Genomic DNA, 56,863 nt, shown 5'->3' on the forward strand with positions numbered 1-56,863 from the left:
GATACCGTTCGAGTGATCCGCATAAAATACGGAAATTGCGTACTTAATAGCATTCCCTCGCAATCGCTTCATCAACCAATTTACAGATTCCTAATCTGAGGGTCGCAGGTTCGAATCCTGCCGGGATCACCAACGGTTTTCACATCCGCCGTTCCAGGCTGGAATGCCACGCCGTGCCGGCCGGGTGCCGCCATTTCCCTGTTGATGACCATCAATGCCGCCGGCCGTGCCTGGAAGCACTCTTTCATCATCGCAAATGGAGGAGGACAGCATGATGCTTATTCGGTCGGCACTTCGAACGTTCGTCACCGCCGTGGCACTGGCCACGCTCGCCGTCGCAGCACGCGCGGAAACCTTTGTCGGTTCGAATATCGACAGCCGGGTCCTCGTCGGCGTGAAAGCCAACGCCCAGGGCGTTCAGGCCATGATGCCGGAGGGCTGGACATCGGTTCCCTTCCCGAGCGGGCCGATGAAGGGATCCAACCTGCTCCTGGCTCTCATCGACGGAGTGCTGGAAATGGATGCGGAGGGAAAGCCCCTCGATCCGCCAAGCCGGCGCGCGGCCGTCCTGGTCGGGCTGGGCAAGAAGGATGATGCCGTGCGCATGTACGTCTTCCGGATGATCACCACGGTTCCGGATCGCGACCCCTACAGCGTGGCGACAGCAGCGGAGATCGAGCGGACGACGTCGCTCGCCGGCCCGGCCAATGGCGGGCGCGAAAGCACCGACGAATGGCGGATAAAGCCCGCGGGAGGCGGTGAACTCGTCTTCTCGCTCGCCTACAAGACCGGCAAGCGCAGCTGGGCGCCCGGGCAGCTTTTCCCCCACTCGGCCGCCAAGCCTGACTTCTCGCGGATCTATCGCTACGAACAGCTGGTTGACCTGGTCGCCAGCACCGCCGTCGGCAAGCCGTCCAGCGGAAAGTTCAGCATGACCAGCACCGTGACGGACCTGGGCGCGGTCCTTGATGGCTCCGAGGAGATCATCGCCGTGATGGACGTGCCGGTCTACGTGCGGAAGGTCTTTCTTCCATGATCGCATGACGGACGGGCCGGCCCGCTTGGCGCGTGCCGGCCCTGTGCCGCCTACTGCGTCATGACGGCCAGTCCGGTCGAGCCGTGAAGCTCGCCGCCATTGGCGTTTCGGAACTCGACCTTGATCCGGTTGCGTCCGGGATCGAAGGCAACGGCTTCGCCCTGGTCCTGCAGGAAGACCGTGAAGGTGCGGACCTGGTCGGTCGCGAACGGCGCCGCGACACTCGCTGACGGCGGCGACAGGCATGCGCCCATCGAGTCCGTCTGGCAGATCGATGCAGTGACCGGCAGGCCGTTGCCGATAACCGGCGCGACGTTGAGGGTCGCCGGGGCACCGATGTTGATGCCCGCCATGGCGAAGACACCGTTACCGCCCGGCGTCGGGATCCGTACCACACCGTCATTGGGCGCCGGGGTCTGGGCGATGGCGATGATGTCAGGAACCGGGCCCGTCGAGGCCGAGAAGCTATACGTGTTGACCCCGCGGACGATATCCGCCGCCGTGTCGGAATTGTCGCAGACGAACCCGAAGCCCAGTTCCCGGCCGGTCATTGGTTCGCTCGGCGTGAAGGCCAGCACGAAGGACTGCACTCCGCGGGGCGGAATATTGACCGGCGTGTTCGGGCTTCCAGTCAGCTGGTTGCCGGCCGGATCGGTGGTCTGGTAGTCAAACCTGCCTGCGATCGGTGCCGTCATTCTCACGCGGCAGTTCGTGGCGTCTACGGACGTCGACAGATTGATCATGGCCCCGAAAATTGTCGCGGTCTGGCCCACCTGGACCGAGCGGCTGGTCGGCAGCACCGCGGAAACAAGCTTGATGGGGCAACCGGGTGGGGTGATCTGCCGCGTTATCGTTGCGTCGGTCGAATTGGCCGTGAAGATATCGTTCGCACCGTCCCCGTCGACGTCCAGGATCTCGGTCTGTGTCATCCAACCGGTATCGATGCCGGGATTGACGAACGGATTGTCCGGCAGGTTGCTGATGAGGAACCTGGGGCTTTCCGCAACCAGATCGAACGCCACGTCCGGCAGGCAGTCACCGCTGTTCAGGCGCGGCGTGAAAGTGCTCTTGATCCAGCTGCTGGCGTTGAAGTCGTAGGCCGTGAAAAAGAACGCTAGTTCGCTTTCCGGCACCTCGACGAAGCTGCCGTCTGCCTTGCCGGTGTAGACCTGAATGCCGGCATGGGCATATCCCGGCGGCACGATCGAGAACAGGATTTCGGGAAGACCATCCCGTGTGATGTCTTCGACGGCGATATGCACACTGTCATTGTAGCCGGACCGGATAGGACCAAGCCGGGTATAGGTGAACGTGCCGTCGCCGTGACCCTTCATCAGCACGTTTTGCCGAGGACCATTCGGATCGTGCGGACCCAAGACAAGATCCAGATTGCCATCGAAATCCATGTCCTTGAGCAGGCTGCTTGTGAATTTCTCGCTGAGACTGCGGAAACTCAATGGCAGCATGCTGTCGTCGGCGGTGAAGTTGCCGGAGCCGTCGTTGATCAGGAAATAGGGACCGATCTGCTGCTGGCCCCAGATATTGCCGACGTAGATATCGATATCCCCGTCGCCATCGATATCGCCGCCGGTCGCCGAATGGGAGAAGTCGACAACCTGCGGCAGGTTGGTGGCCGTCTTGTCTTCCAGCTTGCCATCAGTCCGCGACAGCAGCAGCACGTTCTGCGCACCGGGAAACGGCGAGGCATCGTAGCCGTGATCGGCTATGAAAATGTCGTCCTTGCCGTCGCCATTGAAATCCGCGATCACCGAGCCACGCGGATGAACGGTTGTCGGAACACTGCCATTGATGACGGAACTGGTGCCGTCGATGATCCCGCGCGGCAGGTTGAGGTAGATCTGGATCGGTATTCCCTGGTTCTGAAGCGGGTAATAGGAGCGTGCAACCACGACATCGGTTCGCCCGTCTCCATTGAAATCGCCTGTTGCCGATTCGTTTATGTACCCAACCCCGGAGCCAACACCATAATACTGTGTTGGCGGCGCATAATTGGTGCTTTGTGACCAGGCCTGGCCGCCCGTCAGCATCGCCGACAACACAAGCATTCCCGGCCAAATGACGCGAAAATTCGCGCGCAGTTTCCACGCTCGCCCAGGCGCACGGATCATTGGCAATATCCCCTCAAGTCTTTTTCAGAAGTCCACCTGCAAACAACATGGCAGGATGACCGGACAGGGTCAAAAGCTCCGTTGCGGATACTCACCGGTCTTTCCACACAGACCGGTGAAGAGCGGCGGAGACCTGAAACGACTGCGGGTCTGCATCCGGCGGATCGGAACTGTTCCGCGACGCCGGCGCCGGCGCGGACGGCTGCCGGCATTTCCGGGATGTCCTGCAGGGCCACACAATTGGACAGGCTGGCAAGCGAGGTTTCGAGCATGCGCTCCGCCGCTGCGATGGAAAGCGGGGCGGCAACCACCCGGGCGACCGCGTTCATGCGCTGCTGCACAACCTGCCAAGACGCCTGACCTACAAGAAACTGATCGCATGACAGACGGCAAAAACATGAACCGCCGCTCTATCTCGATATGGATTTTGACGAAGCGTGGAAGCGCTTCGCTCAAACCGGCAAAGCAGAAGCTGACGAACTCGCAGACAGGACGAAAACAGGATGATGATTTTGAAGAAATACTTCAAAAAAGGCCCGGCGAATGCGCCGGGAAAATTCATTGCAGGTCACGCACGTATTTAGGTCCCCGTTTCAAAAATTGAATTCGGGGTAAAACCGGGCAAGCGACAAGGACGACAGGGCCGCGACTGGCATCGCGCCGGGAAATCCGGCCTCGTCCACGCAACCGCTTATCCGTCGAGGAAATCGCGGTATAGTTGCAGCGATTGGGCCGCGGCGGCGGGATCCGGATCGGGCCACCAGACCGTTGTCGGTGTTTCCCGGATATCGACGAGACCTGGCGGCGCAAAGTCTCCGGCCTCGTCCAGCGCGTTTTTCAGCATGTCGTTCGGTCCTGCGCAGATGAGCGCGGGGCGCGTCAGCAGCGGCAACCGCTTGCGGGTATCGTAGGAGAATGCCGCGCGGTAGGCGCCGTCATAGGTTTCGCCGCTTTGCAGGATGCCGATGGCGTAATTGTGCAACTGCCAGGCATCCGGCACGCCGAGTTGCCGTGCCGCCGCGCGCTCGACCCGGTACCACGGCCAGAACATGAACAGGTCGCGCCGCCAGTTCCAGATAAGCGGGATGTGCATGCCCCACTTGTCCGGCCGGATCGGCGGAAAGTAGTTCTCCAGCAGGTCCGCCTGGAAATCGGCCGAGATGAAGACGGGGCCTTCCATGACGAGGCGCCCGACCCGTTCCGGCGCCAGGATGGCCAGTTCGAGCCCCACCAGCGCGCCGGTGTGCGATCCCCAGATGTCCACCGTCTCGAGGCCCATCGCGTCGAGCAGCGCCAGCATGTCCTCCGCCAGGCTTTCGATGGTCGGACGATCGGTCCATTTCCCGGAAAGGCCATTGCCGGGGTAATCCACCGAAAAGGCCGCCCGCCCTTCTGCGAGCCCCTGGACGACGGGCGCAAATTGCGACGACGAACCGCCGCCGGTCGGAATGACAAGGACCGGCCGGCCGCCCGCACCGGAACGGCGAAGGTGCAACCACCCGCGCCGGGTCAGGATATCCTCGTGCCAGATCCGGCCATCGGTGAGGGCCGAGGCCGGTTCCGGCTGGGTGTCTGGCATGGGGCGGCCGGCCGGCTCCAGCTGCCCGAGGAGGTTCGCCAGGTCGGTGGTCGGCATGGCGGCGGGCAGAGGAAGCGACAGGCAAAGGGTCCAAAGGGAAGCGAACCGGTCGGGCCGCACGGCGGCCGCGTTGAACGTGGTCGACAGCGAGGCGGCATCGGGAATGGCGTCGCCTCCGGTCGCCGGCTGGCCGGGATTGTCCGCCATCAGCAGGTGGCGGTCGCGCAGGAAGCTCCAGAGGGCCTGGAGATGCGTGCCATCCTGCCTTGGCTCGAGGTCCGGCGGACGGATGCCGGCCCGTTGCCATCCCGCCGCAAGGTCCGTCGCGATCCCGAATGCCGCGGTCCCGCCGAGGCGTTCGGCGAGCAGCGCCGCAAGCGGGGCCGACAGGTCGAACCCGATGACGGCGGCAACCGCATTCCCGGTCCACCGCAAGGCCTCCGCCAGGGCATCCGCGCAACGGCCCGCACCGGCCGGATCGATCCCGGCCGAGCCGCCGATCCCGGGCAGTTCCAGCGCCGTCACGCGCATGCCGGGACAGGCGGCGGCCGTGCGTGCGGCCACGCCCTCGGCAGACTGGATCAGGCCCGGCAGCACGACGAGGTCGGGTCCCTCCCCCGCCTGCCAGATCCGCACCTGGCCTGACGCGGTTGTCACGTAACGGGGGGTGGGCTGCGCCATGGTGCTGCTCCGTTCAGATGCCGAGATAGGCGGTCTTGACGCGGGGATCGTTGAGAAGCGATGCCGCCGCGTCCTCCAGCACGACCTTGCCGGTTTCCAGCACGTAGCCCCGCTTTGCCAGGCGCAGGGCGAGATCGACCCTCTGCTCGACCAGCAGCACGGTCATGCCGGTTTCGTTCAGGCTGCGGATGGTATCTTCGAGCAGGTCGACCATGATCGGCGCCAGGCCAAGCGACGGTTCGTCCAGCATCAGGCAGCGCGGGTTGGCCATCAGCCCGCGGGCGATGGCGAGCATCTGCTGCTGGCCGCCGGACATCGTGCCGGCCTTCTGGTCCCGCCGCTCCAGCAGGATCGGAAACAGGTCGTGCACCCACTCGACCCGCTGGGCGAAGGTGAGACCGTCCGTCCGGGCACGCGCCGCCCCCAGCTCGATATGCTCGTAGACGGTCATGTCGGGAAACAGCAGCCGGCCTTCGGGAACCTGCACCACGCCGAGTGCGATAATGTCGTGCGGCTCCATGCGGTCGATCCGCTGTCCGTCGAAGGAAATGGTGCCGGATACCGGCCGCAGCATGCCCGAAATGGTCTTGAGCGTCGTCGTCTTGCCGGCCCCGTTCGAGCCGACCAGCGTGACCGCCTCGCCTTCCGCGACGGTGAGCGAGAGGTCATGGATCACCTCGCGCCGGCCGTAGCGCACCACGATATCGCTGATCTCAAGCATTGACGGCCTCCCTGCCCAGGTAGACCCTGATGACGTCCGGATTGTTGACCACGTCGGCGGGCGTCCCGTCGGCGATCTTGATGCCGTGGTCGATGACGGCCACCCGGTCGCAAACGCCCATGACGACCCGCATGTGGTGCTCGACCAGCAGGATCGAGATGCCGGTATCGCGGATGCCGCGGATCATGCCGACCAGCCTTTGGCCTTCCTCCGGGTTCATGCCGGCCGCCGGTTCGTCCAGCAGCAACAGGTCCGGCTTTGCAGCAATGGCGATGGCGATTTCCAGCCTGCGCTGTTCGCCGTAGGAAAGCGCCTCGGCATTGACATCGGCCCGGTGCGCGAGATCGACGAACTCCAGCGCCTCCATGGCGGCCCGGTCGACCCCGGCCTCCTCGTCACGCCAGGCGCCGCTGCGCAGGAGCGAGCCCATCCAGCCGGTCCGCGTGAAGCGGTAGGTCGCCGCGCGCACGTTCTCGATCACCGACAGCGCGGGAAACAGGCTCGTGATCTGGAAGGTCCGAGTCATGCCGAGCCGCGCCATGCGGTCCGACCGCATGCCGGTACAGTCGGTTCCCTTGAAATGCACCGTGCCGGCGGTCGGTGGCATGGAGCCGGCGATCACGTTGAAGAAGGTCGTCTTGCCGGCCCCGTTCGGGCCGATGACACCGAGGATTTCGCCCTTGTTGAGCACAAGGTCGACGTCCTTGACCGCCGTCAGGCCGCCGAACGCCTTGGTCAGGCCGGAAACGGCGAGGATGGGTGTTTCGCTCATTCCGCCGCCTCCCGGGGCCTGGTGTCCTCGCCGGTGATGCGGCGCCAGAGACTGACGATGCCGCCGGGCAGGAAGATGACCGAAGCCGTCAGCAACGCGGCGAAGATGACGAGCCGCAACGGCCCGAGCGCCCGCAGGGCCTCCAGCAGCGCCACGTAGATCAGTGCGCCGATGATTGGCCCGGCAATCGTGCCGCGGCCGCCGACGATCACCATGATGATCAGCGCGGCGACATACTGCAGGCTCATGACGTCCGGGGTGATGACGGTCAGGTAATGCGCATAGACGCCGCCGGCCACGCCGGCCACCGCGGTCGCGACCACGAAGCCGAGCAGCTTGATGCGGAAGACGTCGATGCCGAGCGATGCGGCAAGCGGAGCGTTCTCGCGGGTGGCGATGAAGGCGCGGCCCGTCCGGCTGTTCAGCAGCGCATGGCAGGCGTAGGCGAAGGCGATCACCAGGAAAAGCGTCAGGTAGTAGTAGCCGCGCGCACCGGTCAGTGCCGGACCGCCCTCGCCCCACAGGCCGAGCGGCTGGATGTTGGAAATGCCCATCGGTCCGCGCGTCAGGTCGACCCAGTAATTCGTGATCGTGTAGATGATCGACCCGAAGCCCAGCGTCAGGATGGCGAATTGCGGCCCGACGATGCGCAGCGATACGTAGCCGATGACGAAACCGAACAGCCCGGCCACGATCGCCGCGAGGACGAGGCCCGGAATGCCGGCAAGGCCGAAGTTCATCCCTATCAGGGCCGCCGTGTAGGCGCCGATCCCGAAGAAGGCCGCGTGGCCGAAACTCAGTTCGCCGATGTAGCCGATGATCACGTTGAGGCTGAGCGCCAGCAGCGAGAACAGCATCCACAGCACCATGAGGTGATGGAAATAGGTATTGGCCGTCAGGAACGGAGCGGCCAGCGCCAGCACGATGACCAGCGGAAGAAGGATCCGGCTCGGCATGGTCATGTCCTCCGCGCGATTCCGAAAAGCCCCTGGGGACGCCAGAGCAGGACGATGATGATGATCGCGTAGCCGATCGCCTGGGCAAAGCCCAGCGAGATGTAGCCGCCGGCCAGCGCCTCGATGACCCCCAGCGACAGGCCGCCGATCAGCGCGCCGGGAATGCTTCCCAGCCCCCCGAGGATGACGACGATGAAGCCCTTGAGAACCGCCCAGCTTCCGACGGTGGGAAAGATCATGGCAGTCGGGCCGACAAGCGCGCCGGCCAGGGCCGCAAGGCCGCAGGCCAGAACGAAGGTGACCGTGTAGACCTGCCGGATATTGACTCCGGTCAGCGCCGCGCCTTCCGGGTTCTGCGCCGTGGCGCGCATCATCTTGCCCATGCGCGAATGGCGGATGAAGAGATTGAGCGCCAGCAGGATCACCGCGCCGACCACGAAGATCAGCACGCGCTGCTGGGTGACGACCAGTTGTCCGGCCTGGACGATGCTGTCGGCGAACGGGCTGTCGACATATTTCGGGTCGGCACCGAACAGCAGTTCGCCGCCGTTCGTCAGCAGGAGCGCCAGGCCCAGGCTGGAAAGCAGGATCGTGAATTCATGTTCCTTGCGCAGCGGCCAGAAGAACAGCCGGTTGGCAAGAACGCCGAGCGCAGCGACGGCGAGCGTCGCGATCACCGCGGCCGAGATATAGTCCACGCCGAGCAGCTTCGCCGCGAAATAGGTGAAGAACGCGCCGAGCATGTAGAATTCGCCGTGGGCGAAGTTGATGATGTGCAGCACGCTGAAAACAAGCGTCAGGCCCGTTGCGATCAGCACGTAGGTCATGCCGTTGACCAGGCCGTTGGCGATCTGCTGTGCAAGAACGATATAGTCCACGAACTCCCCCCAGGCTGGTGGCGGGCGCGCGCCGGTGCACGCGCCCGAGGATCAGGGTCTTATTCCTTGACGGAGGTGATCTTGCCGTCCTTGACCTGCACCAGGTAGATGTTCTGCTGCGCCTGGCCGATGTCGTCGAAGGTGATGGTGCCGAGCAGCGTATCCCAGGGATGCGCCTTCAGCGCGGCCGCCAGCTTCTCGTAGTCGCGCGCGTCGCCGACCTCGTCCATGGCGCCGGCGATGAGTTCCACCGCCTGCGCGCCGAGCGTGCCGATGAAGGCGGGCTCGTTGGAGAACATCTTGCCGTACTGTTCGGCCCATGCCTTCAGGCGCGGGTTGTCACTGTCCGGGGCGTAGAGCGACACCGAGTAGACGCCCTCAAGCGCCTTGCCGGACAGTTCCACCAGCTTCGGGTTCATGTTGCCGGCCGAAGCGATCGTCGTGCCCTGGTAGCCCGTCTGCTTGATCTGGCGATAGATCGTCGCGCCCTGGGCCGTGTTGATGGCCGAGACGTAGATGGCATCGGGGTTCAGCGCCTTCAGCTTCGTGAGCGCCGTCGTGAAGTCGGTATCTTCCTTGTTGTAGAACTCGTTGCCGAGAATTTCGATGCCGCACTGGCCGAGCAGCTTGCGGTAGTTCTCGACTTCGAGGCGCCCGTAGTCGTCGTTGATCGTGATGAAGGCGATGGTCTTCAGGCCCATCTTGTCGCAGATGAACTTCGAATAGGTGTCCGACATCATCGTCGACGTGGCGTTCAGCCGGAAGAGATACTTGTGCCCTTCCTTGGTGGTGTTCGGGTGCTGGGTGCTCGTCATGATGTTGAGGATGCGGTCGCGCGTGACCTCCTTCATCGTCAGCGCCACCGACGAGAACCAGCCGCCGACGATGACGTCGACGTCGTCCTGCTCGATGGCCCGCTTGGCGGCACTCACGCCTTCTTCCGGGTTGCCCTTGTCGTCATACTTGACGAGTTCGAGCTTGCGGCCGCCGAGGACGCCGCCCTTCTCGTTGATGAGCGCGGCCATGGCCTCCATGCCCTCGACGGCGAGCTGGCCGTCGAAAGCACCGGGACCCGAAAGCGGTGCGATCGTTCCGATGCGAACCGGCGCCTTGTCTTCCGCGCTGGCACCGAAGATGCTGCCCGCGAGCAAGGCCGCGGCAGCCGTCAAAATCCATCTCGTCTTCTTCATTCCATAGTCCTCCCTGTTGAACAAACGTGTTTCCTGCCCGCAGATCGTTCAGCCGGCGCGGAGATATTTCAGCTGCAGTTCCTCCACCTTGCTGAAACCGATGAAGTCGATGAACTCGTTGTGCCCCGTCACCGGGCGCGGCAGGCCCTGGGAGCTGTGCGTCCGGGCCAGTTGCGCCAGGTTTTCCTGCAGCGCGTGGGCGACCGTCATCAGCGGCACGAGCGGGAACGTGGCGATCCCGGCAACGCTCTCGATCTCCTCCGGCGACAGGTCCTTTTCCAGCCATCCCAGCACCTGCAGCGACAGCGGCACACCGCATCCCTCGCGCATCGCCCGCAGGCCCTCGATCGAGTTGAAGCACTTCGAGATCGGCTGGATGATGTCGGCGCCTGCCTTCGCATAGGCCTTGCCGCGCTCGATGGCCTCGGCATGGTCGACGACATCGGTGCGCGCGATGATCAGCATGTTCGGATCCTGGCGCGCCGCGGCGGCGGCCTCGATCTTTGAAATGCCCTCGTCGAGGGGAATCACTTCGACGCCGGCCACGCAGATCGGGCAGCGCTTCGGTGCCACCTGGTCCTCCAGGATCACCGCGGTGACCCCGGCTGCCTCGAACTCGCGCACGGTGCGCATCACGTTGATGGCATTGCCGTAGCCGGTATCGATGTCGGCGATCACCGGCACGTTGACGGAATTGACCACGTGGCGTGTCACCGCGAGGTTTTCCGACATGGTGTAGAGCTCGGCATCGGGCTGCCCGAGATGGCTCGCCGAAATGCCGAAGCCCGACGTCATGACGGCGTCGAATCCGGCATGTTCGATGAACTTCGCGGACAGGGCATCGTAGGCGCCGGCTGCCCAGACGGTTTTCTGGGCCGTGGCCCGGGCTTTCAGATCAGGCATGCGTGCCATGGGAACACCTCTCGTTTGGGCCTCAGCCGGCCGGATTCATTTTCAGGTAGGGAAGCAGGCCGCCGGCCTCGAGCATCAGCGCGTCGCTGTGCGCCAGCGGTTCGAACGGGATCTCGGTGCCTTGCGTCAGGTTGCGCACGACGCCCGCCGGCCAGTCCACCTCGATCTCGTCCCAGCGCTTGACCGCCGCGCGGATGCCGGGACAGCTGCATTGCGGAAACCCCATCGAGATCTCCCCGCGCCAGTAGCCGGGCGAGAAGGATTCCGCGAGGACGCCGGCAATGCCCAGGTGGCGCAGCGCCTTCATCGGCGGATAGTGCGGATGGCCGTAGCCGAAGTTCCTCCCGCCGACGATCACGTCGCCCTTGCGCACCTCTTTTGAAAAGTCCGGGTCGTAGGACGTCATCGCCAGCGCGGCGAGTTCGTCGACGTCCTGGATCTTGATGTTCTTGACCCCGACGATCTGGTCGACGTCGAAATCGTCTTCCTCGAAGATGAAGGCAACCCGCCCCTTGAGATTCTGCAGTGCCATGGCCGGCCTCAAAGATACTTGCGGGGGTCGGCGATCCGCCCCTCGATCGCGGAAGCGGCCACGGCCGCGGCGTTGCACAGATAGATTTCCGAATCCGGGCTGCCCATCCGCCCCTTGACGTTGAGCGTGCCGGTCGAAACCGCGCGCTGGTTTTCCGTCATCGTGGCGATGCGGCCGAAGCAGTAGTCGCAGCTTGGCGACGAGACGAAAGCCCCCGCCTCGACGAGCGTGGAGATGTAGCCGCGCCGTGCCGCTTCGGCCATGATCTCCTGGCTGGTGGGAATGACGTGAAGGCTGAACCCGGTCTTGACCCGCCGGCCTTCCAGGATCTTCGCCGCGATCTCGATGTCCTCAAGGCGGCCCGACGCACAGGATCCCAGGTAGCCGGTCTGGACCTCGAGCCCGGCATACTCCGACAGGTTCCTCGTGTTCGCCGGGGTCGGCGGAACGACCACGATGGGTTCCAGTTCCGACAGGTCGATCTCGTGCACCGCCGCATAGGTCGCGTCCGGATCGCTGGAAACAGGCTCCAGCTTCTTGCGCGCCCGCGGCAGGGCGTAGTCGAGGCGCTTCTGGTCCGGGTTTACGATGGCGGTCAGCGCACCGGTGAACATGGCGAGGCAGGTGATCGACTGGATGCCCTCCGTCGTCAGGCCTTCCAGTCCGTCGCCTCCCAGTTCCATGACCTGGAAGCGGCAGGAGGCCGGGCCGAGGACACGGACGATATGGTGGAACACGTCGCGGGCCATGACGCCGGGCCGAAGCGAACCGGTCAGGTTCACCCGAACGGTTTCCGGCACCTTGATCGAGACCTTCTCGCGGACGAAGGCCTCCAGCACGTTGCGCCGCATGCCGATCCCCAGCGTGCCGTAGGTGCCAAGCTGGCTGATGTGGCCGTCGAAATGGACGACGAAGGCGCCCGGCGTCGCGAAGCCCACCTCGGCCGCCACCTGGTGGCCGATGCCGCGGCGCTCGAACAGTTCCACGCCGTTCTCGGCGCACCACTTGCGGGTTCCCTCGTGCAGTTCCTCTTCCTTCGGCGTGGCGACGGGAACCATGTGGTCGATGAAGATGCCGTAGCGCTCCGGCTCGGCAACCTTGTCGATGCCGAACTCCTCCTTCATCTGCTTGAAATAGACGTCGGTGTAGCCGGGAAAGTCATAGGCAAGCACGAAATCGGGCTTGGCCATGATCTCGTCGCCGGCACGCACGCTCGGCAGACCGGCCGCTCTCGCCAGGATCTTCTCGGTGATCGTGTGACCCATGCCATCTCCTCCCGCCGGCGTATGGCGCGCCGGTCAATTGTCTATCGGGTTTGGTCGGAACCGAGCCCCAGGGACCCGGGATTCATCAGTCCGTCCGGATCGACCGCATCCTTCAGCGCCGTCAGGAGCGCGTAGGTCGCCGGTTCCAGCACGGACTTGAACGGATAGTCGCGGGCAACCTGCCAGTTGACGCCCCCGAGCGAGATGTAGAGGTCCTGCGTCGCCGCCCGCAGGTCCGCGACGGCGCGGCGCGTGGCCTCGTTGGCCGGCCGGTCGCGCCAGGGCCGGACCACGTCCTCGCCCACGCTTCGCGCATGCAGGTCGGTGATCTCGTCGGTCCAGTAGAACGCCGGCTCGATGAAGAACTCTCCGCCAACCGTCATCGTCATGACCGAGTAGACGATTCCGTGGCGGTCCATCTCCGCCTTCCGCTCGGCGAAGAAGGCATCGTTCGCCTCGACCACCCGCTTCCAGTCGCCCATCGGGAACACGGCGTGGATGGGCACCCAGCGCTCGCCGTTGAGCCCGAGCATGCCGCGCACCGGGCTGAACGGCTTGGAGCGCATGACCTTCGGGACGGTGTTCTCGATCTCCACCCCGTGCGCATTGCCGATGGCCCGTGCCCGTGCCATCGAGGTCTTCAGTTCCTCGCCGTTGCGGGCCTCGAGCACGAGGTGAAGGGTAAAGGCGTGATCCTTGAGAAAGGAAGCGCCGCCGGCCGCCGCACGCGCGGCGTCCTTGATGCCCGAGGCGACGGTCTTGCCGCCACGCACCAGGATGCCGAGCGTCTTCAGCCCGTCGGAAATGCGGTTCACCGAGGCGGAATGCGATGCCTTGGTCCGGTCGATCCCGAACCCTTCCGACACCAGCCGTTCGCGCGCCAGCGCCACCTGTACGGCGGCCATGTCGGCCATGGACGGGAAACCGAAGGAGAGGTAGTCCACCTCGGCGGGCGCCGGCCAGAGCCGCAGCGTCGCCGCGCACTTCAGTCCCAGCGCGCCGTTGTCGCCCAGGAAAAGCCCCGTCAGGTCGGGCCCGCCTTCGCGGCTGAACGGCTTGGCGCCATGCCGGCCGCCGGAACCGGTCCGCACCCGGTCGCCGTTGGCCAGGATCACCTCCACCCCGATCACCGATTCCGCGACCGTGGCGTTGAGCGAGGATCCGAAGAAGGCGCTGTTCTGCGACAGCGCACCGCCAACGGTGGCGTTCACCCCCGACAGCGGCCCCCAGTAGCCGGTGCGCAGGCCGGTCTTTTCCAGCGCCGCGTTGACCTGCTCCCAGGTGCATCCCGCCTCGACGGTGATGTAGAGATCGTCCGCGTTCACCTCGACCACCCGCGCCAGCTTGCGCATGTCGAAGACGACCGCGGTCTCGCGCGCCGGCAGGTATCCCTTCGAGTAGGACATGCCGCCGCCGCGCGGAACGACGGCGATGCCGGCGCGCGTGCAGAGCGCGACGGCGTCCGCCGCGATGGCGGCATCCTCGGGCATCACCACGCCGAGCGGGCGGACGCCGGGCTGCCAGAACACGTCATTGGCGTAATAGGCACGCGTCTCCTCGTCATCGCGAAAGCCGCTGCCCTTGAGCCCGGCCAGGGCGGAGAGCGCGGCGGAGACGGCATCCGGTTTCATCTGGGCATCGGCCATGGCCACGGCTCCTCCTCGGTTCATTCACGCGGCGCGACGGGGACAAAGCGGAAGCCCCCGTCGTCCCGGCGCCCGATGCGCCCGGCATGCGGCCGGTCGAAATGGGCGGGAAAGATCAGGGCGTCGCTGTCCGCGCAGCGTTCCAGCAGGCGCGCCCGCGTCACCGGCGCCAGCGTGTTGTCCTCGCACAGGAAACAGTTGAGGTCCGGCTTGAAGACCTGCATCGCGCGGTGCATGCAGTCGGCGGTGAAGACGCCCGTCTCGCCGCCGGACACGACCTCCAGCACCAGTTGTCCGCTGGTGTGGCCCGGCGCGGCTCGGAAGGTCAGCCCCTTGCGCAACTCGTCGCCGTCCGAGACCCAGTCGACCAGTCCGGCTTCCACGATGGGATCGATGCTGTCCACGATCACCGGGCGGCCTTCCGGCTGCGCCTCTGCCGTCACCCCGCCCGGCTGCCAGTTGGCATATTCCTCGCGACCGAAGACGTAGCGCGCATTCGGAAAGGTCGGCACCCAGCGGTCATCCGCGAGCCGGGTGTTCCAGCCCGAGTGATCAACGTGCATGTGCGTGTTGACGACCACATCGACGTCTTCCGGGGACACGCCGTGGCGGGCCAGTTCGCCGAGATAGTCCGTCGATAGCATGTGGAAGCGGCCGTACTTCGGATCAAGCCGCTCCTTGTCGTTGCCCGACGCCGTGTCCACCAGGATGATTTCGTCGCCGTACCGGACGAGCCACGTGTGGATGCTGGCGAAGGTATGCCCGGTCTCCGGATCGATCCGGTCGATCGAACGCAGTTCGGGAAACGCGTCGAACACCGACAGGTCGAAATCGGGAAACTGCTGGGAGGGGTGAAATCCGGGCGAGGAAAACTCCTCGACCCGCTCGATCGTCACGTCTCCGATGCGCCATGCCAGCATGACACTGATCCTCCCGTTCCTCGCAACAAGCTAAACAGTGTCGAAAAATCGTGTCAACAGGTAAAATGCATTTCGTATCGTGAAACGATCTTGACAAATTGCCATCTGTTTCGATGGATAGTAAGGCGAATGCGCGCCACTTGCCCCGGCGCCGCAACTTCGGGAGGATGAGGGCAGGAATGGATCAGCAGGAGAAGAACACGGGGAACGTCCGCGCCGTGACGCGCGCCGCCGACATATTGCGAACCTTCAGAAGCCAGCCGAAACAGTCGCTTGCGGAAGTCTCTGCGGCAGCCGGGCTCGACAAGGGAACCACGCGGCGCCTGTTGCTGACGATGATGAACTCGGGCCTGATCGTGCAGGACCCGGCCTCGCAGCGTTACGGGCTCGGCCGGCTGTTGCGGGAACTGGCGGCAAGCGTCGTTGACGATTTCGACCTGCGCTCCGTCGCCGTGCCGGAACTGACCGCGATCGCCAACGAGCTTCATCTCACCACGTTCCTGTCGGTCTATCGCAATCACACCGCGCTCTGCCTGGAGCGGATCCACGACATGCAGGGGATGGAGGTTCACTGGTGGCCGGTGGGCGGCACCCTGCCGCTGAACTCGGGTGGCGCACCGAAGCTGCTTCTCGCCTACCAGCCCGATCAGGAGATCGACAGGGTCCTGTCCGAACCGCTCCTGCCGGTGACGCCCCATGCCATCACCGATGCCGGTGCCTTCCGCAGCCACCTCCTCGAAATCCGCGAGCGTGGCTGGGAATATGCCGAGGACGATGTGACACTGGGCCTCGCGGCCATCGCCGTTCCGGTGCTCAATGCCGAAGGCCAGATCATCTGTGCGCTGTCGATGGCCGGGCTGACCCCGCAAATGCGCGGCGACGACCAGCCCCGCTACCTCGGTCGCATGATCGAGGCCGCGGCACGGGTGGCGCGGGCACTGGGAAGCTGAACGCGGCCGGCGGCACGAAAGCAGGATGACGGGCAGGCCCTTCGCCCGCTCGTGCATGATAACGAACGGGAGAAACAGGCTTGGACTACACGGACATAAAATGCACGCAGACGGACGGCGTGCTGACGCTGGAGGTCAACCGGCCCGACCGGCTGAATGCCTACCGCAACGAGACGGCCGACGAACTCGTTCATGCCCTGCGAGCGGCTGAGGACGACGCCTCGGTTCGTGCCGTCCTGCTCACCGGTGCCGGGCGCGCCTTCGGGTCGGGCTACGACCTGTCGACCGTCGATCCCGATGCCGAACCGGCGCTGGATACCGTGCTGGAGCGCCACTTCAACCCGCTGGTCGAGGCCATGCGCCATTCGCGCCTGCCGATCGTGTCGGCCGTCAACGGCCCGTGCGCCGGGGCGGCGGTCGGCATCGCGCTTGCCGCCGACATCGTCATTGCCGGGCGCTCGGCCTATTTCTACGAGCCCTTCGTCGGCATCGCCCTGGTGCCCGATGCCGGGAACACGCTGTACCTGTCGCGCATTCTCGGCCGCATCCGGGCCTCGGGCATGATGCTGCTGGGAGACCGCATTCCCGCCGAGCGCGCCGAGCGCTGGGGCCTGGTGTGGGACGTCGTCGACGACGACGCGCTGGTTCCTTCCGCGCTGGCGATCTGCCAGCGCCTCGCCGGGCGCGACGCGGCCGCCGTCTCGGCCACCAAGAAGCTGATCTTCCAGGCATCGGACTTCGGCGAAAGCGAGCAACTGGCCATGGAACGCGACCTGCAGGGCGAGGCCGGCAGGTCGCCGGCGGTCAAGGCCCGGATCGCCGAATTCTTCGACCGCAAGTGACGAAGGCCGGTCAGTGGGTCGCGGCGATGTCGGCCTTCGGAAGCGCGTAGACCGCGACGGCGTCGCCCACCTGCTTCTTGATGATCGAGTTGCCGCCCGCCACGAAGGCCACGTATTCGCGTCTATCGTGTTCGAACACGGCGGGATTGGCGACCGCGGGAGCCTGGACGATGTCGGACCACAGTTCCTTGCCCGTGGCGAGTGAATAGGCCCGGACCTTCGAGTCCATCGACGCGCCGATGAAGATCACGCCGCCGGCCGTGACGGCCGGACCGCCGAGCGTCGGAGAGCCGAGCGACTCGGGCATGTAGAAGCCGTATTTCTGCGACGCGCCGAGCGGCCGGCGCCATTTCACGTCGCCGCTGTGCATGTCGATGGCCACCAGTTCGCCGAAGGGGGGTTTCCAGCATGGCATGCCGGCCCAGTTCATCGCGTTGGCCAGTTCCATGCCGTAGGGCGCCCCTTCCTGGGGGTAGAACCCGTTCTCGTTGCCGGCGCCACCACTCCGGGCATCGTAGGATTTCCGGTCGTAGAGCTTGATGTACTGGACGATGTGCGACGTGTTGACGACCGCTGTCTGGCTGTCCGGATCGAAGGCGACACCGCCCCATTGCACGCCGCCGGCGCTGTCGGGATAGGCCAGGACGCCCTTGCCCTTCGTGGTCGGCGGCGAATACATCCCGTCATAGGACAGCTTGTCGAACAGCGCGGAACACGAGCCGAGCCCCACGGCATCGGCGATCCACCAGACACCCGGCTTTTTCGACTGGTCGAGCAGCGGCGCCGGCTTCGTCGGGAAGGGCTGGGTCGGCGAATAGACTTCGCCTTTCACCGAGCCGTCGCCCTGCGGCACCGGGCGTTCCTCGATCGGCCACACATCCTCGCCGGTCTCGCGGTTGACGACGAACAGGAACCCCATCTTGGTGGCCTGCATCAGGGCCGGGATGGTCTTGCCGTCCACGGTGATGTCCATCAGCGTCGGCGCCGAATTGATGTCGTAGTCCCAGATGTCGTGGTGCACCCACTGGCGCGACCAGACGACCTTGCCCGTGTCGAGATCAACGGCCGTGGTCGACGTGGCAAGCGGGATCTTTTCCGTCCGGTTTCCGCCCCAGTAGTTGGGCGACGGCGACGACACCGGCATGAAGAGCAGGTTGCGCTCGGTGTCGACGGAAAAACCGGCCCAGACGTTGGCCGTTCCGGTTTTCCGGCGCACGCTTTCCGGCAGCGTGTCCAGCTTCCACTGCATTTCGCCCGTCTGCGGGTCGAGCGAGAACACCGCGCCGGGAGGCGCCTCGGCAAAGGCCCAGTCCTTGCCGGCCCAGCCGAGGATCAGGTGATTGCCGGCAATGACCGGCGGCTGCAGCACCGAAAGCGGCCAGCGATCGTTGGTCGTGTTCCACTGGTTGACGTCGACGACGCCATCCTGGCCAAAGCGCTTGCACGGCCGGCCGGTGTCCGCGTCGACAGCGAACAACTGGGCGTCCATCGTGCCGAGGTAGACGATCTTCTGGCATGCCTCGCCGGGGACCGGCTGCGCGGCCTCCCAATAGGCGACCCCGCGGTTCTTCAGCGCGGGCTGGGTCAGCGCCTCCAGCGTGCTGTCGGACGAGAAGGTCCATTTTTCACGGCCCGTCGCCGGATCGAGCGCGATGATCCGGTAGAACGGCGTGCCAATGTAGAGCGTACCGTTGGCATAGATGGGCGTGGCCGACCAGACGGTTTCGGGCTTGCTGCCGGACCCGTCGGACACGTCGCCGGTGTGATAGGTCCAGACCCGTTCGAGATCCCCGACGTTGTCCGCGTTGATCTGGTTCAGCGGCGAATACTTTTGCCCGTTGAGCTGACCGTGGAATGTGTCCCATCGCGCGGTCTGCGCCTGCGCCGACAAATCCGGGAAAGGGGTGAAACCGGCGGCAAGGCAAACGGAAAGGGCGGCGGCAAGGACGGGTTTCATGTCAGGCAGTCGCTTTGGTTTCAGGACGGGAGACGAGGAGGCCGAGCAGCGCCAGCAGGGCAACACCCATCGCCGCGACGATGATCCAGCCGTGCAGGAACCAGCCGGCCGCGAGCAGGCCGGCGGCGCCGAGGAACGACAGCACGAGAAAGAGGCCACGCAACGCCGGCCGGTCACTCGTCAGCAGGACGATCCCCGCGACGATCAGCGCCAGCGCCGACAGCACGGCAAGCGCCGCGCCGGCCGTTCCGGTCACGCCGGTCAGCGGAATGAGATAGAGCCGGAGCGCGGCCGCCAAGGCCACCACGCCCGCGAGAAGAAAGAGGAAAAGGAAGTGTCTTTGGTGCATGGGATCACACCTTTCGCTGGCCCGGGAACAACGCTCCGCCTTTCGATTGGTTCCTGTTGGACAGCACCGGGCGGCCCGCCAAAGGGTCTGCCGCCATCTGCCGCGGCGTTCGATGCAAGGTCGGCGTTCATCTTCAACGATCCCGTGCTTGATGCCGGAGCGGCGAGAACATAAAGTGAACGAATGGTCAAGCGAACCCTGAACGAAAAGCTGGCAATCCTTGCGGATGCCGCGAAATATGACGCGTCCTGTGCCTCATCCGGGGGGAAGCGGCGCGATTCGAAGGACGGAAAGGGGCTGGGGTCGTCCGGCGGGTCCGGGATCTGTCACGCCTATGCGCCGGACGGACGGTGCATATCGTTGCTGAAGATCCTGATGACGAACTTCTGCATCTACGACTGTGCCTATTGCGTCAATCGTGTCTCCAGCCGGATCGAGCGGGCACGCCTGAGCGTGGACGAGATCGTCCACCTGACCGTCGAGTTCTACCGGCGGAACTATATCGAGGGCCTGTTCCTGTCGTCCGGCATCATACGCTCCCCCGACGACACCATGGCCGACATGGTGCGCGTTGTGCGGACACTGCGCGAGCGCGAGAACTTCAGGGGCTATGTCCACCTCAAGACCATTCCCGATGCAGCACCCGAACTGGTCGAAGAGGCCGGCAAGTGGGCCGACCGGCTGTCCATCAATGTCGAACTGCCCACGGAACAGGCGCTCGGCACACTGGCGCCGGAAAAGTCCGCCCTGACGATCCGCAGGGCCATGGCCGATGTCCGGGCCCTCCGCGAGGCGGCCCGGGAGAAGACCTTTCGCGGACGCCGCGCGTCGACCTTTGCCCCGGCCGGGCAATCGACCCAGATGATCGTCGGAGCGGACCAGGCAACCGATGCCGAGATCCTGTCCACATCCTCCAGGCTCTACGCGTCCTACAAGATGGGCCGCGTCTACTACTCCGCCTTTTCTCCCATTCCCGATTCCTCCCGGAGCCTGCCGCTGATCAGGCCGCCTCTGATGCGCGAGCATCGCCTCTACCAGGCCGACTGGCTGATGCGTTTCTACGAGTTCGATTCCGGCGAAATCGCGCCGGCCTCTGGCATGCTCGATCTCGACATCGACCCGAAACTCGCCTGGGCCCTGACCCATCGCGAGATGTTCCCGGTCGACGTCAACCGGGCATCGCGGGAACTGCTCCTGCGTGTGCCAGGCTTCGGAACCCGCTCCGTGCAGCGGATCCTGGAGGCACGCCGGCACCGCTCCATCCGCTACGAGGACCTGGTCCGGATCGGCTGCGTCATGCGCCATGCCCGGCCCTTCATCAGCCTGCCGGGCTGGTCACCGGGCCACCTGCCCGACGACGAGAACCTGCGGGCCCGTTTTGCCCCGCCACCCGTTCAGCAAAGCCTGTTCTGATGCACCACGTCCGTCTTCCCCGGATCGGCACCATCGCGGCCTGGCGCAGTCACGCCAGGACCCTGCTCGGCAATGGCGCGGCACCGGAAGAGGTCCTCTGGTCAGTGGGCGAGGCCTCAGCCGACCTCTTCGCCGACGACGCACCCGCCCTCCCGGCGCCCGGCGCAACCATCCGGGTCCCGCGCAGCGCTGTCGAGGCGATCGAGACCGCGCTCTGCCACCGCGACGGCGAACGCTTTTCCCACGGCTATGCCGCGCTCGTTGGCCTGCACCGCCGCCGGTTGCGATGGGGGGACCGCTCCGACAGCACCATTGGCCGGTTGCTCAAACTGGAAAAGGCGGTCCGTCGCGACATTCACAAGATGCACGCGTTTGTCCGCTTTCGCGAGGTCGGGCCGGTGTCGCCGGGAAGACGCGCCTTCGCGGCCTGGTTCGAGCCGGACCATCATGTCGTCGAGACGGCGGCGCCGTTCTTCGCCCGGCGCTTCGGTGACATGGACTGGGTCATCGCCACGCCGGACCTGACAGCGAAATTCGAGGGTGGAAACCTCTCGTTCGAGGAAACCCGCGACCGGACGCCCCCGCCCCCGGACGCCAGTGAGGAGCTCTGGCGGACGTATTTCTCCAGCATCTTCAACCCGGCCCGGCTGATGGTGTCGGCCATGACCTCCGAAATGCCGAAAAAATATTGGAAGAACCTTCCGGAGGCGGACCTCATCCCCGGTCTGATTAGGGCGGCCCCGGAACGTGCCCGCCGGATGCAGGAGGCCATGCCGTCCGCCCCGCCATCGCACGTGGAGCGGATGCGGTTCGTGCGCCCGGCCGCCGAAAGCCCTGACGGGGACCTGTCGCTGCAAGGCATGAAACCGGCGCTGGATGCCTGCCGCAGGTGCCCGCTCGGGCAGTGCGCGACACAGGCGGTCGCCGGCGAAGGCCCGCAGGACGCGCGGCTGATGATTGTCGGCGAACAGCCGGGCGACACCGAGGACCTTGCCGGAAGACCCTTCGTCGGCCCGGCCGGAAAGGTTCTCGACCAGGCGATGACCGATGCGGGCCTGGATCGCGACGCGGTTTATCTCACCAATGCGGTCAAGCACTTCAAGTTCGAGCCGCGGGGAAAGCGCCGGCTGCACAGGCGGCCCGATACAGGCGAGGTGACCGCTTGCCGCTGGTGGCTCGATTTCGAGGTCGCAACGGTCGCCCCGAAGTTGCTCGTCGCCATGGGCAGCACCGCCGCGCTGGCCCTGACAGGACAGGGCGGCAGCATCGAGAAGCGGCGGGGCACGATTGAGCACGCGAACAGCGGCCAGCCGGTGCTGCTGACCTGGCACCCGGCCTATCTGCTGCGGATCCGGGAACCGTCTGTCGCTGCCGAGGCCCGGCAACGCTTCGTGGACGACCTCGCCAGGGCGAAGGCGATCGTTGGCGCCTGAGGGTGGACGGCGGCCCGCAGGCGACCGTCAAGATCCCGCTGCTGTAGTGGCCATCCGATCCTAGAGGGAGACCGCCTGGCCTCTTCCCTGCCGCCTGGCCTCGTCGAGCACGAAGGCCGCGGCGGCAAGATCCTGGGCGGCAATGCCAAGCGACCGGTAGGCCGTGATCTCGTCGGCCGACGACCGGCCGGACGCTTTCCCGGCCAGCAGGTTGCCGATCTCGCCCTTGATCCGGTCGGCGGAAAAGCGGCCTGCCGCGATCGTGTCCACGATCTCGCCGGCCTGCGCCAGGGTGGACGGCATGTAATCCACCCAGATCGACGCCCGCTCGACGAACCGGTCGTCCACTTCCCGCATGCTCGGGATGGAGGAGCCGACCAAGTTCACGTGACAGCCAACTGGCAGCCAGTCGCCGTTCAGGATCGGCGCCGGCGAGGCCGTGACGGTGCAGACGAGGTCCGCGTCGCGCACGGCCGCCGCGACGTCTGTGGTGGAGGAAAAGGATAGCCCCTCGTGCCGCGTGGCCGCCTGATCACAGAAGGCTGCTGCCTTGTTGGCCGATCGACCGGCCACGACGACGTGGCGGATGGGCCGCACGGCCACCATGGCGTCCAGGTGATGTTCGGCTTGTTCGCCGTAGCCGACGATGACCAGCCTCTCGCAGTCTTCACGCGCCAGCGCCCGGGTCGCCACGCCGCTCGCCGCCGCCGTTCGGATGGCGGTCAGAAGGCTGGCATCCATCATCGCCGTCGCCTCGCCGGTCTCCGCCTCGAACAGCACCACCGCACCGCGATGCGAGGACAGGCCCCTGGCGGGATTGCCCGGGAACAGGCTGACCAGCTTGATCCCGAAACAGGCCGGCTCGGCGAGCGCGCCCGGCATGATGCCCATACGGTTCGTACCGCCGACGGGGATCACGCTGCGCAGCGGCAGTTCCGCGTGGCCCGCCGAAACCTCCGGCATCACGCGAGCGATCACCTCGATGGCCTGGTCCATGGAGAGCATGGCTTCGACGTCTTGATGGCTGAGGACGATCATGCCGCGCGCTCCCTGCCTTCGCCCCAGTCCGGCCCTGTCCGTTCCAGCCCCATGACGGTCTCCAGCATCGAGATGTAATGGTCCGGCCGCGCGATATAGGGAAAATGCCCGCCTGTGAGGAAGCGGAAGGCCGTACCCGGCTGCAGCCTGTCCCGGACCGCCGCGCGCATGTCCGGCGGGATCAGCGGATCGTCGTCGGCCTCGACGGTGAAGATGCGCCCGGAGCCAAGCGGCACCGGTGGCAGGTCGGGCGCCGTCTTCAGCGCATTCAGCCGGGCACGCAATTCCCCCTCGAGGATGCGCCCTCCGGCCTCCTGCAGCAGCAGGTCCACGAGGTCGTGCTGGTCGGGATGGGTCTCGCGCCAGGCACCGAGCCCGGCTCCGAACCCGGCTTGCAGGTCGGCAATCGGCGCGCTCATCAGGTCGAGCGCATAGGGCATTCGCTGCGCAAGCCCGGCGACCGAATGCAGCGTGTTGGCCGCGATCAGGCGTTCGACGCGGTCCGGTGCGCTGCCGGCCATGAACTGGGCCAGGTAACCGCCGAGCGAACTGCCGAGAACGCTTGCCTGGCCGATCCCGAGACGGTCCAGCAGCCCGAAAAGATCGTCCGCCCATTCGGCAATGCCGCCATGATCGGGATAGCTGACCGCCACGAAGCGCAGCCGGTCCGAGAGCGCCTCGATCTGCTGCCAGAAGACGTCGCCCCGACCCAGCGTGCCGGGAATGAGCAGCAGGCACGGCCCCTGGCCGATCTCCCGGTAGCCCCAGTCGCGGCCGTCGAACACGGCACGCTGTTCGGGGTGGCGGAGCGCGAAAGCGTCGCGCGCGGCGATCAGGGCATTGGTCATGACAGCGGATCCGGTATCGCGGGCCAGTAGTCGCGGGCCCGCTTGGTGTAGGGGATGTTGGCGTAATCCGGCGTGATGGCGCCGGGCGTGGCAACGGGAATGACCCGCGCGGCGATCGGGTTGAAGCCGGCCTGGTAGTGGTTGGAGGACTTCACGCAGACGTAGCGGCGCTTCGACAGGTCGATGCCCAGTTGCTCGAAGGCCTCCGGGTGGAAGGTCTGGCTGCGCACGTCGTTGATGACGATGTCGATGCCATCGGCCTCGATCCAGACCGCCTCGCCCATCGGGGCCGGCAGGGTGCCGAAGCGCTGGGTCAGGCCGGAAGCGCACTTGCGCACCGTCACCGTCAGGTCGAGCGGGTCGCCGGACATCGGTCCGCACTTGCCGCCCAGCCGCAATGGCAGCGTCGCGCCCTCGCCGGCTTCCCGGCAGATGCGCACCGCCACCGGATCCCAGAAAAGGCCCGTCGCCACCGAGGTCATGCCGCGCCCGATCATGGCGCGAAGCAGGAAGGTCGCGTCCGACGGGGCGCCGCCGCCGGCATTGTCGGACACGTCGGCCAGCACGACCGGGCCCTTGGCCTCGGCCTGCGCCATGTCGAGCGCCCGGTCGATGTCCGCCATGTCCGGCAGGAGCTGGTGACGGATGGCATGGAGCGAGCGGCCGAGATCTTCGGCAACGCTTGCCGCACGCGCCTCGTCACCGTCCACGATGGCGAAGGCGCGGGTGCCGGTCCGCGGATGGTCGCCCCAGGGAAAGCCATGGGCGATGGAAAGCGACAGGATGCCGTCCTTGCCCTCGCGCGCGGCCATGGCGTCCACGAAGGCGCGCATCGGCCCGGACGGCGTCGGCATCGCCAGGATCATGCGGCAATCGAAATCGCGCATCACCGGGCGGATGGTCCCGGCGGCGGTGTCACCCGCCAGGCGGAAGAGGTCTTCGGCCCGTTCCGGGATGTCGACGTGGGGATATTCCTTGAAGGCGACCAGCAGCGTGGCCTGGGTCAGCATGGTTTCGGTCAGGTGGCAATGCGGATCGAGCAGGCCGCCGATGACCGCGTCGGGGGCCACCGCCCGGCAATGGGCGATCAGGTCGCCCTCGCAATCGTCGTAACCGTCGGCGATCATGGCGCCATGCAGGGCCAGCAGCACGATGTCGGCCCCGCCGCAGCGCGTCAGGTCCGTGATGATCTCGTCGCGGAAATCCTCGTAGACCTTGCGCACGGTCGGTCCGGCGGGCTGCGCGTGGGCCGAAAGGGATTCGACCACCTCCCAGCCGCGCAACTGCGCCGCCGCGCGCCAGATATGCAGCGGCGCGGTGAAATATTCTTTCGGATAGGCCGTGGCGTCGCCGTGCCGGATACCGGCTTCGGCGAAGCTCAGGTAGCCGGTCGGCAATGGCGAAAACGAATTCGTTTCCGTGCTCAGCCCCGCGATGAAGACCTTCATTGTGCCTCTTTCCCCTCGGTCGCAATGGCGCCGGGCGCCGGTTGGCCGGCAAGCCCGGCGGCCGATATGGCAATCAGGTGGATGACGATGATGGCGAAGGCCACCGGCACGGCGGCGGTGAACCAGATCATCGGGATGTCGAGCATCTCGCCCTGCCGCCCGAGGCTCCGGCCGAGGAAACCTCGCGCCATGTTCATGCCCGGGGCGAAAACGGAGAACCACAGCACCGGTACGGCGAACAGCAGCACGCCGGCACCGCGCACCAGCGTCAGTGCGGCGCCCGTCCGCCCGCCGATCGCCAGCATGGCCGGGAAAAGCACCGGGTTGGCGCCGGCCCGGAAAGCGCAGGAGGCGCCCAGCATGCCGGCCCATACCATGGCCCGCCGCGCCAGTTCCTCCGTCCAGATGGGCGGCGAGGCGAAGATGTAGCGCGCCACGGTCTGCCACAGCGCCGCCCCCAGCATGACGAAGAGCGCGGCCACCGCCAGCACCATGGCGATACGGTCGATCCCGGCCGAAAGGCGGCCGAGACCGTTGGCAAGACGGTGCATCGCCGTCACTCGCCCTTGGCCTTGCGCCACTCGGCGAGCTGTTCGGGGGTAATGAGCCCGCTGTTGTAGGTGGCCTCGGACGCCTTGCGGAATTCCTCGCGCGCCGCGTCCGACAGGTTGACGACGGAAACGCCCGCCGCCTTCAGCTTGTCGATCACGCCGCCCTGGGTCCCGAGCCAGTCGCGGTTGGCCTTGTTGGCCGCGGCGATGGCATCGTCAACCGTCTTGCGGTCGGCATCGGAGAGGCCCTCGTACCACTGTTCCGAGATGATCGCGATGCGCAGCGAGGGCGCCACGGCGGCATCGGTGAAGTGCTTGATGAAATCGGTGTGGCCGAACAGCAGCGGCACGAAGGCCGGGTTGAGGTAGCCATCGGCGACGCCGGTCTGCAGCGCGTTCGGCACCTCGGCCCAGCTGACGATCGTGCCCGAGGCGCCCCAGGTCTTGTAGAGCTCGATCTGGCTTTCATCCAGCGCGCGCATCCGCAGGCCTTTCATGTCGGCCAGCGAATTGACGTCCCGCTTGGTGTTGAAGATGCCGGTCGCCGGACCGACGGTGGTCACCGCGCCGACACGCACGCCGCCCGGCGTCGTGCCTTCGTTGATCCGCGCCAGCATGCCGCCGTCGTAAAGCGCGCGGTCCACCTCCGCCATGTCGGCGAAGAAATAGGGCAGGCGTAGCCCGTAGATCAGCTTGTCCAGCGAGCCGACGATGTTGAGCGGCGCCATCGCCACCTCGACGAGGCCCTGGCTGACCTGGTCGAAGATCTCGGCGTCGCTGCCCAGCGCGCCGCGCTGGAATTCCTCTGCCTTCATGCCGTTGGCATTGAGGTGTTCCACGAAGGTATGCGCCCAGACATAGCTGCCCGAGCCTTGCAGGTCCGGCGGGCTGTCGAGCGATACCTTGACCTGCGCCACGGCGGCGGTCGCCATGGCCAGCGCGGCCCCGAGTGCGGCCACAAATGCAAAACGTTTCATTGCGCGTCTCCCTGTTTTCCTTGCTTGAACGAAATCGCGGACGGCGGGATCATCCTCCCCCCGCCAGACCGAATGCACGCGGCAGCGCCAGGCTGATCTGCGGAAACGCGACCAGCAGCGCCAGCACGAAAACCTCGACGAGCACGAACGGCATCACCGCCCGCGCCAGGCGCCAGTAGTTCACCCCGGTCACCGTGGTCACCATCAGCAGGCACCCGCCAAGCGGCGGCGAGACCAGGCCGATGCACAGGTTGAAACAGAGCACGATGCCAAGGTGAACGGGATCCGCCCCCTGCGCAAGCGCGGTCGGCGCCAGCAGCGGCACAAGCAGGGCGAGCGCGACCGGGATGTCGAGGAACATCCCGGCGACCAGGAACAGGACGTTGAGCACCACCATGTAGCCGACCGGGCCGAGCCCCATCGCCTCGACGAGGCCGGAAATGGCTTCCGGTACGCGCTCCAGCGCGCTGAGGTGGCCCAGCGCCGAAACGGCGGCGATCAGCAGGAAGATCGCACCCGACAGCATTGCGGTGCGCCGGAAGGCCTGCCAGACCGCGTCCATCCCCATGCGTTCGTAATGGTAGCCGCCGGCCCATGCGACCGCGACCGCCACGGCGGCCGCTTCCGTCGGTGTCATAAGGCCGAAGACGATACCGCCCAGGATGATGGCCGGAACCAGCAGGGCGGGCAGCGCGTGGATCAGGGCTGGAAGGAAGCGGGGAACCTCGCCCTTCTCCAGACGCGGATGGCCGTAGGCGCGCGCGTAGAAGGCATTGGCGATCATCAGCGCGGCCGCCAGCAGCAGGCCCGGCACGATGCCGGCGATGAAGAGCGCGGTCACCGACGTGCTCATCAGCGCGCCGTAGAAGATCAGGATGATCGACGGCGGGATGATCGGGCCGATGATGGAGGAGGCCGCCGTGATCGCGCTGGCATACTCCAGGTCGTAGCCGCGCTCGCGCATGGCCGGAACCAGCGTGTTGGAGACCGCCGCGGAATCCGCCACCGCCGAACCGGAAATGCCGGCAAAGAAGACGCTGGTCATGATGTTCACGTGGCCGAGACCGCCGCGCAGCCGCCCCACCATCGCCATCGCGAGATCGATCAGCACCCGCGTGATCCCGCCCCGGTTCATCAGTTCGCCGGCCAGGATGAAGAGCGGCATCGCCATCAGCGCGAAGACGTCGATCTTGGAAAAGATCTGCTGCGGCAGGATCGCGAGGTACCGGCTGTTGTCCGTGGCCATGAAGGCAAGGACCGCTGTCGCGCCGATGACATAGGCAATCGCGAGGCCCGACCCGAGCAGGATGATGCCGGCGGCGAGCACGAGCCAGATCATCGGCCGATCCCCGCCCGTCCCGGGCTGAGTGCTTCCGCGGTGACCCCCTCGGCCAGGATATCGGCGGGTAGCGGCTGCTTCAGCACCAGGGCTGCGGCGGCCCGCGCAGCGGCCGGCGCGCTCTGGATGCCGTAGCCGCCCTGCCCGGCCAGCCAGAAGAAGCCGTCCGCATCCCGTGCATGGCCGATGACGGGACACTTGTCGGCCACGAAGGAGCGCAGTCCCGCCCACTTGTGCACGACACGGCGAACCGAAATGTCGAAGGCCTGTTCGATCCGGTCGACGCAGATGGCGACATCCAGTTCTTCGGGCTGTGCGTCGCACGGCGGCGACGGCGTCTCGTCGGCTGGCGAGATCAGCAGTTTCCCGGCATCGGGCTTGAGATAGAAACCTTCTTGCGCGTCCACGACCATCGGCCAGGTGGCCGGCCGGTCGGGTTCCGCTCCGGCCGGCGGGTCGATCAGCACCGCCGTGCGCCGTTTCGGCACCAGGCCGACGGGTGCGACACCGGCCATCACCGCGATTTCGTCGGCCCAGGCGCCCGCGGCGTTGACGATGGTGGCTGACCGGAAACGCTGGCCGCCGGCTTCGACCGTCCACACGCCGCCGTCGCGGGAAAGCCGGGTGACCCCGGCATTCGTGCGCACCGTTCCGCCAAGGGCCTGGAATGTCTTGAGGTAGTGCTGGTGCAGGGCGTCGACGTCGATGTCGGCGGCGCTGCCGTCCATCAGCGCGCCGGCGATGTAACCAGGCCGGATCAGCGGCATCATCGAGAGCGCCGCGTCGGTCCCGATCGGGTGGACGGCATCGCCAAGTTCTTCCGCCAGTTCTTCCAGCACGCCGGCCTGGCCCTCGTGCGCCACGAACAGCACACCGCGCTGCCGCAGCAGCGGCTGCGAGATGAAGCGGCTGTCCGGATTGCAGAAGAAATCGTGAGACGCGCGCGACAGCGCACGGATGACCGGCGGGCCGTAGGCGACCGTGAAGAGCGCCGCCGAGCGGCCGGTGGTGTGATAGCCCGGCCTGTCTTCCCGTTCGAGAACAAGGACGCGCGCATGACCCGCCAGTTCGGCTGCCACCGACGCACCGGCAATCCCGGCGCCGATGATGATGATGTCGTGGCTGTCGTCCGGCTCGGCCATGGCCATCCTCTCCCTCACCAAAAACGGTAACATCGTTTTTCCGATTGGAAAAGCCAAATTTTCCGAAAGGAAAAAAGCGCATTGCCGCCGGTCCCGCAGGAGACTAGAATCGGGTTCCGGTGGCGGGGAAAATCCATGAATGAAAACGCGAAAACCGAAAGCCAGCGCAGCGAGTTCGGGCAGCAGATCCGGCGGTTGAGGCGCGAGAAGGGCTGGACGCTCGCCCATGTCGCCGCACGCTCCGGCCTGGCGGTCTCCACCATTTCGAAGGCCGAGCGCGGCATCATCGCGCTTACCTATGACCGGTTGGCCCAACTGGCCCATGGGCTGGAAACCGACATGGCCGCCTTCTTCGCCTCAGAGGGCGGCCGCTTCGAGCCCGGCGGCTTCGCCGTGGCCAGGAAGGGCGAGTTCAGCCGGCAGGAAACCCGCAACTACGTCTACGAAATGCTGTTCCCGGAACTGTGGCAGAAGGCCATGACCCCGATGATGGGCACCCTCAAGGCCCATGACATCAAGGATTTCGATGACTTCGTCCGCCACCCCGGCCAGGAATTCCTGATCGTTCTCGAAGGTACGGTCACTGTCCACCTGGAGGGCCGAGACGCGGTCGTGCTCAACGAGGGCGATTCCATCTATTTCGACAGCGCCCGGGGGCATCTCTATGCTTCCGACGAGGAGCGCGACGCGCGCATTCTCGTTGTCTGCGTCGCATCCTGAACGCTGCCGCACCTGCGGCCTCGGCTGCTGCCGGGCTTGCGGATATGAAGTTTTCAGGCAGGGCGTCCAGCGAAGCGAAAGCCCGGGATAAGCAAGCATTGCCGATCGCAAGACTGATGATTGCAAATATTCAATATTATGCAATTCTGCAAATTAAAGAAAATCAACGGGAGGGGACTGGCACGTGAACAAATCCAGCAATCATCTGGCAGAAACCCTCACGCCGCATCGGCGGCCGCGCTGGTGGCATGTCCTTCTGTTCATGGCCCTACTGCAGGCACCTGCCCACGCCCAGTTCGGCGGCGGCGAGATCGCGGTGCCGACCGATGCGGCCAGCTTCCAGATCGATGCCCTCCACAACGATGTGGTCAACGCCGCACGCGCACTGGGACTGCCGCAGGCCACCACCCCCGTTCCTCCGGCGAACCGCAGTTCCTACGAGAAGCTGGAATACCCCTTGCGGCTCACCCCGCAGGCCAAGGGCAATTCGACGGTCCACATTTCCAACTTCGTCGACCTCGACAGCGGCGCGGGGCTGCAGGACTTCGTCTGCGGCACGCGGACCTACAACGGCCACCGCGGAACGGACAACTTCCTGTCGATCGGCTCGTGGTGGCGCATGGACCAGGGGACGCACGACATCGTCGCGGCGACCGACGGAACGATCGTTGCGAAACAGGACGGGCAGAACGATCGCACCTGCGGCGAGCTGTCCAGCGTGCCCAACAACCCGGCCAACTATGTCACCATCCTGCAGCCCGACGGGCTGTACGCGTATTACTATCACATGAAGAACGGTTCGGTGACGCCGGTGGCCGTGGGGTCAACGGTCAAGGCCGGCGACTACCTGGGCAAGGTCGGCAGTTCGGGTTTCTCCAGCGGCCCGCATCTGCACATTGAACTGAGAACGTCGGCAGGCGAAACCGTGGACCCGTTTTTCGGCGCCTGCACCGCCGCCCCCAGCCTCTGGAAGCACCAGTGGCATGCGGAAAACGATTTCAGGATCACCGAAGTCTCGACGCACTCCGCGCCACCGGAATTCGCGACCTGCACCAACAATGTCGCCAGCACCGACACGCCCCATTATCAGCGGGCCTTCAATCCCGGTGAGACCGTCTATCTGCTGCTCTACCTGCGCGACCTCTTCACCACCGGCGAGGTGATCTCGGTCGAGGTCTACAATCCGTCCGGCGCCATGGCCTGGAGCAGCCAGTTCAACACCGGCGCGCGGAGCTACCAGTCGTCCTACTGGTATTTCACCTACAATCTCTCCAGCGGCGCGGCGCGGGGCAAATGGCGCTACCGTTTCACGGCGGGCAGCCAGTCGGCCGAAGGCGCCTTCTTCGTCGAAGCCGACCCGCCGGATGCCACCCTCTTCGCGGCGACGCTTCCCGGCGGACGCAGCATCCGGACCGGCACCACGGCGACGGCCTTCGTGACCATCCAGAATGCCGGCGCCAACATCGCCTACGGTTGCGGCATCTACCTGCAGACGCCGGTCGCCGGGGAGTTCTGGTTCCAGGAAACGGACCCGGCGACCAACCTGCTGACCGGCACGCGCAACGCCCATGTCGACATTCCGGGCAACGCGGTCCAGACCTTCGCCATCGGATACACGCCCGACGTGGGCACGAATTCGACCGGCGTGACCACGGCGCTGCGCTACAAATGCGCCAACGGCGATGCCGCGCCCGTGTTCAAGGGCGTCAACACGATGGCCTTCTCCTTCGCCGACACGCCCGTTCCCGACATCATCCCCATCGGCGTGACACCGACGCAGGACGGCATCCTGCGAACCGGTGGACTGAATTCGCCGGCGTCCTGGTTTGCCTCTGCGGTGAACATCGGGAGCAGTGCAACGCTCGGCGTCAGCGCGCTCCTGCCGGCAATCGGCGGGCTTACCTCGACGGTCTGTGAACTGGATGGAAACGGCGTCTGCACGGGTCCGTCCGCCAGTACCATCAATGTCCTGTTCCAGCCCAACGTGCCCAAGACGTTCAAGATCACCGTGCAGTCGTCGGCCACCGTGCCCTTCGATCCCGCCAACAACCGTTCCGCGCTTCGGTTCGAGGACGCCGGCGGCTTGAGAGGCGAAACGAGCGTCGCGGTGACCACCCAGTAGAAGCCGAACGGGCGGCGCGCCAGCCGCACGGGATCAGGCGGCGGAGCCCGGTCCGCCGCCGCGTCCGGCCTCACCAGCTGTTGTAGCTCAGGTACTTGCCGGACATCTCCACCTTGACGCGGTCGCCCTTGGGGTTCGCCACCCGCGTGACGCTCATGTCGAAATCGATCGCGGACATGATGCCGTCGCCGAATTCCTCGTGGATCAGAGCCTTGATGGTCGGTCCGTAGACACCGACGATCTCGTAGAAGCGGTAGATGCAGGGGTCGGTCGGCACGGTCTGGTCCCAGACCTTCGTCGGGCTCTCGGCCAGCACCTCGACAACCTCCTGCGGCAGTCCCAGCACCTGCGCCAGCGCCTGCGCCTTGGCCTCCGGCATGGCATTCATCCCGACGCAGGCCGAATGCGTCCATACCGGGGACATCCCGATCTTGTCGGCAATCTCGTCCCAGGTCATGCCGGCCTTCTTCTTGGCCGCCAGGATGATCAGGGCCGCGTCATCCTTGCTCAGCATCTGCGGTATTTCGATGGTCATGGGTCGTGTCTCCTCTTTCTCGGTTATTGGTTGACCGCGCGCAGATGCGAGCCATGTCGCGGATCGTCGCTGTCTTCAGCCTTCGCGTCTCCCAGCCGGTCGATGCGCACCGTGCGGGGTGAATTGCTCTCGCCGCGGGCCTGCTGCCCCGCCAGTTCCCGGGATCGGGTTGCCAGGAAATGCACGAGGTGGTTGCGGATGGCGTAGTAGTTCGGATGGTCGATGATCTCGTCGCGCCGGCGCGGACGCGGAATGGTGATCTCCACCGATTCCGCCACGCGGGCATAGGGCCCGTTGGTCATCAGCAGGATGCGGTCGGCCAGCAGGATCGCCTCGTCGATGTCGTGGGTGATCATGAAGACCGTCTGCGACGTGCCGCTCCAGATCTTTAGCAACTCGTCCTGGATGGTGCCGCGCGTCAGGGCGTCCAGCGCCCCGAACGGCTCGTCGAGCAGCAGGAGCTTGGGATGGTTGGCGAAGGCGCGGGCAATCGAGACCCGCTGCCGCATGCCGCCGGACAGTTGCGCCGGCTTGCGATGGATGGTGTCGCCCTCCAGCCCGACCATGGCCAGGTACTGGATCGAGTGCTCGGTGACTTTCGCCGCCGGCCAGCCGGGATAGCGGGCCGCGACCCCGAAGGTCACGTTCTTCAGCGCTGAGAGCCACGGCAGCAGCGAATAGTTCTGGAACACGACGCCGCGGTCGAGGCTCGGTCCGGACACCTCCTTGCCGTCCATCACCACGACGCCCGAGGTGGGTTCGGCGAGCCCGGCCAGGATGTTCATGATCGTCGACTTGCCGCAGCCCGAATGGCCGAGAATGCAGACGAACTCGCCCTTCTCTATGCCGAAGCTGGCATTCTCGAAGACCGTCAGGTCCTCCCCCTTGCCGGAGGGGAACCGCTGGGTCAGGTTTTCAATCGAAAGGAATGCGTTGGACACGGTCTTCTCCTTACTCGGCGTAGGCCACGGCGCGCTGCAGCCGCCCAAAGGCAGCGTCGAGCGCCATGCCGACCACGCCGATCATCAGGATCGAGAAAATGACGGAGGTGAGATCGAGGTTGTTCCACTCGTTCCAGACGTAGTAGCCGATCCCCGTTCCGCCGACGAGCATCTCGGCGGCGACGATCACCAGCCACGCAATGCCGATGGAGATCCGCATTCCGGTCACGATCGTCGGCGCGGCGGCCGGCAGGATCACCGTCACCGCGGTCCGGATCGGGCCGAGTTCATGCGTCCGCGCGACGTTGACCCAGTCCTTGCGCACGCCCGCCACTCCGAAGGCAGTGTTGATCAGCATCGGCCAGATCGAGCAGATGAAGATCACGAAGATCGCCGAGGCATTCGAATCCTGGATGATGAATAGCGCCAGCGGCATCCAGGCCAGCGGCGAGATCGGACGCAGCACCTGGATGAACGGGTTGAGCGCCTTGTAGGCGACTGGGCTCATGCCGATCAGGAAGCCGATCGGGATGGCGACCAGCGCCGCCAGGAAATAGCCCGACAGCACCCGGTAGAGCGAATAGGCGATCTGGATGCCGATGCCCTTGTCGTTCGGGCCCGCGTCGTAGAACGGGTCGGACAATTGCTCCCACGCCTTCACGATGACCTGGCTCGGTGGCGGCACCCCGGCCTTGGGCGCGCCGCCGCCGGTCAGGCGTTCGTACTCGGTCAGTTCCGACGCCGCCTTCTGAGCGGGGATCGCGGCCTCCCAGACGAAGAGGCCGAGAACCAGAATGACGAAGGACAGGATGGCTGCCCTCTGGTTTGTCGACAGCCGGTCCATGCGTCAGACCCGCTTGATGTCGAAGGAGTCGACATAGGCCTCCGGCTGCGCCGGGTCGAAGGTCTTGCCCATGATGGTATAGCTCTCGTAGGTGACCTCCGGCGCGGTGTAGCCGAGGTCCTGCATCACCTTCGCGCAGTCGGCGGCCAGGTACACCTCCTCGGCGACCTTCTTGTAGTCGACGTCGCCGTCTACGTAGCCCCAGCGCTTCATCTGCGTCAGGATCCACACCCCCATCGAGTGCCAGGGGAACGGGTCGAAATCGATGCGGTCGGGCACCTTCTTCACCTCGCCGAGACCGTCCGCGTAGGTGCCGGTTAGCACCTGTTCGACCACCGGCACCGGCTGGTTGAGGTAGTTGGTCGGCGAGATCGCCTCGGCGATTTCCTTGCGGTTGTCGGGGCTCGAGGCGTATTGCGTCGCGTCGACGATCGACTTGAGCAGCGCGCCGTAGGTGTTGGGAAGCTCCTCGGCGAAGGACAGCGGGCAGGCAAAGGCGCAGCACGGGTGCCCTTCCCATATGTCCTTGGTCAGCGTGTGGATGAAGCCGATGCCTTCCCAGACGGCACGCTGGTTGAACGGGTCGGGCGACAGGTAGCCGTCCAGGTTTCCGGCGCGCAGGTTGGCGACCATTTCCGGCGGCGGGACGACGCGGATCTGGATGTCGGTATCCGGATCGATGCCGTGCTCGGCGACGTAGTAGCGCAACAGGAAGTTGTGCATCGAGTATTCGAACGGGACGCCGAAGGTGAACCCCTTCCACTGCTTCGGATCGCGCTTGTCCTTGTGCTCGTTGGACAGCACGATCGCCTGGCCGTTGATGTTCTCCACGGCCGGCATGATGTAGGGGGTGGCCACGCTGCCGGCGCCAAGCGTCATCGCCAGCGGCATCGGCGTCAGCATGTGCGAGGCGTCATATTCGCCGGCAAGCGACTTGTCGCGCGCCACCGCCCAGCCAGCCGTCTTGATGACCTGCGCGTTCAGCCCGTGCTTCTCGTAGAAGCCCATCGGCTGCGCCATGATGATCGGCGTGGCGCAGGTAATCGGCACGAAGCCGATGTTGAGATTGGTCTTTTCCGGCTTGCCGAGCGTGTCGAGGATCGCTGCCTTGGCCTTGTCGACCGGGAAGACCGAGGCCAGCGCCGCGGCAAACGTACCGCCGCCGACCAGGCCCATGAAGGAGCGCCGCGACAGGTCGTTCTGCCCGAACATCGAACGGACGATGGCGTTCTCAACGGCCCGTTCCATCATCGCGTCGGACGACAGGGCCGGGGTCTCGTCGGCGCCATGGGCGTGACCGCCCGAACAGGCCTTGCAACCGCATCCGGCACCATGGCGGAGGTCGGATGCGGGTGAGAACGGATTTCCAAGGCTTTTGGTCATGGGGCTCTCCTCAGACGGTGGTGTTTTCATCGTGTCCGGCAAAGCCTAGCCCGGGTCCCGTTCTGCCCGGGATCCGCCTAACGGAAAAATCACTGATTTTATTAGGCAATCTTTTCAGTAGGATAAGTATATTTTCTGCATTGCACAATTTACGATATTTCATAATTCACGAAATATCGTAAGATCATGCGCAGGCCTTCAGGAGAAGATGGCATGAACGGGATGAGCGTGATCGCTGGTGCATTGGATGACCTTGACGCAAGCGCGTTGTCCCTGCTTCCCGAGGCGGCCGTCATCGTCGATACGGTCGCTGATCGCGTCGTTCACGCCAACCCGGCTGCAGGGCGGCTGCTTGGTGCAAGCGCGATGGAAGGCAGCCGCTTCTCTGCCTTTGTCGAGGCCGATCTGGCCGAGTTCATCGTCTTCCTCGACGAGGTCGCCTATCGTGGCGACGCCTGGACGCGCAAGGTCGCGCTCCGGCGCCAGGCCGGCTCCGCGATCGAGGTGGAAATCAGGGGGCGGCAGCTGCAGCCGGGCGCCGGCCTCGTGCTTCTGCTCCTGCTCGATCTGGAAGAACTGCGACGTCACGAGCGCGCCACGGAGGCCGAGCAGTTGCAGCGCGAAGGCCTAATGGGCTGGCGTCGCGCCCAGGAATTCTTCTCCGAACTGGAGTTGCAGAACCAGTTGATCCTGAACGCGGCCGGCGAAGGCATCTACGGCGTCAACACCAAGGGCCAGGCAACCTTCGTCAACCGCGCCGCCCAGGAAATGCTCGGCTGGGAGCCGGAAGACCTGCTCGGCAAGCCGATCCACAACCTCATCCACCATCATCACGCCGACGGCAGCGCCTACCATGCCCACGACTGCCCGATCTATCGCTCCTTCCGCTTCGAACAGGTCAACCGCGTCGAGGACGAGCTTTTCTGGCGCAAGGACGGCAAGCCGATCCAGGTCGAATACGTCTCGACGCCGATCTACAACCAGAAGGTCCTGGCCGGCGCGGTCGTCATCTTTCGCGACGTGACGGAGCGCAAGCTCTCCGAGCGCAAGCTCCAGGACGCGCTGGTCGAGGTCGCCGAACTGCGCGACCGCCTGGAGCAGGAGAACGCCTATCTCCAGGAAGCCATCACCAACGAGCGCGCCCATCACGACGTGGTCGGCCGCTCGCCGGCGATCCGCCAGATGCTGGCCAGGATCGAACTGGTCTCGCCCACCGATGCGCCGGTTTTCATCACTGGCGAGGCCGGCGCCGGCAAGGCACTGGTCGCCAGCGCCATCCACAAGGACAGCAGCCGCAAGCGCCGCCCGCTGATCCAGTTCCGCTGCGGAGCGATCAACCGCCGCTCCATCGAGGCCGAGTTGTTCGGTCATGCCGGCGGAAGCGACGGCACGCCCGGCGGCAACTCCGGCGCACTGGAGCTGGCGCATGGCGGCACGCTCTTCCTGGAGAACGTCTGCGAACTGCCGTTTGACCTGCAGGGCGACCTGCTGCGCGCGCTGCAGGACCGGAAGTTCAAGCGCATCGGCGATGCCCATTACCGCACCCTGAATGTCCGCGTCATTGCCTCCTCGGCGAAGGATGTCGATCAGGAGGTCGCGGCCGGCAGATTCCGCGAAGACCTGCTCCTTTTCCTGAGCGTGTTTCCGATCCATTGCACGCCCCTGCGCGAACGCCCGCAGGACATCCCGGATCTCGCCGATCACATCCTGACCCTCGCCTGCGAACGGCTGAACCGGCGCAAGCCGGTCATCACCGGGCGGACGATGAATGCCCTGCTGGCCTATCACTGGCCCGGCAACGTGCGCGAACTCCGCAACGTCATCGAGCGTGCGGCCATCGTCTCCACCGGCAGCAAGCTCATCGTCGAGATTGGCGGCGAACGGGCAGCCGGCGACACCGGCCGGACGGTCCGCACCGAGACGGAGATGCAGCAGCAGGTCCGCGCCAACCTCGTGGCCGCCCTGCGCGAGACCCATGGGCGCGTGTCCGGCAAGGAAGGCGCAGCCGCCCTGCTTGGCATGAAGCCGACGACCGTCTATTCGCGCATGGCGAAATTGCGGATCGAGGACCGGGAATGGTCGGCGCGCTGAAACGTGGTGCCGGCGCCGGAGGGAACGGCAGAGGCCCGCCATGCATTTCAGATCAGGCGAACCTGTTTGCGGGCGATCGCCAACCGTGGCATGGATGCATGGCCTGGAGCCAGCCGCCGGAACCCGGTGAGGCTCGCGCCAGGGCGACCGACAGGACAGGCCACGAAAGACCCGACATGCCGCATGATCACCACCACCACGGCCATCACGGTCACGTTCATCTCGATCCGGAAAGCGGCGACCGACGCGTCTGGATCGCGGTCTGGGCCAATGGCCTGCTGACCATCGCCCAGGTCGTCGGCGGCCTCATGTCCGGCAGCCTGGCGCTCATTGCCGATGCCCTGCACAACCTCTCGGACATGGCATCGCTGGCCATCGCCTTTGCCGCCCGCAAGATCGCCAGGCGGCCGCCGGACGGGGCCATGACGTTCGGCTATGGCCGCATCGAGATCGTGGCGGCGCTCATCAACTACACCACCCTCATCATCGTCGGGTTCTATCTCGTCTATGAGGGTGTCATGCGCCTGGTCGATCCGCCGGAAGTCGCCGGCTGGACTGTCGTCATCGTTGCCGCCGTCGCCCTTGCCGTCGATGCCCTGACGGCCTTGCTGACCTGGTCGATGCAGAAGGAAAGCGTGAACATCCGCGCCCTGTTCCTGCACAACCTTTCCGACGCGCTGGCATCGGTCGCGGTCATCGTCGGCGGCGTTCTGATCCTGCTCTACGACTGGCGCTTCGTCGACCCGCTCGTGACCATTGCCATCGCGGCCTATATCCTCTGGCTGGCGCTGTCGGAAATCGGCGGCCCCATCCGCACGCTCATGCTGGGAAGCCCCGACGGGATCGACGGCATGGCGGTGATCGAGGCCGTGCGCGGCATCGAGGGCGTGGATGACGTCCACCATGTCCATTTCTGGCAGATGCAGGAACACGAGCCCGCCTTCGACACCCACGTGGTCCTGACCCACGACGGCTGGTTGCGACTGGAAGAGATCAAGACGGACATCAAGGCCATGCTGGCCGAGCGCTTCGGGATCGGCCATTCGACACTGGAATTCGAACACGTCGAACGCGCGCACCAGAATGCCGCGCTCTATGGCTGCCGGGATGGCGCGGCGCCGCACCGGCACCACGCCCACCATTGAGTCGCCCCGCCCGCGCCGGGTCGGCGGCCGTCAGCCCGCCTGCTGCGCCCAGGTGACGATCTGCCCGGCCGGCAGCGCGCCCGAGACCCGGTTGGCCAGCTTGCCGCCCTTGAACATCAGCATCGTCGGAATGCCCTGGATGCCGTAGGCCTGCATCAGGCCCGGCGCCGTGTCCGCATTGATCTTGATGAAGCGAATCTGCCCCTTCAGCGTGTCAGCCGCCTGGGCGAAAGCCGGGGCCATCGTCCGGCACGGCCCGCACCAGGGCGCCCAGACGTCGACGACCACGGGAAGGTCATCCCCGCCGGCAATCCGTTTGAACGTCGCCTCGTCCACGTCGGCCGGGTGGTCGGCGAAAAGCGGTGTCTTGCAGACGCCGCACCGTGCGGCTTCCAGGGGCTTGCCTTCCGGCGCGCGGTTCTTGCGCCCGCACGAAGCACAGGTAAACAGGGTCGGGCCGCTCATGGCGCTCTCCTCGAATGATACATTTACTATCATTCATATATTCACTGCCCCCGGCGCCTGCAAGGTTTTCCGGCAACGGGTTGCGCTTCTCCGCCCGAAGCCCCGAACGCCGCAAACAACAGCAGCATATTTTCAATTAAAACACGAAATAGAATGCTCTTTCAATTTCAGCGATCAGCCCCTAGAGTCGCAGTCTGGCCGCCGGGTGATGTGACCGGCCCTTTCACAGGGCCGGGCCGGCTGGCCGGACTTCAAGCACGAACATGTGCGTCCGGACGAAAGAAAGCGAAGTGTGCGGCATTGCTCCGGCAATCGCTGCCGCAGGGGGTGTATCGGCATGATTCTTCTCACACCAACATTGGTGTTGCTATGCATGTTTTACGTGGTCATTGCTCTTCTTCCGCTGATCGGCGGCATCGTGAATCTTGCCCATGGCCGAGGCTTCCTGTTGAACCTGTCGATCGCGTGCGGGTTTCTGGCATTGTCGATTTTCGGCCTGCAATTCATCAACATCCTGCGGGTTCGTCTTTTCTCCCGGCCGATCGGAATGCTCGAGGCATTCAAGTTCCATCGGTACGTCGGATACGCAGGGGCCGGTTTTGCCGTGGCGCACCTGTTCATCCTGCTGGCCATCGACAGGAAATACTGGTCGCTCTTCGATCTTGCGACGACACCGACCCGCGCGAAGCTCGCCATTGCCGCAACGGCGGCGCTGGTTGTCCTGATCGCTTCCACGGTATGGCGACAGCAACTGCGTATTCCATACCGGCGCTGGCACATCCTTCACTGGATGCTGGCCACGATGGTCTTCGGTTTTGGTCTCGCTCACGCGATTCTGGTGAACTACTACCTGCAGGACAAGCTCGAGCAGCTCGTCTGGATGTCGCTGGGCGCCTTGTTCGTCCTGGCGGCCATCTGGATGCGGTTCGTCAACCCGATCATTCGGGTGCGTCAACGATGGCAGGTCACGGGTCTGACGGAAGCGCCCAAGGATGTCTTCGAACTGAACCTGCGTGCAGTCGGCGCAGGTCCCGGCCGGTTCAGCGGTCTGCAGTTTCTCCCCGGACAGTTCGCGTGGGTCGTGGCCGGCCGGTCGCCATTCTCGATATCGGCAAATCCATTCAGTATTGCATCAAGCGCTGAAAGACCGGAAAACCTGCGCTTCATCATTCGCGCCAATGCGGGCTATACGACGGCGTTGCGGACGCTCAGGCAGGGCGCGCATGTCTACCTGGACGGACCTCACGGCACGTTCACACCCGATGCGGATGCCAGCGGGCCGCTGATTCTCATTGGTGCCGGCGTTGGCATGACGCCGCTTCTCTCGATGATTGAAACGCTGGCCGACCGTCGCTCATCCCGCGAATGCGTCCTCATTCTTGCCGCGCGTTCGGAACAGGACATGATCGGTGCCGATCATGTCGAACGACTGCTGGAACGGCTCCCGCTCACCGTTCACTACCACTTCTCCTCCCGGAACGACGGGCGCAGGCTCGACCAGGCCACGATCCGGGGCTGGCTGCCCCGCGACCTGGCCGATGCCGAGTGTTTCATCTGCGGTTCCGCCAATTTCATGGACATCTGCGAAGACGCCATGCAGCAAGCCGGCATGGATCGCCGACGGGTCCGCACCGAACGATTTTCCATGGTCTGAAAGGAAATCAGATGAAGAAAAATCAGGTCTACATCAGCATCGGCGGTCTTGTGCTGTTGATCAGCGCGATACTTCTCGGATCGAGCCTCATCTGGTCAAATGTGATGTGATATCGGGCCGTCCTGAGTGCTCCGTTGAGATGGTCAGGGGATCCGGGACCGGCCGCGCTTGACCCGGTTTGGCTGCGGCTCCTATTCTCACCGGGATGGCCGCAGCCCGGCGGCGAACGGAAAGAACGTCCATGCACCGCATCCCGCGCCGCGTCTTGGCGCATCTTGTGGCCGCCGTCCTGCTCGTCGCGGGGAGCCAGGCCGCGGCGGCCGGAAAGCTGAAGATCGTCGCCACGTTCAGCGTCCTGGCCGACATGGCGGCGAATGTCGCCGGCGAACATGGCGAGGTGTCCGCGCTCGTTGCACCCGGCCGGGACGTCCACAACTTCACGCCCGGAGAGGCGGACCTTGCGCTTGCCGGCTCGGCCGACCTGATCCTGTGGAACGGCCTCGACCTCGAAACCTGGTTTCCCCGCTTCTACCACCATTTCCACGGCGTGCCGCAGGTCACCGTCTCCCTTGGCGTCGAGGCGGTCCCGCTCGACCGCGATGCCTATGACGGCAAGGCCAACCCGCATGCATGGATGTCGCCCGCGGATGCCCGCCGCTACATCGACACCATTCGCGACGCGCTCATGCAGCGCGACCCGGTCCACGCCGGCAACTATGCGGCCAATGCGCGGACCTACGCGGCGCGACTGGAAGCGCTTGCCGCCCCGCTGCGAAAGACCGTGGCCGGACTGCCGGAAGGTCGCCTCTGGCTGGCCACGTCAGAGGATTCGCTTGCCTACCTCGCCCGCGATTTCGGTCTGAAGGAACTTTACCTGCGCACGCTCGACACCGAGGACGAGGCCATTGCACCGCAACGCGTGGAAGCCGTCGTCGCAACCATCCGCGCCGAACGCATCCCGGTGATCTATTCCGAAAGCCCCGGGTCTCCCGATCCGGCAAGAGACGTCGCACAGCAGGCCGGCATCCGTTACGGCGGCGCCCTGCCGGTCGACAGCCTCAGCGGTCCGGACGGCCCGGCACCGACCTATCTCGACCTGATGCGGGTCACCATGGACACGATCGCGCAAGGCCTGGCGCAACCATAGGCATGGCGCCAGGTGGCCCGGCAGGCGTTCGTCAGATGCGGATTGTCCGGGTGATCTCGATGCCGAAACCGCCGAGGCCGACATATTGCCGCTCGGACGACGAGATCAGTGCAATCGAACGGATGCCGAGATCCCGCAGGATCTGTGCGCCCACGCCGACCTCGCGCCAGCGCTGCTGGCGCACCAGCGCGCTGCCGTGCTGTTCGCCGTCCTTGCCGTCGCCTTCGCCGCCATGCTCGTCCACCGAGGCATCGTGGCCCAGCGGGTTGCGCAGGATCATGATGACGCCGCGCCCGCCATGGTCGTCGATCGCCTTGACCGCTGCATCCATCCACACCTTGTCGCCGTTCAGCCGCGCGACCATGTCGTCCATCGGCTGTTCGCGGTAGATGCGGCAAGGGATGTCCTCGCCCGACCGCACGTCACCGAAGGCCAGGATCACGTGGTGCAGCGGATCGAAATCGGAGGAATAGGCATAGATGCGCGCCGGCCCGCCATGCACCGTCACGTCCTTTTCCTCGACCCGCTGCACGAACCGCTCGGTGCGGATGCGGTAGGCGATCAGGTCCTCGATGGAAATGATCCGCAGATCGTGCTCCTTGGCGAACTCCAGGAGTTCCGGCAGGCGCTTGACCGTCCCGTCGTCATTGACCACCTCCGCCAGCACGCCGGCCGGTTCAAGCCCGGCCAGCGATGCCAGGTCGACACCCGCCTCGGTATGGCCGGAGCGGGTCAGCACGCCGCCCGAACGCGCGATCAGCGGGAAGATGTGGCCCGGCCGGATGAAGTCCGACGGGGCCACGTTGCCATTGGCCAGCGCCGTGATCGTGGCGGTGCGCTCGATCGCGGAAATGCCGGTCGTCATGCCGATCTTGTAATCGACCGACACGGTGAAGGCCGTGCGCAACGGATCGATGTTGTTGGCGACCATCGGGTTGAGATGCAGGGCGTCGGCACGCGCCGCCGTCATCGGCACGCACAGGATGCCGGACGTGTGACGGATCATGAAGGCGATCTTCTCCGGCGTCGCCTTCGAGGCGGCCATGATCAGGTCGCCCTCGTTCTCGCGGTCGGTGTCGTCGACCACCACCACCAGTTCGCCCTTGGCAATGGCCTCGATGGCCGCTTCGATCGTGTCCAGTTGCATTGTGTCCGGTCCCGTGTCGCGGCCATGGCCGCCCTTGTCTGTTCACGCTTCGCTTAATGAGCGGCACCGGTCCGGTCAAGGAAATCAGGCAGCCAGGACAAGTTTCACGGGGCTGCCGCATGACGGCGGCTCACCGCCGATGGCCTGCCGGGCAGCGAAAGCGCCGTGTCATGGCGTCCCCGGCGCGCCACGATGCGCCCGCCGGACAGGACCAGCAGGCGGTCCGCCCGCAGCCGGATGGCCTCGACCGGGTTGCCGGCATCCAGCACGACGAGGCTGGCCTTGCAGCCCGGCGCAAGGCCGTAGCCTTCGAGCCCCATCACGCCCGCGCTGGCCGTCGTCACCATGTCGAAGCAGGCGCGCATCTGCGCCGGGCTCGTCATCTGCGCCACGTGCAGGCCCATGAAGGCAACGTCCAGCATGTCTGCCGTGCCAAGCGAATACCACGGGTCCAGCACGCAATCCTGCCCGAAGGCCACCGTGATGCCGTGGGCCAGCATTTCCGGCACGCGCGTCATGCCCCGCCGCTTGGGATAGGTGTCGTGGCGCCCCTGCAGCGTGATGTTGATCAGCGGGTTGGGAATGGCGGCGACCTGCGCTTCCGCCATCAGCGGCAGCAGCTTGGAAACGTAGTAGTTGTCCATCGAGTGCATGGATGTCAGGTGCGAGCCGGCCACGCGGCCCTGCAGCCCCAGCCGTTGCGTCTCGTAGGCCAGTTGCTCGATATGGCGCGATTGCGGATCGTCCGTCTCGTCGCAATGCATGTCGACCATCAGCCCGCGGTCGGCGGCGATCTCGCACAGTTCCGTTACAGACCGTCTCCCGTCGGCCATGGTGCGCTCGAAATGCGGGATCCCGCCGACGATTTCGACGCCCATGTCGAGTGCCCGGATCGTGCAGTCCCGCGCTGTCGGCGAACGGTAAAAACCGTCCTGTGGGAAGGCCACGAGTTGCAGGTCGAGATAGGGTTTCACCTGCTCGCGCACCGCCAGCAGCGCCCGCACCCCCTTCAGCCCGTCCTCGTCGGAGGTATCGACGTGGCTCCGGATGGCCAGAAGCCCCATCGATACGGCCCAGTCGCAGTAGGCAAGCGCCCGCTCGGCGATCTCCTCTTCCGTCTGAAGCGGCTTCAGTTCGCCCCACAGGCCGATGCCCTCCAGAAGCGTGCCGGAGGCATTGATGCGCGGCCGGCCGTAGGAAAGCGTCGCGTCCATGTGGAAATGCGGATCGACGAAAGGCGGTGCAACGAGGTCGCCCGCGACGTCGATGACCTCCCCGGCATCCGCCGCGATCGACGGCTCGATGGCCGCGATCCGCCCGTCCTTCACCGCGATATCGGCCGTGCGCCCGTCGGGCAGAACGCCGCCCTTGAGAAGAATGTCGAACATCTGGTCAGCGCTCACCTTTCTGATAGGGAATCATCAGCGCTTTCGGGTAGGTGGCGCGCCGCGCCACCAGGATCAGCGCCAGGATCGACAGGATGTAGGGCATCATCAGGAAGACCTGGTAGGGCACCAGTCCGCCCGCCACCTGCTGCAGCCGCAACTGGTAGGCGTCGAAGGCGGCAAACAGGATGGCGCCCAGCAGCGCCTTGCCGGGACGCCATGAACCGAACACCACCAGCGCAATGGCGATCCAGCCGCGCCCGTTGACCATTTCGAAGAAGAAGGAGTTGAACGCGCTCATCGTCAGGAACGCGCCGCCGATGGCCATCAGTGCCGAGCCGGCCATCACTGCCCCCATGCGCACCGCGGTGACCGAGATCCCCTGTGCCTCGACGGCCGCCGGGTTTTCGCCCACCGCGCGCAGCGCCAGGCCGGCCGGCGTCCGGTAGAGCAACCAGCCGACAAGCCCGGCCATGACGAACGCCAGGTAGGTCAGCGGCGTCTGGTTGAACAGCGCCGGGCCGAGCACGGGAATATCCGACAGGACCGGGATCGCCACCGGCTGGAAGGCTTCGATCTTCGGCGGCGACGAGACCTTGGGCAGGGCCACGCGATAGGTGAAATAGGTCAGGCTCGACGCCAGCAGCGTGATGCCGATGCCGGTGACATGCTGCGACAGGCCGAGCGGCACGGTGAGGAACCCGTGCAGCAGGCCGAAGGCCGCGCCGGCCAGCGCCGCGACGAGCACCCCGGTCCACAGGTCCGCCCCCGACCAGACCGCGAACCAGCCCGCGAAGGCGCCGGCGGTCATGATGCCCTCGATGCCGAGGTTGAGCACGCCCGCGCGCTCGCAGATCAGTTCGCCCAGCGTCGCGAAAATCAGCGGCGAGGCTATGCGGATGGCGGCGGCCCAGAACGTGGCGGTGAAGAGGATTTCCAGTGCGTCGAGCATGCCGTCACCTCCACCGGATGCGGAATCGCGACAGCATGATCGCCGCCACCATCGTCAGCAGCGCGGCCGCAACCATGACCTGCGCGATGTAGGACGGCACGCCGGCAGACCGGCTCATCGCGTCCGCCCCCACGAAGATGCCGGCCACGAAAACCGCCGAGAGCACCACTCCCAGCGGATTGAGCATGGCCAGCATGGCCACGACGATGCCCGTGTAGCCAAACCCCGGCGACAGGTCGAGCGTCAGGTTGCCCTTCAGGCCGGCCACCTCCGAAAAGCCCGCGAGCGCCGCCAGCCCCCCCGACAGCAGCGCCGTCTTCATCAGCACCCGGTTGACCGGAATGCCCGCGAAGCGCGCGGCTTCCGGATTGTGCCCGACCGCCCGCATCTCGTAGCCGAGTGCGGTTTTTTTCATGATCACCCAGGTGACGACGGCACTGGCGATCGCCAGCACGAACCCCCAGTGAAGCCGCCGGCCCTTGACGAGACGCGGCAGTTCGGCGGCGTCGATGACCTTCTTCGTCTGCGGCCAGCCGAGGCCCGTCGGATCCTTCAGCACGCCTTCCAGCAGCATCGAGACGAACAGCAGCACGATGAAGTTCAACAGCAGCGTGGTTACCACCTCGTCGACGCCGAAGCGGATTTTCAGCACGGCCGGGCCGAGCAGCAGCAGCGCGCCGGCCAGCATGGCCGCCACCATGATCAGGGGAATGAGCGCGACGGCCGGCAGCGCCACGGCGCCGGTGCCGAGCACCACGGTCATCACCGCGCCGATGTAGAGCTGCGCCTCGGCGCCGATGTTCCAAAGCCGGGCGCGGAAGGCGACAGCCACCGCAAGACCGGTGAAGATCAGCGGCGTTGCCCGCGTCAGCGTTTCCATGAAGGCGAACTGCGAGCCTGCCGCCCCCTTGATAACCAGCCAGAACACGCTGAACGGGTTGGCGCCGGCGATGAGCACCAGCATGGACGCGAATACGACGGTGACCGCGATGGCGCCGGCCGGGTAGCCGAGCGTGTGCAGGACGGTCGGGCGTGGCCTCGGCTCAAGCCGCATGGGCGGTCCCCTCGAACCCGTGACCCGCCATGAGCTGGCCGATCTCGGCAAGGCTGCGTTCGCCCCTCGCCGATGGAGACGACAGCCGCCCCTTCGACATCACCACCACACGGTCAGACAGCGCCAGGACCTCGTCGAGATCTTCCGAGATCAGCAGGATCGCCGCCCCCCGCGCCCTGGCGTCGAGCAGGCGCGCATGGACATAGGACACCGCGCCCACGTCGAGCCCGCGGGTCGGCTGGTTGGCCAGGATCACCGACGGCGCCCCGTCGAGCGCCCGGCCGAGGATCAGCTTCTGCATGTTGCCGCCCGAGAGCAGGCGCACGCGGGCGTCGGGTGACGGGCATTTCACGTCGTAGGCGGCGATGATTGCCTCGGCGAAGGCGCGCGCCGCGCCCCAGTCCAGGAACCCGTGCCGCGAGAAGCGCGCGCTGCGATAGGTCTCCGAGATCACGTTCTCGGCCACGCTCATGTCGTCGATCATGCCGGTGGCGTGACGGTCTTCCGGGATCCGGCCGATGCCATGCGCCAGCGCCTCGCGGGGCGACCAGCGTGTCACCGTTGCGTCCTTGATGACGATCTGCCCGGCCGACGGGCTGGCCGTGCCCGCGATCAGCGCCGCCAGCGCCGCCTGCCCGTTGCCGGAGACACCGGCGAGCCCGGTGATCTCCCCGCCCCTGAGGTCGAGGTCGATGCCGTGTAGCGCCGGCCCGCCGCCCTGGCCGGCCGCATGAACGCCCCGGAGGCTCAGCAGCGCCGGCCCCGGTACGGCCGGTGCAATGTCGGGAGGCGCGATTTCCTGACCCACCATCATGGTCGCAAGCTGGTGACGGTCGGTGTCGGCAACGGCCACTTCGCCCGCCATGCGGCCGGCGCGCAGCACGACCACACGGTCGGCCACCGCCATCACCTCGTGCAGCTTGTGCGAGATGAAGATCACCGACAGCCCCTCGTCCACCAGCTTCTTCAGCGTGGCAAACAGGGCATCGGTTTCCTGCGGCGTAAGCACCGCGGTCGGCTCGTCGAGAATGAGAATGCGCGCGTCGCGGTACAGCGCCTTGAGGATCTCCACCCGCTGCCGCTCGCCGACCGAAAGCGACTGCACCAGCGCATCGGGATCGACGTCGAGGCCGAAATCGCCGGCGAGTTTCAGGATCTTCGCCTTGGCGCCGGACCGGTCGAAGCGCAGCGAAAAAAGCGGCTGGGTCCCGAGCGCGATATTGTCCAGCACGCTCATCTGCCCGGCGAGCGTGAAGTGCTGGTGCACCATCCCGATACCGGCAGACAGCGCGGCGCGCGGATCGCCGGGCGGCAGCGCTTCGCCGAAGGCCTCCACGCGCCCCGCGTCCGCCACGTAATGGCCGAAGAGGATGTTCATCAGCGTGGTCTTGCCCGCGCCATTCTCGCCGAGCAGCGCCACCACCTCGCCGCGCCCGAGGCTCAGCGAGATGCCGTCATTGGCCTTGAGCGCGCCGAACTGCTTGGTGATGCCGGTGAGGCGCAACACCGGATTGCCTGCTTCGGTCCTGCCCGACACCCGCATCCCCTTCACTGCCCTGCAGGCGGGGCGGCGGATCGCTTGTCCGCCGCCCCGCGTTTCGCCGATCACATGGTCGACTTGGGTTCGTCGTCGTTGATCTCCACGACGAAGGAGCCGTCCTTGATGGCCGCTTCCTTCTCGGCCACCATGGCCATGGCGGCATCCGGGACCTTGCCATCGAAATTGCCGAGCGGCGCCAGCGAGCAGCCGCCTTCCTTCATGAAGGAATAGACGCCGTAATCCTCCGCCTTGAACGACCCCGCCTTGATCTTGGCGATGGCCGCATCGAGCGTCGGCTCGAAATGCCACAGGGCCGAAGCCACCACCGTGTCGGGATAGTCCGACTGGGTATCGATCACGTTGCCGATGGCAAGAAGCCCCTTCTCCTTGGCGGCATCGGACACGCCGAAGCGCTCGGCGTAGAGCAGGTCGGCCCCGGCATCGATCTGGGCGAAGGCGGTTTCCTTGGCCTTCGGCGGATCGAACCACGAGCCGATGAAGGCGACCTGGAACTTCACGTCGGGGTTCATCTCCTTGGCGCCGGCCATGAAGGCATGCATCAGGCGGTTGACCTCCGGGATCGGGTAACCGCCGACCATCCCGATGTTGTTCGACTTGGTCATCGCCCCGGCGATGATCCCGGTCAGGTAGGAGGCGTCCTGGATGTAGTTGTCGAAAACCGCGAAGTTCGGGTGCTCGTCCTGCGGCTTGAACGACGATCCGATCAGGAAGGCCTTGTCGGGGTAGTCGTCGGCCACCGAACGCGCCGCGTCTTCCACCGCGAAGGCTTCGCCGAGAATGAGGTTGTGCCCGGCTTCGCAGTATTCGCGCATCACGCGTTCATAGTCGCTGTTCGATACGCTTTCGGAAAAGACATACTCGATGTCGCCCCGCGCTACCGCCGCTTCGGCGGCCTTGTGAATGCGGCTGACCCATTGCTGCTCGACTGGCACGGTATAGATGGCGGCGGCCTTGATCTTGTCCGCGGCCCGTGCCCGCCCGATGATCCCGGGCATGGCGAGCATGGCAGCGCCCGCTCCGCCTGCTGCGAGAAGTTGACGCCGGCTGACCGGCAAAGCGGCGCTTGTCTTGAACTTGGCTGGCATGGTCTGGCTCCTGTTCCCCAGCTGAAAGAATTGGCACCCCGTCGTTTTGACCAAATGGTAAACACAAGACGAAATACTTGGCAATCGGATCGCACGCATTTCCCCAGCGCGACAGTTTGCCTGTTCATGTCCGGAACATTGTCGCCCGCTCATGGTTGAAGGCAAATAGTCTTGTCATCGCCTCAAATCCGCCGCGACCGTTCCGGAAGCATGGACGGGGCGGGAAAAGGCGAAGTGCAACCTGGAGAGGTCTAGTTATGAAGAATGCCCTTGTGATCGTTGGAATGTGCCTGGCGCTGGCGGCCTGTACGACGGCCGAGCGTGACGCGGCGACGGGCGGCGCCATCGGCGCGGCAGCCGGTGCCATCGCCTCGGGCGGCCGGGCCGGCGGAACGCTGGCCGGAGCGGCCATCGGCGCGGTTTCCGGCGTCCTGATCGGCAGGGCCACGCGGCGTGGCGACTGCGTCTATCGCGACCGTCGCGGCCGCCGTTACATCGACGATTGCCCCGCCGGCTACTGATCGCCAATTGGCCGGGCGCCGCGGATGGTCGTCTCGATCTCCGCGGCGCCCCGCTGCAACGTCACACGACGCTGACCACACCCGCTGCGGCGCGGCCCGCCTGACCGGTTCCGCTTGTCCTTCGGAAAATCCCGATCCCCTGCAACGTTCCAAACCGGAACGGTCCGGCAAGGCGCGTGCGCATGGAGCGGGCCGCTGCCTTCAGGCCTTGTCCTCGGCAAGGGTATGGGCAACGATCGCGTTGGCATGGCCATGCCCCATGCCATGCTGTTCCTTCAACATGGCGACGAGTTCCATGTGGCGCGCGGGAAGCGCCGCGCGAACCAGTGCCTTCCAGTCGGAAACCGGGCGTCCATACGTTTTCTCGATGGAAGGGAAATAAGAGGCTGGCCCCTTGATCTTGTCGTTGCTCATGCTGGGTTCCTGTTCTCGGTTCGCGAAGGATCATGGACCTCCGCACGCCTGTCAACAAAGCTGGGTGCAATGACGGCAAACGTGGGACCGCCCTGCATGGCCGGTCATCCGCAGTAGCGTCAGTCGCCGGCCGGCTTTCCCTGTCGCGCCAGCAGTACCGGCACGAACACGGCCAGGAACAGCAGGCGGATGACATGGTGAGCCGCCACGAAAGCGGGATCCGCACCCATCAGCTTGGCCATGGCGGTCATGGTTTCCACGCCGCCGGGGGCCAGCGCGATCACCATCGCACCGAAGGGAATGCCCGTTGCCGCCGAGGCACCCGCCGCGGCCAGGGTGGCGATGACCACGGAGATACCCGTTCCAAGCAGGCCTGCGCCCAGCGCCTGGCGCAATTCGCCGGCGGTGACCCCGGAAAACCGGGTTCCGATCAGAGTTCCGAGCAGCACGTAGGCCGGCGTCGACAGCCAGGAAGGCAGCCCGCCGGACATCTGCCCGTCGAGATGGCCGATCGTCGAGATCAGCATCCCGCCAAGCAGGTAGGCAGCCGGCATGCGCAGGACCTTGAACAGCCAGCCTGCAATCACTGCCAGGAAAAGGGCCGCGGCCATCTGCAGCAGCGTCATCTCGTCCACCGCGCCTGACGGGGCGGGCAGATGCCCGCCGGCAAGCGACACCACCGGCGGCACGGCCAGCGTCAGGAAGAGCACACGCATCGACTGCACCACGCCAATCAGGCGGACATCCAGCCCGGCCTGCTCCGCCATGGCAAGCACGTAGCTCAGGTGCCCCGGCGTCGACGACAGCACGGCGGACTTGCCGCTGGTGCCCGTCAGCCGGGTCAGCGCCATGCGCGAGACGAACATGATCAGCACGAGCGAGACGATCAGCACCGACAGGCTGATCGGCCATCGCGTCAGGCCGTCAAGGACTTCCGGCGTCACGCCGGCGCCCATCGCCAGGCCGATCAGGACGAAGGAGGCATCGCGCACGGGCACCGGGATCCCGAGCCGCAGCCCGGCCAGGCCGGCCAGCGTCACCAGCACCGCCGGTCCGGTGAGGAAAGGCGCCGGAAGTCCGGCGGTCCACGCGATCAGGGCGCCCGTGCCACCGGCCGCCAGGGCGGTCAGCAGCGGCACCAGGGGATGGGTCATTTCCGGTCGTGGCATCAGGCCGCGCGATCCATGGGCAGGGTGGGAATGGCAAGGTGGTACGCAAGCCCTGCCCGTCACGCAAGGCGAAAAGCATAGGCTTTGGCGATGCCCGTGACAGATTCACAACAGCCGGGCAACGAACGGTGGGGATTCTTGACAAATCGTTGACAGACAGCCTCCCGCCTGCGCTTAAGTGGTTCCGTTGATGGTCCTCGTCGCCACGGGCACGAGGCTAAGAGGGAATCCGGAAGGCCGTCCGAAAGGAAGACACGGTTTGGCCGGAACTGCCCCCGCAACTGTGAGCGGTTTGGCCCGTCCACACGCCACTGGTCCCCATCCGGACCGGGAAGGCGGACAGGCCGTAAAATCGCGAGTCAGGAGACCTGCCATCAGCGCGTCACCCGGCCGGACACGGGGTGTGTCAGGGCTGCCCAGCGCAAGCGGTGACGGATCGTCGCCGCTGGCTGGTCGCTCCCAAGCAACACCTGCCGGCACATGAAATTGCAGAGGAACCGGAGGGGTCTCCATGTCTGCATCTGCCTGCACCACCGCGCGGATTGCCGCGCTTGCCGCGGTCCTCGCGGCGTCCACCGCCTTGCCCGCACACGCCCAGGACATCGTCATCGATGCCGGCGAGGTCGTCGTCTCCACGCCCAATCGCACCACCGACAAGAAGGACCGCGTCGGCTCCAAGGTCGAGGTGGTGACGAAGAAGGAGATCGAGGAAGCGGCCAAGCCGGCCGTCACCGACTACCTCGCCACCATGCCGGGCGTGTCCGTTTCGGCCAATGGCGGCAACGGCGGCCAGGAAACCGGCCTGTTCGTTCGCGGGGCGGACAAGAAATACGTCAAGACGCTGGTCAATGGCATCGACGTCTCCGATCCGAGCGCGACACAGGTACAGCCCGCGCTCGAGAGCATGACCTCCGGCAACGTGACCGGGATCGAACTGCTGAAGGGGTCGCAGTCCACGCTCTACGGGTCCGACGCCGTCGCGGGCGTCCTGGCGGTCTCGACGCTCGACGGGATCGAGCAGGGCCTCCACCACGACATTTTCGGCGAAGTGGGCTCTTTCGGCACCTGGCGTGGCGGTTATGTCTTTTCCGGCGCCTCCGAAACCGGCAAGTTCGCGGCCGGCATCACCGGTATCACCTCGAAGGGCATTTCCGCGGCGAAGACCAATGGCACCGGGCCCGTCGATCTCGATCCGGCACGCCTGGAAGCCGATGCCTTCGACAACGTCTCGGCCGATTTCGCTGGCGAACAGCAACTGTCCGACACGGTCACGATCTTCGGCGCGGCCCTCTACCGCAGGACCAATGCCGATTACGACGACTCGGGCAATCCGCCGACCGACAACAATTTCAACACCGCGCGCTCACGCCAGCTGGCCGGCCGCATGGGCGCCAACATCGACCTCATGGACGGGCGCTGGCGCAACACCATTTCCATGCAGGCCTTCGACGTCGACCGCGACCTGAATTCCGTTTCGATTTTCGGCCCCTTCATCGGCAACTGGCGCGGACAGCGGCTGAAGTTCGACTACCAGGGCGCCTATGACATTTCCGACCGGCTGACGCTTCAATACGGCGCTGACCACGAGCGCCAGACCGCCCGCTCGTCCGACAACTACGGCGGCAGCACCAACAACAGCCAGGACATGACCGGCCTGTGGAGCCAGTTGGTCTGGGATCCGACGGACACACTGACCCTGACGGCTGGCGTGCGCCACGACATCCACAATGTCTTCGGCGGCCACACCACATGGCGGGCCAGTGCCTCCTGGCGGGCGACCGAGACGACCCGGCTGCATGCCTCGACGGGGTCCGGCTTCCGCGCCCCGTCCCTCTACGAGCTCTATGCCCCCTTCGGCACCGGCAACACCGCGCTGCTGCCCGAGCAAAGCCTGAGCTTCGATGCCGGCGTGGAGCAGACCTTTCTTGGCGGCCGCCTGGTTGTCGATGTCACCGGCTTCCTGCTCGATACCGACAACCTGATCGACTATTCCTACTCCACCTTCTCCTATGTTCAGGTGCCTGGCGTCACCAAACGCTCCGGCGTGGAAGTGGCCAGCACATGGGCCGTCACGCCGGATTTCGACATCCGGGGCGCCTACACCTATACCCGCACGAAACAGCCCGACGGCCTGCGCCGCCCGCGCATTCCCGAGCACGACGTCAGCCTGTCGGCCATCTGGCGGCCGGCGGAGAACTGGACCGTCAGCGCCACCGCGCGCGGCGTCGTCAACCTGACCGACCGCGTGTCTGCCGGGTTCGGCACCTTCAACGACGTGCGGCTGGATAATTTCGTCAAGGTGGACGCCAGGATCGCCTGGAAGCCGAGCGAGGATTACGAGGTCTACCTGCGCGGCGAAAACCTGCTGGACCAGAAGTACGAGACGGTCGCCGGCTATTCCACGCCCGGCATCTCGGTCTTCGCCGGCTTCCGCGCGAAGTTCGGTTCGGAGTGACGACCCGTGGTGCGGCGATCCGGAATCCGCGTCGCCGCCGCCCTTCTGGCCGTCCTGGCCGGAACGGGCGCATGGGCGGACGGCGCGCTGCCGACCGTCCATTCGCTCAACCTGTGCACCGACCAGCTGGCCATGCTGATCGCGGCGCCCGGCCAGATCCGGTCGATCTCCGAACTGGCGATCGATCCCTCGCTTTCCGCGCTCGCCGGCCAGGCGCGCACCTATCCTGCCAACCGCGGCCTTGCCGAGGAAGTGGTCGCGGACCAGCCCGACCTGGTCGTGACCGGCGCCTGGTCGGCCCGCAACGCCACCGACCTGTTGCGCAGTCTCGGCTACCGTGTCGAGACCTTCCGGCCGGACCTGACGCTCGATGGCATCCGCGGCGACATTCTCCGCATGGGTGATCTCCTGCACCGCCGGGATACGGCGCGCGAACTCGTCGCGGGCTTCGATGCCGAACTGGCCCGCGCGCCCGATGCCGGGTGCCCGGCTGCCTTCCATCCCCGCCTTCTGGTTTTCGGCCCCAATGGCGTCACCGAAGGCGCCGGCACCCTGCCGGACACGGTCATCAAGGCCGCCGGATTCGTCAACCTGGGCGCCGAACCGGGCACCGGCGGCATGGCCTTCATCTCGCTCGAGCAGGTCATCGCCATGCGCCCCGATGTCATCCTGCTGCCCGCCGACGACCCCGCAGCGCCGGCGCTGGCCCAGAAGCTCTTCAGCCATCCCGCGCTCAAGGCCAGCGGCGCCCGGATCGTTCGCGGCGCCGTCGATGCCGCGCTCTGGACCTGTGGCGGTCCGTTCACCGCCCGGGCCGTCACCGGGTTGAAACGGCTCAAGGCAAGTCTGCCCGGCTGCCGGGGTCCCGGCTCATGACCCGGCTTGCCGCCCTCATGGCCGCGCTGGCGGCACTGCTGTTCCTGGCCTCGCTCGCGGTCGGCGCATCGGATATTCCCGTGCTCCACGGGCTCGCCGCCCTCGTCACCGGCAGCGATCCGCTGGCCGCAACCATCATGCGCGATATCCGACTGCCGCGCGCTTTGCTTGGCCTCGGCATCGGCTTTTCGCTCGGTCTCGGCGGCGCGGCTCTCCAGGGCTTCCTGCGCAACCCGCTTGCCGAACCCGGCCTGGTCGGCGTCTCCGGTGCCGCCGCGCTGGGCGCCGTCGCCGTTTTCTACACCGGCCTGTCGGCCTTCGGCGGCTTCACGGTGCAACTGGGCGCCCTGGCCGGTGCGGCCGGGGCCGTGGTCTTCCTGATCGGGCTGGCCGGCCGCCGGTCCTCTCCCATGACCCTGGTTCTCGCCGGCGTCGCGCTCACCAGCCTGACCGGCGCGCTGACCGCCCTGGCGCTGAACCTCTCACCCAATCCCTTCGCCTCCTACGAGATCATCTTCTGGCTCCTCGGCTCGCTGAAGGACCGGGCCCTTGGCGATGCCGCGCTGGCCTTGCCGCTGATGGCGGCAGGCTGGGCGCTGCTGTTCGCCTGCGCTTCAGCCCTCGATGCCCTGACTCTCGGCGATGACACCGCCCGCTCGCTGGGCGTGAACCTGCCGCGCACGGCGACGATGCTGGTGGCCGGCGTGGCCCTGTCGGCTGGCGCCGGCGTCGCGGTTGCCGGAACCATCGGCTTCGTCGGCCTGGTCGTGCCGCATCTGCTTCGTCCCTTCACCGACGAGCGGCCGTCCTCCCTGCTGCTGGCCTCGGGCTTCGGCGGCGCGGCCCTGCTGCTGGCCGCCGACATCGCGGTGCGCCTTCTGACCACGGGGCGCGAACTGAATGTCGGCGTCCTGACGGCGCTGATTGGCGCACCCTTCTTCCTCTGGCTGGTCATGTCCAACCGGCGGGTGATGGCATGAGCGGCCTCGTCGTGGAAAACCTGGCGGCAGACCTTGGTGGCAGACCCGTGCTTGCCGGCGTCGGGTTCCGCGTCGCCCCCGGCGAAACCGTCGCGCTGCTCGGGCCCAACGGAGCTGGGAAATCCACACTGCTGCGCTGCCTTGCCGGCCTCATCCCGGCATCGGGCGGCACGGCCGCATGGGAGGGAAGCGGGCTCGCGGCCATGACGTCCCCGGCGCGCGCCCGGACGCTGGCCTACCTGCCGCAGGACAGGGTCGTCCACTGGAACCTCGCTGCCGGGGCCATCGTGGCGCTGGGCCGCCTGCCCCACGGCGCCTCCGCGGGCAGGCTCTCGCCAGCCGATGCCGCCATCGTCGCGAACGCCATGGAGACCATGGACGTCGCACACCTGGAGGACAGGCCGGCCTCCGCCATGTCGGGCGGCGAACTCGCCCGCGTGCTGGCCGCGCGCCTGATTGCCCAGGACACGCCTCTCGTCCTGGCGGACGAACCAGCCGCCAGCCTCGACCCGGCACACCAGATCCGTCTCATGGCGGCCTTCCGCCGGCAGGCAAGGCAGGGCAAGGCCGTGCTGGTTTCGCTTCACGATATCGAACTGGCCGCCCGCTGGTCCGACCGCGTCATCATCCTGCGCAACGGAACCGTCATTGCGGACGGAAAGCCGGACAATGCCATCACGGCCGAAACCATGGCGGAGGCCTATGGCATTACC

51 protein-coding genes and 1 riboswitch (1 of these 52 cut by a window edge) are annotated in these 56,863 nt (G+C 65.9%); of the genes, 17 read left to right on the forward strand and 34 right to left on the reverse strand.

Going from position 1 to position 56,863, the window contains the following annotated elements:
* The first annotated feature begins 271 nt into the window (after positions 1–271).
* Positions 272–1,036 (forward strand): hypothetical protein, encoded by a 765-nt coding sequence (locus CSC94_RS19370; RefSeq protein WP_205853364.1) that lies wholly within the window; start codon positions 272–274, stop codon positions 1,034–1,036.
* A gap of 50 nt (positions 1,037–1,086) precedes the next feature.
* Here CSC94_RS19370 and CSC94_RS19375 read toward each other — a convergent pair whose 3' ends face one another.
* Positions 1,087–3,165 (reverse strand): FG-GAP repeat domain-containing protein, encoded by a 2,079-nt coding sequence (locus CSC94_RS19375; protein WP_099308029.1) that lies wholly within the window; start codon positions 3,163–3,165, stop codon positions 1,087–1,089.
* Positions 3,166–3,544: 379 nt separating this feature from the next.
* On the opposite strand from CSC94_RS19375, the gene CSC94_RS24300 reads away from it, so the two are divergent.
* A complete protein-coding gene (locus tag CSC94_RS24300; protein ID WP_133122938.1) occupies positions 3,545–3,769 on the forward strand; it encodes a hypothetical protein in 225 nt (74 codons plus the stop codon).
* 87 nt (positions 3,770–3,856) lie between these two features.
* Here the strand turns inward: CSC94_RS24300 and CSC94_RS19380 are convergent, their stop codons facing one another.
* Genes CSC94_RS19380 through CSC94_RS19430 form a run of 11 tightly spaced genes read right to left on the reverse strand, consistent with a single transcriptional unit; the run spans position 3,857 to position 15,217 of the window.
* Positions 3,857–5,425, reverse strand: coding sequence for an alpha/beta hydrolase (locus tag CSC94_RS19380; RefSeq protein WP_099308030.1), 1,569 nt, complete (start codon positions 5,423–5,425; stop codon positions 3,857–3,859).
* A gap of 13 nt (positions 5,426–5,438) precedes the next feature.
* Positions 5,439–6,146, reverse strand: a complete 708-nt coding sequence (locus tag CSC94_RS19385; RefSeq protein WP_099308031.1) for an ABC transporter ATP-binding protein — start codon at positions 6,144–6,146, stop codon at positions 5,439–5,441.
* Positions 6,139–6,918: an ABC transporter ATP-binding protein gene (locus CSC94_RS19390; protein ID WP_099308032.1), complete on the reverse strand. Its 780-nt coding sequence runs from the start codon at positions 6,916–6,918 to the stop codon at positions 6,139–6,141. Before CSC94_RS19390 ends, CSC94_RS19385 begins: the two co-directional genes overlap by 8 nt.
* The gene (locus CSC94_RS19395) at positions 6,915–7,874 is read right to left on the reverse strand and encodes a branched-chain amino acid ABC transporter permease (protein WP_205853365.1); all 960 of its coding nucleotides are present in this window, start codon (positions 7,872–7,874) and stop codon (positions 6,915–6,917) included. Before CSC94_RS19395 ends, CSC94_RS19390 begins: the two co-directional genes overlap by 4 nt.
* Before the next feature lie 2 nt (positions 7,875–7,876).
* Entirely contained in the window at positions 7,877–8,752 is an 876-nt protein-coding gene (locus CSC94_RS19400; protein WP_099308034.1) for a branched-chain amino acid ABC transporter permease, read from the reverse strand.
* A 59-nt stretch (positions 8,753–8,811) separates the two neighbouring features.
* Complete coding sequence (locus CSC94_RS19405; RefSeq protein ID WP_099308035.1) at positions 8,812–9,942, reverse strand: ABC transporter substrate-binding protein; 1,131 nt, start codon at positions 9,940–9,942, stop codon at positions 8,812–8,814.
* A gap of 48 nt (positions 9,943–9,990) precedes the next feature.
* Positions 9,991–10,854, reverse strand: a complete 864-nt coding sequence (locus CSC94_RS19410; protein ID WP_099308036.1) for an isocitrate lyase/PEP mutase family protein — start codon at positions 10,852–10,854, stop codon at positions 9,991–9,993.
* 22 nt (positions 10,855–10,876) lie between these two features.
* Positions 10,877–11,386 carry a LeuD/DmdB family oxidoreductase small subunit gene (locus CSC94_RS19415; RefSeq protein WP_099308037.1) on the reverse strand — a complete coding sequence of 170 codons (510 nt, stop codon included), beginning with the start codon at positions 11,384–11,386 and terminating at the stop codon, positions 10,877–10,879.
* Positions 11,387–11,394: 8 nt separating this feature from the next.
* Positions 11,395–12,651 carry a 3-isopropylmalate dehydratase large subunit gene (locus CSC94_RS19420; protein WP_099308038.1) on the reverse strand — a complete coding sequence of 419 codons (1,257 nt, stop codon included), beginning with the start codon at positions 12,649–12,651 and terminating at the stop codon, positions 11,395–11,397.
* A 41-nt stretch (positions 12,652–12,692) separates the two neighbouring features.
* Complete coding sequence (locus tag CSC94_RS19425; RefSeq protein WP_205853366.1) at positions 12,693–14,297, reverse strand: FAD-binding oxidoreductase; 1,605 nt, start codon at positions 14,295–14,297, stop codon at positions 12,693–12,695.
* Positions 14,298–14,317: 20 nt separating this feature from the next.
* On the reverse strand, positions 14,318–15,217 hold the full coding sequence (locus CSC94_RS19430) for an MBL fold metallo-hydrolase (RefSeq protein ID WP_099308039.1): 900 nt from the start codon (positions 15,215–15,217) through the stop codon (positions 14,318–14,320).
* Positions 15,218–15,396: 179 nt separating this feature from the next.
* Between CSC94_RS19430 and CSC94_RS19435 the strand changes: the two genes are divergently transcribed.
* Both CSC94_RS19435 and CSC94_RS19440 read left to right on the forward strand, forming a co-directional pair.
* Positions 15,397–16,167 (forward strand): IclR family transcriptional regulator, encoded by a 771-nt coding sequence (locus CSC94_RS19435; protein WP_165784516.1) that lies wholly within the window; start codon positions 15,397–15,399, stop codon positions 16,165–16,167.
* Positions 16,168–16,247: 80 nt separating this feature from the next.
* Positions 16,248–17,009: an enoyl-CoA hydratase-related protein gene (locus CSC94_RS19440; protein ID WP_099308041.1), complete on the forward strand. Its 762-nt coding sequence runs from the start codon at positions 16,248–16,250 to the stop codon at positions 17,007–17,009.
* Between the two features lie 10 nt (positions 17,010–17,019).
* Here the strand turns inward: CSC94_RS19440 and CSC94_RS19445 are convergent, their stop codons facing one another.
* Positions 17,020–18,966: a pyrroloquinoline quinone-dependent dehydrogenase gene (locus CSC94_RS19445; RefSeq protein WP_099308042.1), complete on the reverse strand. Its 1,947-nt coding sequence runs from the start codon at positions 18,964–18,966 to the stop codon at positions 17,020–17,022.
* Position 18,967: 1 nt separating this feature from the next.
* Positions 18,968–19,315: a hypothetical protein gene (locus CSC94_RS19450; RefSeq protein WP_099308043.1), complete on the reverse strand. Its 348-nt coding sequence runs from the start codon at positions 19,313–19,315 to the stop codon at positions 18,968–18,970.
* A 183-nt stretch (positions 19,316–19,498) separates the two neighbouring features.
* Here CSC94_RS19450 and CSC94_RS19455 point away from each other — a divergent pair, with 183 nt between their 5' ends.
* Positions 19,499–20,728 (forward strand): putative DNA modification/repair radical SAM protein, encoded by a 1,230-nt coding sequence (locus tag CSC94_RS19455; RefSeq protein WP_099308044.1) that lies wholly within the window; start codon positions 19,499–19,501, stop codon positions 20,726–20,728.
* Positions 20,728–22,161 carry a UdgX family uracil-DNA binding protein gene (locus tag CSC94_RS19460; protein WP_099308045.1) on the forward strand — a complete coding sequence of 478 codons (1,434 nt, stop codon included), beginning with the start codon at positions 20,728–20,730 and terminating at the stop codon, positions 22,159–22,161. The genes CSC94_RS19455 and CSC94_RS19460 overlap by 1 nt, the downstream gene beginning before the upstream one ends.
* 60 nt (positions 22,162–22,221) lie before the next feature.
* Here CSC94_RS19460 and CSC94_RS19465 read toward each other — a convergent pair whose 3' ends face one another.
* The 7 genes from CSC94_RS19465 to CSC94_RS19495 are packed head-to-tail and all read right to left on the reverse strand — an operon-like array spanning position 22,222 to position 29,504.
* The gene (locus CSC94_RS19465) at positions 22,222–23,199 is read right to left on the reverse strand and encodes an ornithine cyclodeaminase family protein (RefSeq protein WP_099308046.1); all 978 of its coding nucleotides are present in this window, start codon (positions 23,197–23,199) and stop codon (positions 22,222–22,224) included.
* Positions 23,196–24,047, reverse strand: coding sequence for an alpha/beta fold hydrolase (locus tag CSC94_RS19470; RefSeq protein ID WP_099308047.1), 852 nt, complete (start codon positions 24,045–24,047; stop codon positions 23,196–23,198). Before CSC94_RS19470 ends, CSC94_RS19465 begins: the two co-directional genes overlap by 4 nt.
* The gene (locus CSC94_RS19475; protein ID WP_099308048.1) at positions 24,044–25,495 is read right to left on the reverse strand and encodes a M81 family metallopeptidase; all 1,452 of its coding nucleotides are present in this window, start codon (positions 25,493–25,495) and stop codon (positions 24,044–24,046) included. Before CSC94_RS19475 ends, CSC94_RS19470 begins: the two co-directional genes overlap by 4 nt.
* Positions 25,492–26,046, reverse strand: a complete 555-nt coding sequence (locus tag CSC94_RS19480; protein WP_099308049.1) for a TRAP transporter small permease — start codon at positions 26,044–26,046, stop codon at positions 25,492–25,494. Before CSC94_RS19480 ends, CSC94_RS19475 begins: the two co-directional genes overlap by 4 nt.
* A 5-nt stretch (positions 26,047–26,051) precedes the next feature.
* Entirely contained in the window at positions 26,052–27,023 is a 972-nt protein-coding gene (locus CSC94_RS19485; protein ID WP_099308050.1) for a TRAP transporter substrate-binding protein, read from the reverse strand.
* A gap of 49 nt (positions 27,024–27,072) precedes the next feature.
* Positions 27,073–28,362: a TRAP transporter large permease gene (locus CSC94_RS19490; protein WP_099308051.1), complete on the reverse strand. Its 1,290-nt coding sequence runs from the start codon at positions 28,360–28,362 to the stop codon at positions 27,073–27,075.
* Positions 28,359–29,504, reverse strand: a complete 1,146-nt coding sequence (locus CSC94_RS19495; RefSeq protein WP_099308129.1) for an NAD(P)/FAD-dependent oxidoreductase — start codon at positions 29,502–29,504, stop codon at positions 28,359–28,361. Before CSC94_RS19495 ends, CSC94_RS19490 begins: the two co-directional genes overlap by 4 nt.
* Positions 29,505–29,639: 135 nt before the next feature.
* Between CSC94_RS19495 and CSC94_RS19500 the strand changes: the two genes are divergently transcribed.
* Both CSC94_RS19500 and CSC94_RS19505 read left to right on the forward strand, forming a co-directional pair.
* The gene (locus tag CSC94_RS19500) at positions 29,640–30,224 is read left to right on the forward strand and encodes a helix-turn-helix domain-containing protein (protein WP_099308052.1); all 585 of its coding nucleotides are present in this window, start codon (positions 29,640–29,642) and stop codon (positions 30,222–30,224) included.
* Positions 30,225–30,408: 184 nt separating this feature from the next.
* Positions 30,409–32,346 carry a M23 family metallopeptidase gene (locus tag CSC94_RS19505; protein WP_099308053.1) on the forward strand — a complete coding sequence of 646 codons (1,938 nt, stop codon included), beginning with the start codon at positions 30,409–30,411 and terminating at the stop codon, positions 32,344–32,346.
* Positions 32,347–32,416: 70 nt separating this feature from the next.
* Here the strand turns inward: CSC94_RS19505 and cynS are convergent, their stop codons facing one another.
* Genes cynS through CSC94_RS19525 form a run of 4 tightly spaced genes read right to left on the reverse strand, consistent with a single transcriptional unit; the run spans position 32,417 to position 36,049 of the window.
* Positions 32,417–32,881, reverse strand: coding sequence for a cyanase (gene cynS / locus CSC94_RS19510; protein WP_205853367.1), 465 nt, complete (start codon positions 32,879–32,881; stop codon positions 32,417–32,419).
* 23 nt (positions 32,882–32,904) lie between these two features.
* Entirely contained in the window at positions 32,905–33,822 is a 918-nt protein-coding gene (locus CSC94_RS19515; RefSeq protein ID WP_099308054.1) for an ABC transporter ATP-binding protein, read from the reverse strand.
* A gap of 10 nt (positions 33,823–33,832) precedes the next feature.
* Complete coding sequence (ntrB, locus tag CSC94_RS19520; RefSeq protein WP_099308055.1) at positions 33,833–34,666, reverse strand: nitrate ABC transporter permease; 834 nt, start codon at positions 34,664–34,666, stop codon at positions 33,833–33,835.
* Positions 34,667–34,669: 3 nt separating this feature from the next.
* The gene (locus tag CSC94_RS19525; protein ID WP_099308056.1) at positions 34,670–36,049 is read right to left on the reverse strand and encodes a CmpA/NrtA family ABC transporter substrate-binding protein; all 1,380 of its coding nucleotides are present in this window, start codon (positions 36,047–36,049) and stop codon (positions 34,670–34,672) included.
* Positions 36,050–36,262: 213 nt separating this feature from the next.
* Between CSC94_RS19525 and CSC94_RS19530 the strand changes: the two genes are divergently transcribed.
* Together CSC94_RS19530 and CSC94_RS19535 are read left to right on the forward strand one after the other, a co-directional pair.
* Positions 36,263–38,140: a sigma 54-interacting transcriptional regulator gene (locus tag CSC94_RS19530; protein WP_245408417.1), complete on the forward strand. Its 1,878-nt coding sequence runs from the start codon at positions 36,263–36,265 to the stop codon at positions 38,138–38,140.
* 98 nt (positions 38,141–38,238) lie between these two features.
* Entirely contained in the window at positions 38,239–39,285 is a 1,047-nt protein-coding gene (locus tag CSC94_RS19535; RefSeq protein WP_245408418.1) for a cation diffusion facilitator family transporter, read from the forward strand.
* 30 nt (positions 39,286–39,315) lie between these two features.
* Here CSC94_RS19535 and trxC read toward each other — a convergent pair whose 3' ends face one another.
* Positions 39,316–39,750, reverse strand: coding sequence for a thioredoxin TrxC (trxC, locus tag CSC94_RS19540; protein ID WP_099308058.1), 435 nt, complete (start codon positions 39,748–39,750; stop codon positions 39,316–39,318).
* A gap of 337 nt (positions 39,751–40,087) precedes the next feature.
* Here trxC and CSC94_RS19545 point away from each other — a divergent pair, with 337 nt between their 5' ends.
* A complete protein-coding gene (locus CSC94_RS19545) occupies positions 40,088–41,404 on the forward strand; it encodes a ferredoxin reductase family protein (protein ID WP_099308059.1) in 1,317 nt (438 codons plus the stop codon).
* Positions 41,405–41,645: 241 nt separating this feature from the next.
* Entirely contained in the window at positions 41,646–42,551 is a 906-nt protein-coding gene (locus CSC94_RS19550; protein WP_099308060.1) for a metal ABC transporter solute-binding protein, Zn/Mn family, read from the forward strand.
* Positions 42,552–42,582: 31 nt separating this feature from the next.
* Here the strand turns inward: CSC94_RS19550 and ribB are convergent, their stop codons facing one another.
* The 6 genes from ribB to CSC94_RS19580 all read right to left on the reverse strand — a co-directional run bounded on the left by ribB (position 42,583) and on the right by CSC94_RS19580 (position 49,735).
* Positions 42,583–43,698: a 3,4-dihydroxy-2-butanone-4-phosphate synthase gene (ribB, locus tag CSC94_RS19555; RefSeq protein WP_099308061.1), complete on the reverse strand. Its 1,116-nt coding sequence runs from the start codon at positions 43,696–43,698 to the stop codon at positions 42,583–42,585.
* A gap of 104 nt (positions 43,699–43,802) precedes the next feature.
* The gene (locus CSC94_RS19560) at positions 43,803–45,086 is read right to left on the reverse strand and encodes an amidohydrolase family protein (protein ID WP_099308062.1); all 1,284 of its coding nucleotides are present in this window, start codon (positions 45,084–45,086) and stop codon (positions 43,803–43,805) included.
* Positions 45,087–45,090: 4 nt separating this feature from the next.
* Positions 45,091–46,035: an ABC transporter permease gene (locus CSC94_RS19565; protein WP_099308063.1), complete on the reverse strand. Its 945-nt coding sequence runs from the start codon at positions 46,033–46,035 to the stop codon at positions 45,091–45,093.
* Between the two features lie 4 nt (positions 46,036–46,039).
* On the reverse strand, positions 46,040–47,089 hold the full coding sequence (locus tag CSC94_RS19570) for an ABC transporter permease (protein WP_099308064.1): 1,050 nt from the start codon (positions 47,087–47,089) through the stop codon (positions 46,040–46,042).
* Positions 47,079–48,632, reverse strand: coding sequence for an ABC transporter ATP-binding protein (locus CSC94_RS19575; protein ID WP_099308065.1), 1,554 nt, complete (start codon positions 48,630–48,632; stop codon positions 47,079–47,081). The genes CSC94_RS19570 and CSC94_RS19575 overlap by 11 nt, the downstream gene beginning before the upstream one ends.
* 62 nt (positions 48,633–48,694) lie before the next feature.
* Positions 48,695–49,735, reverse strand: coding sequence for a BMP family protein (locus CSC94_RS19580; protein WP_099308066.1), 1,041 nt, complete (start codon positions 49,733–49,735; stop codon positions 48,695–48,697).
* 257 nt (positions 49,736–49,992) lie between these two features.
* Here CSC94_RS19580 and CSC94_RS19585 point away from each other — a divergent pair, with 257 nt between their 5' ends.
* The gene (locus CSC94_RS19585; protein ID WP_099308067.1) at positions 49,993–50,256 is read left to right on the forward strand and encodes a hypothetical protein; all 264 of its coding nucleotides are present in this window, start codon (positions 49,993–49,995) and stop codon (positions 50,254–50,256) included.
* A gap of 201 nt (positions 50,257–50,457) precedes the next feature.
* Here the strand turns inward: CSC94_RS19585 and CSC94_RS19590 are convergent, their stop codons facing one another.
* A complete protein-coding gene (locus CSC94_RS19590; protein WP_099308068.1) occupies positions 50,458–50,670 on the reverse strand; it encodes a DUF4287 domain-containing protein in 213 nt (70 codons plus the stop codon).
* A gap of 119 nt (positions 50,671–50,789) precedes the next feature.
* Entirely contained in the window at positions 50,790–51,839 is a 1,050-nt protein-coding gene (locus tag CSC94_RS19595) for an AbrB family transcriptional regulator (protein ID WP_099308069.1), read from the reverse strand.
* Positions 51,840–52,013: 174 nt separating this feature from the next.
* Positions 52,014–52,229: riboswitch (cobalamin riboswitch) on the forward strand.
* A 121-nt stretch (positions 52,230–52,350) separates the two neighbouring features.
* Between CSC94_RS19595 and CSC94_RS19600 the strand changes: the two genes are divergently transcribed.
* The 4 genes in view from CSC94_RS19600 to CSC94_RS19615 are tightly spaced (at most 6 nt apart) and all read left to right on the forward strand, a layout consistent with a single transcriptional unit that may run on beyond the window.
* The gene (locus CSC94_RS19600; protein WP_099308070.1) at positions 52,351–54,294 is read left to right on the forward strand and encodes a TonB-dependent receptor plug domain-containing protein; all 1,944 of its coding nucleotides are present in this window, start codon (positions 52,351–52,353) and stop codon (positions 54,292–54,294) included.
* A 6-nt stretch (positions 54,295–54,300) separates the two neighbouring features.
* Entirely contained in the window at positions 54,301–55,170 is an 870-nt protein-coding gene (locus CSC94_RS19605; protein ID WP_099308071.1) for an ABC transporter substrate-binding protein, read from the forward strand.
* Complete coding sequence (locus tag CSC94_RS19610) at positions 55,167–56,150, forward strand: FecCD family ABC transporter permease (protein WP_099308072.1); 984 nt, start codon at positions 55,167–55,169, stop codon at positions 56,148–56,150. Before CSC94_RS19605 ends, CSC94_RS19610 begins: the two co-directional genes overlap by 4 nt.
* Positions 56,147–56,863: the 5' portion of an ABC transporter ATP-binding protein gene (locus CSC94_RS19615; RefSeq protein WP_099308073.1), read on the forward strand. It continues 69 nt past the right edge of the window; the window shows 717 of its 786 coding nt (coding positions 1–717); it begins with the start codon at positions 56,147–56,149; the stop codon falls past the right edge of the window. The genes CSC94_RS19610 and CSC94_RS19615 overlap by 4 nt, the downstream gene beginning before the upstream one ends.

This window comes from Zhengella mangrovi (assembly GCF_002727065.1).
Taxonomy (GTDB): Bacteria; Pseudomonadota; Alphaproteobacteria; order Rhizobiales; family Rhizobiaceae; genus Zhengella; species Zhengella mangrovi.

Coding starts and splice junctions, on each gene's coding strand:
- CSC94_RS19405 (WP_099308035.1), bottom strand. CDS start 9,942: ATGAAGAAGACGAGATGGATTTTGACGGCTGCCGCGGCCTTGCTCGCG.
- CSC94_RS19495 (WP_099308129.1), bottom strand. CDS start 29,504: ATGGCCGAGCCGGACGACAGCCACGACATCATCATCATCGGCGCCGGG.
- ntrB (WP_099308055.1), bottom strand. CDS start 34,666: ATGGACCGGCTGTCGACAAACCAGAGGGCAGCCATCCTGTCCTTCGTC.
- CSC94_RS19445 (WP_099308042.1), bottom strand. CDS start 18,966: ATGAAACCCGTCCTTGCCGCCGCCCTTTCCGTTTGCCTTGCCGCCGGT.
- CSC94_RS19575 (WP_099308065.1), bottom strand. CDS start 48,632: ATGCGGGTGTCGGGCAGGACCGAAGCAGGCAATCCGGTGTTGCGCCTC.
- CSC94_RS19600 (WP_099308070.1), top strand. CDS start 52,351: ATGTCTGCATCTGCCTGCACCACCGCGCGGATTGCCGCGCTTGCCGCG.
- CSC94_RS19535 (WP_245408418.1), top strand. CDS start 38,239: ATGGCCTGGAGCCAGCCGCCGGAACCCGGTGAGGCTCGCGCCAGGGCG.
- CSC94_RS19485 (WP_099308050.1), bottom strand. CDS start 27,023: ATGAAACGTTTTGCATTTGTGGCCGCACTCGGGGCCGCGCTGGCCATG.
- CSC94_RS19465 (WP_099308046.1), bottom strand. CDS start 23,199: ATGATCGTCCTCAGCCATCAAGACGTCGAAGCCATGCTCTCCATGGAC.
- CSC94_RS19390 (WP_099308032.1), bottom strand. CDS start 6,918: ATGAGCGAAACACCCATCCTCGCCGTTTCCGGCCTGACCAAGGCGTTC.
- CSC94_RS19500 (WP_099308052.1), top strand. CDS start 29,640: ATGAATGAAAACGCGAAAACCGAAAGCCAGCGCAGCGAGTTCGGGCAG.
- CSC94_RS19545 (WP_099308059.1), top strand. CDS start 40,088: ATGATTCTTCTCACACCAACATTGGTGTTGCTATGCATGTTTTACGTG.
- CSC94_RS19380 (WP_099308030.1), bottom strand. CDS start 5,425: ATGGCGCAGCCCACCCCCCGTTACGTGACAACCGCGTCAGGCCAGGTG.
- CSC94_RS19460 (WP_099308045.1), top strand. CDS start 20,728: ATGCACCACGTCCGTCTTCCCCGGATCGGCACCATCGCGGCCTGGCGC.
- trxC (WP_099308058.1), bottom strand. CDS start 39,750: ATGAGCGGCCCGACCCTGTTTACCTGTGCTTCGTGCGGGCGCAAGAAC.
- CSC94_RS19420 (WP_099308038.1), bottom strand. CDS start 12,651: ATGGGTCACACGATCACCGAGAAGATCCTGGCGAGAGCGGCCGGTCTG.
- CSC94_RS19470 (WP_099308047.1), bottom strand. CDS start 24,047: ATGACCAATGCCCTGATCGCCGCGCGCGACGCTTTCGCGCTCCGCCAC.
- CSC94_RS19395 (WP_205853365.1), bottom strand. CDS start 7,874: ATGCCGAGCCGGATCCTTCTTCCGCTGGTCATCGTGCTGGCGCTGGCC.
- CSC94_RS19385 (WP_099308031.1), bottom strand. CDS start 6,146: ATGCTTGAGATCAGCGATATCGTGGTGCGCTACGGCCGGCGCGAGGTG.
- CSC94_RS19570 (WP_099308064.1), bottom strand. CDS start 47,089: ATGCGGCTTGAGCCGAGGCCACGCCCGACCGTCCTGCACACGCTCGGC.
- ribB (WP_099308061.1), bottom strand. CDS start 43,698: ATGCAACTGGACACGATCGAAGCGGCCATCGAGGCCATTGCCAAGGGC.
- CSC94_RS19475 (WP_099308048.1), bottom strand. CDS start 25,495: ATGAAGGTCTTCATCGCGGGGCTGAGCACGGAAACGAATTCGTTTTCG.
- CSC94_RS19590 (WP_099308068.1), bottom strand. CDS start 50,670: ATGAGCAACGACAAGATCAAGGGGCCAGCCTCTTATTTCCCTTCCATC.
- CSC94_RS19550 (WP_099308060.1), top strand. CDS start 41,646: ATGCACCGCATCCCGCGCCGCGTCTTGGCGCATCTTGTGGCCGCCGTC.
- CSC94_RS19530 (WP_245408417.1), top strand. CDS start 36,263: ATGAACGGGATGAGCGTGATCGCTGGTGCATTGGATGACCTTGACGCA.
- CSC94_RS19370 (WP_205853364.1), top strand. CDS start 272: ATGATGCTTATTCGGTCGGCACTTCGAACGTTCGTCACCGCCGTGGCA.
- CSC94_RS19450 (WP_099308043.1), bottom strand. CDS start 19,315: ATGCACCAAAGACACTTCCTTTTCCTCTTTCTTCTCGCGGGCGTGGTG.
- CSC94_RS19585 (WP_099308067.1), top strand. CDS start 49,993: ATGAAGAATGCCCTTGTGATCGTTGGAATGTGCCTGGCGCTGGCGGCC.
- CSC94_RS19430 (WP_099308039.1), bottom strand. CDS start 15,217: ATGCTGGCATGGCGCATCGGAGACGTGACGATCGAGCGGGTCGAGGAG.
- CSC94_RS19560 (WP_099308062.1), bottom strand. CDS start 45,086: ATGTTCGACATTCTTCTCAAGGGCGGCGTTCTGCCCGACGGGCGCACG.
- CSC94_RS19435 (WP_165784516.1), top strand. CDS start 15,397: ATGGATCAGCAGGAGAAGAACACGGGGAACGTCCGCGCCGTGACGCGC.
- CSC94_RS19525 (WP_099308056.1), bottom strand. CDS start 36,049: ATGACCAAAAGCCTTGGAAATCCGTTCTCACCCGCATCCGACCTCCGC.
- CSC94_RS19410 (WP_099308036.1), bottom strand. CDS start 10,854: ATGGCACGCATGCCTGATCTGAAAGCCCGGGCCACGGCCCAGAAAACC.
- CSC94_RS19595 (WP_099308069.1), bottom strand. CDS start 51,839: ATGCCACGACCGGAAATGACCCATCCCCTGGTGCCGCTGCTGACCGCC.
- CSC94_RS19375 (WP_099308029.1), bottom strand. CDS start 3,165: ATGATCCGTGCGCCTGGGCGAGCGTGGAAACTGCGCGCGAATTTTCGC.
- CSC94_RS19480 (WP_099308049.1), bottom strand. CDS start 26,046: ATGCACCGTCTTGCCAACGGTCTCGGCCGCCTTTCGGCCGGGATCGAC.
- CSC94_RS19565 (WP_099308063.1), bottom strand. CDS start 46,035: ATGCTCGACGCACTGGAAATCCTCTTCACCGCCACGTTCTGGGCCGCC.
- CSC94_RS19425 (WP_205853366.1), bottom strand. CDS start 14,297: ATGGCCGATGCCCAGATGAAACCGGATGCCGTCTCCGCCGCGCTCTCC.
- CSC94_RS24300 (WP_133122938.1), top strand. CDS start 3,545: ATGACAGACGGCAAAAACATGAACCGCCGCTCTATCTCGATATGGATT.
- CSC94_RS19490 (WP_099308051.1), bottom strand. CDS start 28,362: ATGATCTGGCTCGTGCTCGCCGCCGGCATCATCCTGCTCGGGTCGGGC.
- CSC94_RS19610 (WP_099308072.1), top strand. CDS start 55,167: ATGACCCGGCTTGCCGCCCTCATGGCCGCGCTGGCGGCACTGCTGTTC.
- CSC94_RS19415 (WP_099308037.1), bottom strand. CDS start 11,386: ATGGCACTGCAGAATCTCAAGGGGCGGGTTGCCTTCATCTTCGAGGAA.
- CSC94_RS19580 (WP_099308066.1), bottom strand. CDS start 49,735: ATGCCAGCCAAGTTCAAGACAAGCGCCGCTTTGCCGGTCAGCCGGCGT.
- cynS (WP_205853367.1), bottom strand. CDS start 32,881: ATGACCATCGAAATACCGCAGATGCTGAGCAAGGATGACGCGGCCCTG.
- CSC94_RS19455 (WP_099308044.1), top strand. CDS start 19,499: ATGGTCAAGCGAACCCTGAACGAAAAGCTGGCAATCCTTGCGGATGCC.